The 55811-nt window shown below is 68.7% G+C and carries 59 protein-coding genes and 1 tRNA gene (2 of these 60 cut by a window edge); 41 read left to right on the forward strand and 19 right to left on the reverse strand.

The window, feature by feature from the left end; all coding sequences use genetic code 11:
• Positions 1-284 carry the 3' end of an HNH endonuclease signature motif containing protein gene (locus EV138_RS38345; RefSeq protein ID WP_238158587.1) on the forward strand. Its footprint begins 1462 nt before the window's first position, so 284 of the gene's 1746 nt are visible here — the last part of the coding sequence; the start codon falls outside the window, past its left edge; it ends in the stop codon at positions 282-284.
• Positions 285-759: 475 nt separating this feature from the next.
• Here the strand turns inward: EV138_RS38345 and EV138_RS35005 are convergent, their stop codons facing one another.
• Positions 760-1224, reverse strand: a complete 465-nt coding sequence (locus EV138_RS35005; RefSeq protein WP_166678882.1) for a MarR family winged helix-turn-helix transcriptional regulator — start codon at positions 1222-1224, stop codon at positions 760-762.
• 63 nt (positions 1225-1287) lie between these two features.
• Here EV138_RS35005 and EV138_RS35010 point away from each other — a divergent pair, with 63 nt between their 5' ends.
• The gene (locus EV138_RS35010) at positions 1288-1659 is read left to right on the forward strand and encodes a cupin domain-containing protein (protein WP_133984792.1); all 372 of its coding nucleotides are present in this window, start codon (positions 1288-1290) and stop codon (positions 1657-1659) included.
• Between the two features lie 4 nt (positions 1660-1663).
• Here the strand turns inward: EV138_RS35010 and EV138_RS35015 are convergent, their stop codons facing one another.
• Positions 1664-2956 (reverse strand): glycoside hydrolase domain-containing protein, encoded by a 1293-nt coding sequence (locus EV138_RS35015; protein ID WP_133984794.1) that lies wholly within the window; start codon positions 2954-2956, stop codon positions 1664-1666.
• A gap of 124 nt (positions 2957-3080) precedes the next feature.
• Here EV138_RS35015 and EV138_RS35020 point away from each other — a divergent pair, with 124 nt between their 5' ends.
• Positions 3081-3563 (forward strand): GyrI-like domain-containing protein, encoded by a 483-nt coding sequence (locus EV138_RS35020; protein WP_133984796.1) that lies wholly within the window; start codon positions 3081-3083, stop codon positions 3561-3563.
• Positions 3564-3629: 66 nt separating this feature from the next.
• On the opposite strand, the gene EV138_RS35025 is transcribed toward EV138_RS35020, so the two are convergent.
• Positions 3630-4688, reverse strand: coding sequence for an FAD-dependent oxidoreductase (locus tag EV138_RS35025; RefSeq protein WP_133984798.1), 1059 nt, complete (start codon positions 4686-4688; stop codon positions 3630-3632).
• Between the two features lie 111 nt (positions 4689-4799).
• Here EV138_RS35025 and EV138_RS35030 point away from each other — a divergent pair, with 111 nt between their 5' ends.
• Complete coding sequence (locus EV138_RS35030) at positions 4800-5357, forward strand: GNAT family N-acetyltransferase (protein ID WP_133984800.1); 558 nt, start codon at positions 4800-4802, stop codon at positions 5355-5357.
• Between the two features lie 6 nt (positions 5358-5363).
• On the opposite strand, the gene EV138_RS35035 is transcribed toward EV138_RS35030, so the two are convergent.
• From EV138_RS35035 to EV138_RS35060, 6 genes are all read right to left on the reverse strand, one after another.
• Complete coding sequence (locus tag EV138_RS35035) at positions 5364-6131, reverse strand: hypothetical protein (RefSeq protein ID WP_202867100.1); 768 nt, start codon at positions 6129-6131, stop codon at positions 5364-5366.
• Between the two features lie 81 nt (positions 6132-6212).
• A complete protein-coding gene (locus tag EV138_RS35040; RefSeq protein ID WP_133984802.1) occupies positions 6213-6881 on the reverse strand; it encodes a hypothetical protein in 669 nt (222 codons plus the stop codon).
• 73 nt (positions 6882-6954) lie between these two features.
• A complete protein-coding gene (locus tag EV138_RS35045) occupies positions 6955-8469 on the reverse strand; it encodes a precorrin-2 C(20)-methyltransferase (RefSeq protein ID WP_133984804.1) in 1515 nt (504 codons plus the stop codon).
• Positions 8466-9098, reverse strand: a complete 633-nt coding sequence (locus EV138_RS35050; protein WP_133984806.1) for a precorrin-8X methylmutase — start codon at positions 9096-9098, stop codon at positions 8466-8468. The genes EV138_RS35045 and EV138_RS35050 overlap by 4 nt, the downstream gene beginning before the upstream one ends.
• Positions 9095-10288: a precorrin-3B synthase gene (cobG, locus tag EV138_RS35055; protein WP_133984808.1), complete on the reverse strand. Its 1194-nt coding sequence runs from the start codon at positions 10286-10288 to the stop codon at positions 9095-9097. The genes EV138_RS35050 and cobG overlap by 4 nt, the downstream gene beginning before the upstream one ends.
• Before the next feature lie 67 nt (positions 10289-10355).
• The gene (locus tag EV138_RS35060; protein WP_133984810.1) at positions 10356-11516 is read right to left on the reverse strand and encodes a N(5)-(carboxyethyl)ornithine synthase; all 1161 of its coding nucleotides are present in this window, start codon (positions 11514-11516) and stop codon (positions 10356-10358) included.
• 114 nt (positions 11517-11630) lie between these two features.
• Here EV138_RS35060 and EV138_RS35065 point away from each other — a divergent pair, with 114 nt between their 5' ends.
• From EV138_RS35065 to EV138_RS35075, 3 genes are all read left to right on the forward strand, one after another.
• On the forward strand, positions 11631-12113 hold the full coding sequence (locus EV138_RS35065) for a MarR family winged helix-turn-helix transcriptional regulator (protein WP_133984812.1): 483 nt from the start codon (positions 11631-11633) through the stop codon (positions 12111-12113).
• Between the two features lie 48 nt (positions 12114-12161).
• Positions 12162-13589 (forward strand): DHA2 family efflux MFS transporter permease subunit, encoded by a 1428-nt coding sequence (locus EV138_RS35070; protein WP_133984814.1) that lies wholly within the window; start codon positions 12162-12164, stop codon positions 13587-13589.
• Between the two features lie 77 nt (positions 13590-13666).
• A complete protein-coding gene (locus EV138_RS35075) occupies positions 13667-14284 on the forward strand; it encodes a TMEM175 family protein (protein ID WP_238158623.1) in 618 nt (205 codons plus the stop codon).
• Here the strand turns inward: EV138_RS35075 and EV138_RS35080 are convergent.
• Positions 14273-15901: a carboxylesterase/lipase family protein gene (locus tag EV138_RS35080; protein ID WP_202867101.1), complete on the reverse strand. Its 1629-nt coding sequence runs from the start codon at positions 15899-15901 to the stop codon at positions 14273-14275. The genes EV138_RS35075 and EV138_RS35080 overlap by 12 nt on opposite strands.
• Positions 15902-15975: 74 nt before the next feature.
• A complete protein-coding gene (cobF, locus tag EV138_RS35085; protein ID WP_133984818.1) occupies positions 15976-16728 on the reverse strand; it encodes a precorrin-6A synthase (deacetylating) in 753 nt (250 codons plus the stop codon).
• Positions 16729-16951: 223 nt separating this feature from the next.
• On the opposite strand from cobF, the gene EV138_RS35090 reads away from it, so the two are divergent.
• Positions 16952-17833, forward strand: a complete 882-nt coding sequence (locus EV138_RS35090; RefSeq protein ID WP_238158589.1) for an aminoglycoside phosphotransferase family protein — start codon at positions 16952-16954, stop codon at positions 17831-17833.
• Positions 17834-17843: 10 nt separating this feature from the next.
• On the opposite strand, the gene EV138_RS35095 is transcribed toward EV138_RS35090, so the two are convergent.
• The gene (locus tag EV138_RS35095; RefSeq protein WP_133984822.1) at positions 17844-18599 is read right to left on the reverse strand and encodes an SDR family NAD(P)-dependent oxidoreductase; all 756 of its coding nucleotides are present in this window, start codon (positions 18597-18599) and stop codon (positions 17844-17846) included.
• A 121-nt stretch (positions 18600-18720) separates the two neighbouring features.
• Here EV138_RS35095 and EV138_RS35100 point away from each other — a divergent pair, with 121 nt between their 5' ends.
• Positions 18721-19341, forward strand: coding sequence for a TetR/AcrR family transcriptional regulator (locus EV138_RS35100; protein WP_133984824.1), 621 nt, complete (start codon positions 18721-18723; stop codon positions 19339-19341).
• Positions 19342-19472: 131 nt separating this feature from the next.
• Entirely contained in the window at positions 19473-20345 is an 873-nt protein-coding gene (locus EV138_RS35105) for an LLM class F420-dependent oxidoreductase (RefSeq protein ID WP_133984826.1), read from the forward strand.
• A gap of 4 nt (positions 20346-20349) precedes the next feature.
• Here the strand turns inward: EV138_RS35105 and zwf are convergent, their stop codons facing one another.
• Together zwf and EV138_RS35115 are read right to left on the reverse strand one after the other, a co-directional pair.
• Positions 20350-21852: a glucose-6-phosphate dehydrogenase gene (gene zwf, locus EV138_RS35110; protein WP_133984828.1), complete on the reverse strand. Its 1503-nt coding sequence runs from the start codon at positions 21850-21852 to the stop codon at positions 20350-20352.
• A gap of 84 nt (positions 21853-21936) precedes the next feature.
• Positions 21937-23031: a serine hydrolase domain-containing protein gene (locus EV138_RS35115; RefSeq protein WP_133984830.1), complete on the reverse strand. Its 1095-nt coding sequence runs from the start codon at positions 23029-23031 to the stop codon at positions 21937-21939.
• Between the two features lie 132 nt (positions 23032-23163).
• Between EV138_RS35115 and EV138_RS35120 the strand changes: the two genes are divergently transcribed.
• The 3 genes from EV138_RS35120 to EV138_RS35130 are packed head-to-tail and all read left to right on the forward strand — an operon-like array spanning position 23164 to position 25340.
• Positions 23164-23496: a YciI family protein gene (locus tag EV138_RS35120; RefSeq protein WP_133984832.1), complete on the forward strand. Its 333-nt coding sequence runs from the start codon at positions 23164-23166 to the stop codon at positions 23494-23496.
• On the forward strand, positions 23493-24674 hold the full coding sequence (locus EV138_RS35125) for an RNA polymerase sigma factor (RefSeq protein ID WP_133984834.1): 1182 nt from the start codon (positions 23493-23495) through the stop codon (positions 24672-24674). Before EV138_RS35120 ends, EV138_RS35125 begins: the two co-directional genes overlap by 4 nt.
• A 36-nt stretch (positions 24675-24710) precedes the next feature.
• Positions 24711-25340: a maleylpyruvate isomerase family mycothiol-dependent enzyme gene (locus EV138_RS35130; RefSeq protein ID WP_133984835.1), complete on the forward strand. Its 630-nt coding sequence runs from the start codon at positions 24711-24713 to the stop codon at positions 25338-25340.
• Here the strand turns inward: EV138_RS35130 and EV138_RS35135 are convergent.
• Positions 25337-26860 (reverse strand): serine hydrolase domain-containing protein, encoded by a 1524-nt coding sequence (locus tag EV138_RS35135; RefSeq protein WP_133984837.1) that lies wholly within the window; start codon positions 26858-26860, stop codon positions 25337-25339. The two genes, EV138_RS35130 and EV138_RS35135, sit on opposite strands and share 4 nt — an antisense overlap.
• A gap of 100 nt (positions 26861-26960) precedes the next feature.
• Here EV138_RS35135 and EV138_RS35140 point away from each other — a divergent pair, with 100 nt between their 5' ends.
• On the forward strand, positions 26961-27494 hold the full coding sequence (locus EV138_RS35140) for a helix-turn-helix domain-containing protein (RefSeq protein ID WP_133984839.1): 534 nt from the start codon (positions 26961-26963) through the stop codon (positions 27492-27494).
• Between the two features lie 4 nt (positions 27495-27498).
• Here EV138_RS35140 and EV138_RS35145 read toward each other — a convergent pair whose 3' ends face one another.
• Positions 27499-28512, reverse strand: a complete 1014-nt coding sequence (locus tag EV138_RS35145; RefSeq protein WP_133984841.1) for an aldo/keto reductase — start codon at positions 28510-28512, stop codon at positions 27499-27501.
• Positions 28513-28648: 136 nt separating this feature from the next.
• Between EV138_RS35145 and EV138_RS35150 the strand changes: the two genes are divergently transcribed.
• Entirely contained in the window at positions 28649-29512 is an 864-nt protein-coding gene (locus tag EV138_RS35150) for an AraC family transcriptional regulator (protein ID WP_133984843.1), read from the forward strand.
• Positions 29513-29701: 189 nt separating this feature from the next.
• Here the strand turns inward: EV138_RS35150 and EV138_RS35155 are convergent.
• Positions 29702-29773: transfer RNA gene (locus EV138_RS35155), tRNA-Arg, on the reverse strand.
• A 153-nt stretch (positions 29774-29926) separates the two neighbouring features.
• Between EV138_RS35155 and EV138_RS35160 the strand changes: the two genes are divergently transcribed.
• From EV138_RS35160 to prmC, 12 genes are all read left to right on the forward strand, one after another.
• Positions 29927-30112, forward strand: a complete 186-nt coding sequence (locus EV138_RS35160) for a PspC domain-containing protein (protein WP_112239469.1) — start codon at positions 29927-29929, stop codon at positions 30110-30112.
• A gap of 48 nt (positions 30113-30160) precedes the next feature.
• Complete coding sequence (locus EV138_RS35165; protein WP_133984845.1) at positions 30161-30688, forward strand: hypothetical protein; 528 nt, start codon at positions 30161-30163, stop codon at positions 30686-30688.
• A gap of 90 nt (positions 30689-30778) precedes the next feature.
• Entirely contained in the window at positions 30779-31210 is a 432-nt protein-coding gene (locus EV138_RS35170; protein WP_133984847.1) for a hypothetical protein, read from the forward strand.
• Between the two features lie 90 nt (positions 31211-31300).
• Positions 31301-32962 carry an arginine--tRNA ligase gene (argS, locus tag EV138_RS35175; RefSeq protein ID WP_133984849.1) on the forward strand — a complete coding sequence of 554 codons (1662 nt, stop codon included), beginning with the start codon at positions 31301-31303 and terminating at the stop codon, positions 32960-32962.
• On the forward strand, positions 32959-34365 hold the full coding sequence (gene lysA, locus EV138_RS35180; protein WP_133984851.1) for a diaminopimelate decarboxylase: 1407 nt from the start codon (positions 32959-32961) through the stop codon (positions 34363-34365). Before argS ends, lysA begins: the two co-directional genes overlap by 4 nt.
• Positions 34362-35651 carry a homoserine dehydrogenase gene (locus tag EV138_RS35185; RefSeq protein ID WP_133984853.1) on the forward strand — a complete coding sequence of 430 codons (1290 nt, stop codon included), beginning with the start codon at positions 34362-34364 and terminating at the stop codon, positions 35649-35651. Before lysA ends, EV138_RS35185 begins: the two co-directional genes overlap by 4 nt.
• Positions 35652-35653: 2 nt before the next feature.
• The gene (thrC, locus tag EV138_RS35190; protein WP_133984855.1) at positions 35654-36730 is read left to right on the forward strand and encodes a threonine synthase; all 1077 of its coding nucleotides are present in this window, start codon (positions 35654-35656) and stop codon (positions 36728-36730) included.
• A 74-nt stretch (positions 36731-36804) separates the two neighbouring features.
• Positions 36805-37686 carry a homoserine kinase gene (gene thrB / locus EV138_RS35195; RefSeq protein ID WP_238158590.1) on the forward strand — a complete coding sequence of 294 codons (882 nt, stop codon included), beginning with the start codon at positions 36805-36807 and terminating at the stop codon, positions 37684-37686.
• A 320-nt stretch (positions 37687-38006) separates the two neighbouring features.
• Positions 38007-40328, forward strand: coding sequence for a transcription termination factor Rho (gene rho, locus EV138_RS35200; RefSeq protein ID WP_166678883.1), 2322 nt, complete (start codon positions 38007-38009; stop codon positions 40326-40328).
• A gap of 161 nt (positions 40329-40489) precedes the next feature.
• On the forward strand, positions 40490-40696 hold the full coding sequence (gene rpmE, locus EV138_RS35205; protein WP_112239492.1) for a 50S ribosomal protein L31: 207 nt from the start codon (positions 40490-40492) through the stop codon (positions 40694-40696).
• An 87-nt stretch (positions 40697-40783) separates the two neighbouring features.
• Entirely contained in the window at positions 40784-41860 is a 1077-nt protein-coding gene (gene prfA / locus EV138_RS35210; protein ID WP_133984859.1) for a peptide chain release factor 1, read from the forward strand.
• Positions 41857-42690 carry a peptide chain release factor N(5)-glutamine methyltransferase gene (prmC, locus tag EV138_RS35215; RefSeq protein ID WP_133984861.1) on the forward strand — a complete coding sequence of 278 codons (834 nt, stop codon included), beginning with the start codon at positions 41857-41859 and terminating at the stop codon, positions 42688-42690. Before prfA ends, prmC begins: the two co-directional genes overlap by 4 nt.
• 3 nt (positions 42691-42693) lie before the next feature.
• Here prmC and EV138_RS35220 read toward each other — a convergent pair whose 3' ends face one another.
• Positions 42694-43647 carry a DUF3558 domain-containing protein gene (locus EV138_RS35220; RefSeq protein WP_133984863.1) on the reverse strand — a complete coding sequence of 318 codons (954 nt, stop codon included), beginning with the start codon at positions 43645-43647 and terminating at the stop codon, positions 42694-42696.
• A gap of 61 nt (positions 43648-43708) precedes the next feature.
• A complete protein-coding gene (locus tag EV138_RS35225; RefSeq protein WP_133984864.1) occupies positions 43709-44728 on the reverse strand; it encodes an adenosine deaminase in 1020 nt (339 codons plus the stop codon).
• Between the two features lie 130 nt (positions 44729-44858).
• On the opposite strand from EV138_RS35225, the gene EV138_RS35230 reads away from it, so the two are divergent.
• From EV138_RS35230 to sppA, 14 genes are all read left to right on the forward strand, one after another.
• Positions 44859-45821 carry an L-threonylcarbamoyladenylate synthase gene (locus EV138_RS35230; protein WP_238158591.1) on the forward strand — a complete coding sequence of 321 codons (963 nt, stop codon included), beginning with the start codon at positions 44859-44861 and terminating at the stop codon, positions 45819-45821.
• Positions 45821-46939, forward strand: coding sequence for a glycosyltransferase family 4 protein (locus EV138_RS35235; protein WP_133984866.1), 1119 nt, complete (start codon positions 45821-45823; stop codon positions 46937-46939). The genes EV138_RS35230 and EV138_RS35235 overlap by 1 nt, the downstream gene beginning before the upstream one ends.
• 250 nt (positions 46940-47189) lie before the next feature.
• On the forward strand, positions 47190-47654 hold the full coding sequence (locus tag EV138_RS35240; protein WP_133984868.1) for a Cg1360 family ATP-synthase-associated protein: 465 nt from the start codon (positions 47190-47192) through the stop codon (positions 47652-47654).
• Positions 47655-47768: 114 nt separating this feature from the next.
• Positions 47769-47984, forward strand: a complete 216-nt coding sequence (locus EV138_RS35245) for an AtpZ/AtpI family protein (protein ID WP_133984870.1) — start codon at positions 47769-47771, stop codon at positions 47982-47984.
• A gap of 97 nt (positions 47985-48081) precedes the next feature.
• Positions 48082-48864, forward strand: a complete 783-nt coding sequence (gene atpB, locus EV138_RS35250) for a F0F1 ATP synthase subunit A (protein WP_133984872.1) — start codon at positions 48082-48084, stop codon at positions 48862-48864.
• A gap of 76 nt (positions 48865-48940) precedes the next feature.
• Positions 48941-49165: an ATP synthase F0 subunit C gene (atpE, locus tag EV138_RS35255; protein WP_112239508.1), complete on the forward strand. Its 225-nt coding sequence runs from the start codon at positions 48941-48943 to the stop codon at positions 49163-49165.
• A gap of 32 nt (positions 49166-49197) precedes the next feature.
• Positions 49198-49770, forward strand: a complete 573-nt coding sequence (locus EV138_RS35260; protein ID WP_112239510.1) for a F0F1 ATP synthase subunit B — start codon at positions 49198-49200, stop codon at positions 49768-49770.
• Positions 49770-50567 (forward strand): F0F1 ATP synthase subunit delta, encoded by a 798-nt coding sequence (locus EV138_RS35265; RefSeq protein WP_133984874.1) that lies wholly within the window; start codon positions 49770-49772, stop codon positions 50565-50567. Before EV138_RS35260 ends, EV138_RS35265 begins: the two co-directional genes overlap by 1 nt.
• A gap of 89 nt (positions 50568-50656) precedes the next feature.
• Entirely contained in the window at positions 50657-52294 is a 1638-nt protein-coding gene (atpA, locus tag EV138_RS35270) for a F0F1 ATP synthase subunit alpha (RefSeq protein ID WP_133984876.1), read from the forward strand.
• A gap of 6 nt (positions 52295-52300) precedes the next feature.
• A complete protein-coding gene (locus EV138_RS35275) occupies positions 52301-53212 on the forward strand; it encodes a F0F1 ATP synthase subunit gamma (RefSeq protein WP_133984878.1) in 912 nt (303 codons plus the stop codon).
• A gap of 5 nt (positions 53213-53217) precedes the next feature.
• Positions 53218-54672: a F0F1 ATP synthase subunit beta gene (atpD, locus tag EV138_RS35280; protein ID WP_133984880.1), complete on the forward strand. Its 1455-nt coding sequence runs from the start codon at positions 53218-53220 to the stop codon at positions 54670-54672.
• Position 54673: 1 nt separating this feature from the next.
• Positions 54674-55078, forward strand: a complete 405-nt coding sequence (locus EV138_RS35285) for a F0F1 ATP synthase subunit epsilon (protein ID WP_133984882.1) — start codon at positions 54674-54676, stop codon at positions 55076-55078.
• Positions 55079-55169: 91 nt separating this feature from the next.
• Entirely contained in the window at positions 55170-55601 is a 432-nt protein-coding gene (locus EV138_RS35290) for a DUF2550 domain-containing protein (RefSeq protein ID WP_112239523.1), read from the forward strand.
• 29 nt (positions 55602-55630) lie between these two features.
• A protein-coding gene (sppA, locus tag EV138_RS35295; protein WP_133984884.1) for a signal peptide peptidase SppA crosses the window boundary here: on the forward strand, positions 55631-55811 show its start. Its footprint extends 1478 nt past the window's final position; 181 of the gene's 1659 nt are visible here — the first part of the coding sequence; its start codon is at positions 55631-55633; its stop codon lies off the right edge, out of view.

The following is a 55811-nucleotide window of genomic DNA, read 5'->3' on the forward strand; positions in this document are numbered from 1 at the left end:
CCGTCCACGCCGGCGTCTACACCGTCGAGATCATCGACGGCATCCCGCACGTCACCCGTCCCACCTGGGCCACCCCCAATCCCAACCTCCGCCTCACCAGACCAGACGCCACAGGCACCGAGCCGCACCAACTCGTCGGCACCGACGGCGCACCCTGGCCCGCCGGCCCCACCCGCGTTCTCCGACCCGCTCGCGCCTTCCCCCTGGTCGGCGACCCGCCCCCATTCACCAGCCACCCACCCGACTTCGACCCCTGGGCACCAGAAACACGCGACACCGGCTAACCACCTCCGGCCATCGCCGGCCGCCCCACCATCAACACCACTGGGCGGCCCAGGCCACCGCACGCCCCCGCCGCGTCTAGCCAACGCACACCGCGGTGTGCTGCATGCCTGCTGCATGTCGGGCCAACACACGCCGCGGTGTGCTGCACGCCTGCTGCGGGTCCGGCCAGCGCAATCGCCGGGCCCCGCACGTCACGCGGTGTGCTGGTGCTACGCGATCGGCGTATGCGCCGGCGTGCCGTCGTCACGTGCGCCAGCGCTCAGACAGCTTTCGTCTGCGGGCCGTTGCGCGCTGCATCATGTGCACCTGGTTCTCGGGTCTGCGTCTGCGGGCGGACTTGGTGCGTGCCCGTGCCCCGGATCGCTCATGCGGTTCGCAGCCCATTGGAGGCGTTACCGCAAAGGTTCAGGCGAGCAAGCGGGCCTCACCCAGGAGCCAGTCCGGCGTAGGAGGCGCGATGCGGGAGCGTGCTGACTAGAACATCAGTGGGCGGAAGCGGGGGGCGGTGGTTTGTTCTTCGCTGGTCATGGCGGTGAGGACTGTTCGTACGGCGTCGATCGCCGCATCGCCGTGCGTCTTGCGGAGGCGACGCTCGTAGGCCTGGTGGAACTTTCTTGCCGCGGCCAGTGCTGCCTCGCCGCGTTCTGACAGGTGGAGCAGGCGAGCTCGGCCGTCGGTCGGGTCGGGCCTCCGTACGACGAATCCTCGGCGCTCCATGTCGTCGACGATCTGGCCGGCGCCCTGTTTGCTGATCTCCAGGCGCTCGGCCAGGGCGCTGATCGTCATCGGTGTCGCGCCGAGGGTGCGCAGGACGAAGCCGTCGGACCGGCCCTGTTCGTCGAAGCCCTGCGCGGCCAGCGAGGCGCGGAGTTCGCGGACGAACTCCTGCTCGGCCAGCACGAGCAGGATCCCGAAATCAGGCTTGCGTGAAGTGCTCATGTCCCCCATGATAGACAAGTCAAGTTGAACAAGTCAGCTTGTCTAAATTTTGGAGGGGGAGACATGCAGATCACCCGTGCGACCGAGGCCCCGAGGTTCCAGCTCCCGGGCGTCGAGTTCACCGTGCTGGCCGCGCCGAGCCGTGGCTCGAAAGACCTGTGCACGTGGCGGCTCACCGTCGACGGCGGATTCCGCAACGACGAGCCGCACACGATCGACCGCGATGAGGTGTTCATGGTGTTGTCCGGCACCGTCCAGGTGACGCCGGACGGCGAGAAGCTCGGCCCCGGCGACGCGGCCGTCGTACCGGCCGGAGAGCCGATCCAGCTCGCCAACCTCGGCGAGTCCGAGGCCGAGCTGTACGTCGCGATCACCGCAGGCTTCACCGGCACGATGGCCGACGGATCAACCGTCCAGCCGCCGTGGGCCCAGTAGCTGGTCAGCACCGCCGCAGGGGAGCGGTGTAGGTGGTGTTGCTGGCGGTGGCTACGTAGTAGTCGGTGACGTAGCTGCCGTCGGTCAGCCGGTCCCACACCGACGTCGTACCGACCTTGCTGCCCGGTGCCTGACAGGTGACCCACGCCAGCGCGCCGGCATTGAGCGAACCGAGCACGGCGTACGACGTACTGGGCCCGCTCCGCCTGCTCAAGCCGGCCGTCGTCGTCTGGAACGGCAGGCTGCAGCCAGGGATCGGCGCGCTGTACGTCGTGTTGGACGGTGTGTTCACGTAGTAGTCGGTGACGTAGCTGCCATTGGTCAGCTTGTTCCAGACCGTCGTCGTCCCCACCTTGGTCCCGTACGTCTGGCAGGACACCTGCACGGTGGCGCCACTCGGGTAGGTGGCCACGACCGGGTACGCCGTGGTCGGTCCGCTCCGGGCGCTCAAAGTGGTCGTCGTCCGGTAGGCGAACCCGACGGCGCCGACCGGTGCGTCGAACCGGTCGTTGTCGATGTTCAAGGTGACGCCGCCGTACGTCTCGGTGTGATCGCCGTTGTACTGCTTGGCGCGCTGGCCCACTGTCCAATAGGTGTTGGGGACCGTCGGCCAGTTGACCAGCGACGAGCTCTTGTCCCAGCGAGCGATCCACAGGGCGTCCGGCCGGGCGAACGTCGTCGAGTTGTAGTACTGCGCAAGGTGCAGCGCACCTGAGTCCTGGTGGGCGTACACGCCGGCCAGGAACCCGCGGCGGTGCAGCTCCTTCGTCCACGCGGACAGGAAGTAGAGCACAGTCAGCTTGCAGCTCGTGTTGTTCGGGTCGTAGTGCTCCATGTCCCCGTAGATCGCACTGCCCGCCAGTAAGCCGAGTGCCCTTGCCTTGTTGAAGGCGTCGGTCGCCGCGCTCGTTCCCTGCGTCCCCGGAGCAGTGGGCGAGATCTTCTGTGCGGTGGTCCTGTTGGTGCAGGGCGCCTGCAAGCCCAGGTAGATCGGGATCAGTCGCCAGCCCATCTTGGTCACCGCGCTCACCCAGCTCGCCGTCAGCTGCGGTTGCGCACAGCTCCGGTTCACCCCGCCGATGTAGATCCCGATCGCCTTGTACGGCGAGGATTTCCAAGCGGTCAGCTGCGCTACCGTCGGCGCAGTACAGGTGTCGAACGCCAGCCCGACGTACCGCACCGCCACCGAACCAGCCGGATACCCGATGGTGGTCGCAGGCGCAGCCGTCGCGGGCACCGCGCCGCTCAGCCCCAACGCGCCGATCACCAGTCCCACGACAAGTTTGACCCGGAACACGACCCCACCCCCTGGACCCGACGAGGCAAATCCGCCCTCTTGCAGTACACGCCCGTTCGGACCGGTTGCATAGGGGGCACTTTGCGGCAGGATGGCAGGCACCGAACCGTGGAGGTGGAGCACGATGACGCAGGAGCCGACGATCGTCGAGCGGGACGAGCAGCCGTACGTCGCGTTGCGGGGGAAGGTGGCGATGGACGGGATCGCCGAGTTCGCGGACCGGATGCACGAGGTGATCGGCTGGATCGCCGCGCGCAACATCGAGCCGGTGGGCGACCCGTTCTTCAAGTACGACGTGGTGGACATGGACGAAGGTCTTGTGATGGAGATCGGCTTCCCCGTCGAGGAACGGCACAGCGGCGAGGAGCAGATTGTCGGCGGCGTCCTACCGGCCGGGCGGTACGTCAGTGTCACCCACGTCGGCCACCCTGACGGCCTTCGCGAGGCGACCGGGGAGCTGCTGGCCTGGGCCGAGAAGGAAGGCCTCGAATGGGATGCCGACGGCAACAAGTGGGGTTGCCGGCTCGAGATCTACAAGTCCGATCCCCGCGAGGTCCCGGACATGAACGACTGGGAGACCGAACTCCTCTTCCGCCTCCGCGGCTGACGACACAGCCGCCTCCGCGGCTGACGACACAGCCGCCTCCGCGGTTGATCCGCCTCCGCGGCTGACTCAGGCGGCGACCGGTAGCAGGAGATCGCGGAGTTCCCGCGCCGCGGCGAAGCCGGCCCGATTCCCACCGATCGTGCTCGCCGACGGCCCGTACCCGATCAGGTGCACCCGCGGATCCAGCACGGTCCGGGTGCCGTCCATCCGAATCCCACCGGACGACTCACGCAGACGCAGCGGCGCCAGATGACCCAGATCGGCCCGAAACCCGGTGGCCCACAGAATCACGTCCACCTGCTCGGTCCGCCCGTCGGCCCACTCCACCCCGTCCGGCGTGATCCGCTCGAACATCGACAACCGCGTGTACACACCCCGCCGGTACGCCGCCTGCTCCTGCTCGCGCAACTGCAGCCCGGTCACGCTGACCACACTCTTCGGCGGCAAGCCCGCGCGCACGCGCTCCTCCACCTTGGCGATGATCTGCCGCCCCAGCTCCGGCCCGAACTCACCGTCCGTACGCCACTCGGACACACGCCGCGTCACCCACGTCGTACGAGCGACCTCAGAGATCTCGGCAAGCAACTGCACCGCGGATGCGCCACCGCCGACCACGAGCACGTGCTGCCCCGCAAACTGTGCAGCGCCGTCGTAGTCGGCCGTGTGCAGCTGACGGCCGCCGAAGGTCTCGATCCCCGGATACCAGGGGATGAACGGGCGGTCCCAGGTGCCGGTCGCGTTGACGATCGCGTCGGCCCGATAGGTGTCGCGGTCGGTGCTCACCAGGTAGTGCTCGCCGTCACGCCGCACGCTCTCGACGCCGACGGGACGAACCACCGGCAGGTCGAAACGAGCTTCGTAGTCGGCGAAGTAGCGAGGGACGAACTCGTTGGCCCGCTCATCGCCCGCACTCTCCGGTACGGCGACCCCGGGCAGGTTCGCGATTCCGTGTACGTCGTGCATGGTGAGCGAGTCCCAGCGATGCTGCCACGCCCCACCAGGCGCCGGATTGCGATCCAGCACCAGCACACCGTCGTACCGGCTGAATCCCATCCTGACCAGGTGATACGCGGCCGACAGGCCCGCCTGGCCGGCTCCGATCACCACCACCTGGGTCGTCTTCACACCGGGTTCAACACCGTCCACGGCTCAAGATCTTCCCGACCCGACCGAGCGCCGCGGATAGCCTGGGACGGCCGTGGACCTCGCCTCGGCGGGCAGTGGACGGAGGATTGCATGCTGCGGTTTAGTTCTGCCGGACCGGAAGACGCCGACCGAGTTGCGCTGCTGCATGCCGACAGTTGGCGGCGTCACTATCGCGGTGCGTACGCCGACTCGTTCCTCGACGGAGACATCGAGACCGAGCGGCGAGCGGTCTGGTCGACGAGGCTCGGCGCACCAGCCGGTACTGCGACCATCCTTGCCGAAACCGACGACGGTCAGCTGGCCGGCTTCGTGCACGTTGCGTTCGACTTCGACCCCAAGTGGGGCAGCCTTGTCGACAACTTGCACGTGCAGAACGCCCAACGGCGTACCGGCATCGGCACTCAACTGCTGGCACACGCCGGGCGAGCCGTCATCACCTCAGCGTCCAGCAACGCGATCTACCTCTGGGTCCTGCAGCAGAACACTGCCGCGCAACAGTTCTACCTGGCTGCCGGGGCCGCCAACGTGGAGACTGCACCCGTTCCGCCGCCCGGCGGAGATCCGGCCCGACTCAACGGCACTCCCGACTGCTTCCGCATGGCCTGGCCGGATGCCACCCAGTTGACGTCTCTGGCGAAGGATCGCTGAGGGGAGTCAGTCCCAGCTGTTGTCAATGCGGTGGTGGTAGCGCTGGCCTGCCTTGCCGCCGACGACGGCCGCGAGCAGCGTGACGACCAGCAACGCCCCGGCCGCGATCACCCCGCCGCTGACGAGCAGGTTGTGCGCAATTGGCACGGATGGCAGGTCCAGCCGGTTCACCAGGTCGTACTGCGAGTCCGCGAGCGCGCCGAGGCCGATCACGATCAGTACGATCACCAGCCCGATCGCCCAGACACCGAAGCCCTGCCGCGCACCGTCGAACCGCGCGAGGCGACCGGCGACGTACCCGCCGTTGTAGCAGGCGATCGCCAGCATCACGATGACCACCGCGGCGGTCGCGATGGCGATGGTTCCGGCGTGGTCGTCGAACGTGCTGCGATCGAAGGTGACCGCATAGTCGACCGCCGCCGCGATCGCGACGACGATACCGGTGATCAGCACGGTCAGCCCCACCGCGATCAGCCAGCCGAAGAACGCGGAGCCCGACTTGAACCCGCGGTACGCCGGGTCGACCTCGGCCGCCGTGGACGTCTTGACGTTCGCCCGGTGCGTCGCTCGCCGCTCCTCCTCGGGAGCGCCTACTCCGGGTTCCGCGACGCCAGGAGCAGCAGCCACCGGCTCTTGAACCGACGTCCGCTCCACAGGTCGCTCCGAGGCGGCACGGTCCGCGGCCTCGCGCTGCGCGATGATGCGGTCGTCCGAGAACTGCCTGGGCGGGCTGAGCTGCTGCGTGTTCGTGCCGTCGCCGTAGTGCTGAACCATGTCACCTTCTCCTCACAAGACGGCCCCGTCTGGTAACTCTTCTGGTACCCCCGGTAGGTGCCGCGCATGCGCTGACGCAGTTCAGCCGAGCAGTGCGTCGATCTTGTCGTGGTAGCGCTGACCGTTCTTGCCGCCGAGAAGCGCCGCGAGCAGCGGCAGCATCAGGACCGCGGCCGCAGTGATCAGTCCACCGGTGACGAGGCTGTCGTTCGGGAGAGGCAGGTTCGGTCGATCCACGCGGCCGACTAGGTCGTACTGGTCGTTCAGGAACGCGCCGGCGCCGACGGCGATCACCACGAGCAGCAGTGAGATCATCCAGACGCCGAAGCCCTGCCGTGCGCCGTCGAACCGCGCGAGCCGGCCTGCGACGTACCCGCCGATGTAGAAGGCGAGGCTGAGCACCAGGACGAAGACGGCTGCCGCAGTGATAGCCGCTGCTCCGGCCTGCTGTCTGGCGTCCGACTTGGTGTAGTCCAGCACATAGCCGGCACCGGCTCCAGCGCCGGCCACCACAGCGGTCAGCAGCACGATCATCGACAGCATGATCAGCCAGCCGAAGAACGCCGCTCCGAACTTGAAGCCCCGGTAGGCAAGGCGCTCCGGCTCAGTGGCAGGCAGCGCATCCGGCACCAGCGTGACACTGGTCATCGCTCGGTGAGCTGCCGCGCGGGCCTCCTCGTAACGCTGGGTGGTCGGACTCGGCGCCGGCTGCGTCAAGGTGTCGCTGTCGCCGTACTGTTCCACTGTCATGTTCTCCTCATAGGTCCGCCCCGCGGAGGGCCCTACCCCGCCAGGTGCGGTCCTATGCGGCACCGCCCGAGAATTAACCGGCGCTTTGCCCGTCCGGGTAGCGGCGAGGAGTGAAGACCAGCGGGCCGGACGGCCGCTGCACGGTCTGGGTCTGCGAGGAGCCGATCAGCAGCAAGCAGCGCATGTCGACCTGATCGGGATCCAGCTCACCCAGCGTGGTGACCGTAACCGCTTCGCCGGTGCCGCCGACGTTTCGGCCGATGACGATCGGCGTGCTGGGCGTTCGGTGCTGGAGCAGGAGGTCCTTGGTCGCGCCGACCTGCCAGGTCCGGGACTTCGAAGCCGGGTTGTAGATGGCGATGGCCAGGTCGGCCGTCGCTGCCGCGGTAAGTCGCGCAGCGATCACCTCCCACGGCTTCAGGCGATCGGACAGCGACAACACGCAGTAGTCGTGGCCCAGGGGAGCGCCCACCCGGCTGGCGACGGCCTGCGCCGCGGTCATCCCCGGCAGCACGTTCAGGACGACATCGGCGTACTCCGGCTCGGCGGCGACCTCGGCGACAGCGCTCGCCATCGCGAACACCCCCGGGTCTCCGGACGACACCACGACGACCCGGGAGCCCTTGCGGGCGAGGTCGAGCGCAAACGCGGCCCGCTCGGACTCGACCTGATTGTCCGAACCGTGCTTGCGTTGCCGGGCGCGATCCGGCAGGCGGTCGACGTACGGGCCGTAGCCGATCAGGTCGTCCGCCGCAGCGATCGCGGACCGGACCTCGGGCGTCATCCACTGCGGACCGGCCGGGCCGAGACCGACCACGGTCACCGAACCCTCGCCGTCGATCCGGGGCGCCTCGGTGGCCGGTACGAAGTTGTTGATCGGACTGGGCAGCAGCGCCAGCGAGAAGTAGGGCACCGAATCGGGATCGACATCGGCCAGCGGAGCGGTCCGCTGGTCCGCGGTGGTCGCGCGTTCGACGTACCAGGCCTCGTCCAGCCGCCCGGCGAGCTCGAAGGCCTCCCGCACTCCCGCGAAGGTCCGGCCGAGTTTCATCACGGCAGCGGCGTCCGTCGTCCGCAGCCGTTCAGCCAGTACGTCGGGTGGCAGCGTCCCCGGCAACACGGTCAGGACCTCGTCGCGCTCACACAGCGGACGGCCCAGTACCGCGGCGGCCGCGCTCACCGACGTCACCCCGGGCACCACCTCGCACTCGTACCGATCGGCAAGCCGCTTGTGCATGTGCATGTAAGAGCCGTAGAACAGCGGATCACCTTCGGCGAGCACGACGACGTCATGCCCGGCATCGAGGTGCGCCGCGAGCCGGACCGCGCACTCGGCGTAGAAGTCGTCCATCGCCCCCTGGTAGCCACCGGGGTGATCGGTGGTCTCCGTGGTCAGCGGATACACGAGGTGCTCCTCGACCTGGCCGTCCCGCAGGTACGGCGCAGCGACCGAGCGCGCGATGCTGCGGCCGTGCCGTGCGCTGTGGAACGCGATCACGTCCGCCTCGCCGATCAGCCGGGCGGCCTTCACCGTCATCAGTTCGGGGTCGCCCGGGCCGAGCCCGACGCCCCACAGCCGTCCGGTCATTCTTCCTCGCTCGCGATCGCGTTGACGGCGGCCGCGGTGATCGCGCTGCCGCCCCGTCGGCCCCGGACCACCAGGTAGTCCAGTCCGGGGTCGTTGTCTGCCAGTGCCTGCTTGGACTCGGCCGCACCGATGAACCCCACCGGGATGCCGAGGACGGCCGCCGGCCGCGGCGCGCCGTCACGAATCAGCTCCAGCAGCCGGAACAGCGCGGTCGGAGCGTTGCCGATAGCAACGACCGAGCCGTCGAGCCGGTCCAGCCAGAGATCCAGGGCGGCAGCGCTCCGCGTGGTCTGCAAGGCCGCCGCCAGCTCAGGCACCGACGGATCGCTCAGCGTGCAGATCACCTCGTTGCCGGCCGGCAACCGCCGCCGCGTGATGCCCGCGGCAACCATCGCCGCGTCGCACAGGATCGGCGCCCCCGCCTGCAACGCGGACCGAGCAGCCTTCACCACACCGGTCGAGTACGCGAGATCCGCCACCAGGTCGGTCATTCCGCACGCGTGGATCATCCGTACGGCGACCTGCGCCACGTCGGCGGGCAGTTCGCCGAGCGCCGCCTCCGCCCGGATCGTCGCGAACGACTGCCGGTAGATCTCGGCGCCGTCGGTCACGTACTCGTACCCGCTCACTGCACTCCTCTCGCGGCCGCAACGGCCTCGGCCAACCCTGCTGCCACCGGTACGCCGTCCAGCGCATATCCATTGCCGGCGGCAACCAAATCGACAAATCCACCGGCCGGCCGCCCGCAGCGTCGTTCACACCCCGACCAGTGCACCGGCCGCCGTCCGGCCGGTATCCGCGGCGTCACCTCGCGCGCATCCGCCCGCACATCCGCCAGCGCCTTCGCGCACCCCGGTTTCCCGGCACACGCGGTCACGCCGTTCCAGGACGACCCCGGCTCGACCACGAGCCCAGCCGGCTCCAAGTCACGAACCGAAGCCTGACCGCCCAGTACTACGGAACGCCAAGGCGTCACCCTGAGCTGACCGTCCCCCCGGTCAGCCACGTCCGCCAACGCAGCCGCTTGTGCAGGCGACAGACTCCCCAGCGGCACAGTCACCACCAGCGCGGTCCGTCCATCTGTCTGCTCGTACGGCCCAGCCAGCAACTCCGTCGAGGCGTGCTCGACCGCTGTCGCCTGCAAAAGCCCTAGCCGCTTGTAGATCTGTACTGCGCCGTCTGGCAGTTCAGCAATCCGCCAAGCCTCCGATCCTTGCGCGGCACGCTCAGCCAGGAACGCCTCCGCAGCCGCCACCATGACCGCGGGGACCTCGTCCAGGGTGATCTCGGCGCCGCGCGACTCACCCCCGAGCAGCAGCACGGCAGTCTGTGTGGGCAGCACCCGCACGGCGACATCAGCTCCCACTGCACCCAGGTCGCCTCGGCCGTCGTCCAGGGCGAACAGGAAACGCCCGGGCAGGCCGGCGAGCTCCGGTCGCCTGCACAGGAGACGGTCGAACTCAGCGGCGAGCGGCAGTACGTCGTACTGGCTGTGGTGGTCGATGCCGGAGAGTGGGGAGGCCAGGATGTTGCGCACTCGCTCGTGTGAGATCGAGGGGAGCAACCCAGCGGCGTACAGGCGGTCCGACAGTTGCTGTGGCGCTCCGGGGCGTAGTGCGCGGATCTGGATGTTCCCGCGGGAAGTCAACTCCAGGTTGCCGTCACCGAGCTCGATGGAGGCGGCAGCGAGCAGCCGGAGCTGCTCAGCGCTCAGCAGGCCGCCGGGCAGTCGTACGCGAGCCAGTCCGCCGTCAGCTGCCTGGTGCACGGCAAGGACCCCAGGACAACGGTCCGGTTGAGTCCTTGCCGAGCTGGTCACAGCCGAGATGCTACGTGCCGCCCACCCGCGCTCTGCGCCCCGCAGGACGCGGTGTGGTGGCTGTCACTCACAGGTGGGGGTGCGGGTGCTCGGGTGAACGGTTCTGGAAGGACAGGATCCCGGGGTTCTTGATCCGGCCGCGCTCGATCTCGATCGCCCGGCGGATCGTCTCGTCGGCGGACCACGACTCGGGTCCGCCCAGGACGGTGCCGAGGTACGGCAGCAGGGCCTCGCTGATCTCCCAGCTCGCGGAGTTCCACAGGTAGGAGGGGGTGTGGTCGACGGCGTAGTACGTGATGTTGTCGCCGACCACGAACGTCGGTTCGCTGAACCCGGTCGGCCGGGCCCAGCTGAAGCCCATCCCCAGGTCGCAGGAGACGTCGACGATGAGGGTTCCCGGCTCGAGCAGCGCCAGGTCCTCCTCGATCAGGAAGGTCAGTGGAGCGTCCGGATTCTGCAGCACGCAGTTGACGATGATGTCGTGCTCGGCCAGGAACCCGGCCAGCGGCACCCGGCCGTCCTCCAGCAGCGCGTGGCTGCGGCGGGGATCCAGCGCCGCGCCGGGCTCGACCTCGTCCTGGTCGTAGCGGACCATCCGGGCCGAGTGGATCGGTGACGCGACAGCGGTGACGTCGCGGCCGGTGAGCACGTCGACATCGTGGATGCCATGCGCGCTCAGCGCGGTCACGGCGCCGCGCGCGGTCGCGCCGAAACCGATCACCACGGCGCGTAGCCGGCGGCCGTAGTCGCCGGTGGAGCCGATCAGGCTCAGGGAATGCAGCACCGAGCAGTAGCCGGCCAGCTCGTTGTTCTTGTGGAACACGTGCAGGTCGAACCGGCCGTCGTCGGTCCAGTGGTTCATCGCCTCGAACGCGATCAGGGTCAGCTCGCGGTCGATCGCCAGCTGGGTGAGCTTCTCGTCCTGGACGCAGTGCGGCCAGCCCCACAGCACCTGGCCCCGGCGCAGTTCGCCGACGTCCTCGATCTGCGGCTTGGGCAGCAGCACGATGTCGGTGGTCGCGATCAGTTCCTCGCGGTCCAGGACGCCGGCGACCGACCGCGACAGCTGCGCGTCGGAGACGCCGAAACGTTCGCCGTACCCGGACTCGACGTAGATGCGTTGCCGCAGCTCCTCGTCGATCCGGTCGAAATGACTGGGATGGATCGGCAGTCGATGTTCGTTCTCCTTGCGAGAACGCCCGACGACGCCAAGGCTGAGCTGGTCCACGGGGGCCCCTTTGGTTACTCCTTGTCTAGCACAGGTGCGGGCCGCGGCGGTGGGCCTGGATCTATCCAGCTCGGGATTATCTTGGAGTAGATGATCCCGGGCTAGGATGAGTTCATGGCGAAGACTCCGCTCCGGACCGTTCCGGATCTGACCGGGCTGCTCAATCACGCCGGTCATGTGCTCGAGACCCAGCTCACCGCCGCGCTCGCCGAGATCGGCCTGACGCCGCGGATGCAGTGCGTGCTGCTCCATGCGCTGGGCGAGGAGCGCACCCAGATCCAGCTGGCCGAGCTCGCGTACCTCGACAAGACCACGATGGTCGTCACGGTCGACGCCTTGGAGAAGGCCGGCTTCGCCGAGCGGAAGCCGTCGGCGTCCGACCGGCGGGCGCGGATCATCGCCGTCACCGGCGCCGGTGCCGAGATCGTCGCCGAAGGACAGCGGATCGTCGACAAGGTGCACGCCGACGTCCTCGCCGCCCTGGCGGCCGCACAGCGCAAACCGTTCACCGAGGCGCTGACGACCCTGGTCGAGGGTCACCTCGCGACGCCGGTCGAGGCGCAATCGGTACGGCGTACCAGGCAGCGCGCAAGTTGATCCGCTAAAAGATCGTCCGCTACAAAACTATCTGCTAAGGTCGTTTTCATGACCAACGACCTCGTGCAGCAACCCCTGTCCACCGCGACAGCCCACCGCGCCAAGGCGCTCGCGGTGCTCTGCGTGATGCAGCTGATGATCATCCTGGACGGGACCGTGGTGACGGTCGCGCTGCCGACCATCCAGGGCGACCTCGGCTTCTCCCAGGCCGGCCTGGCCTGGGTGATGAACTCCTACCTGATCGCGTTCGCCGGCTTGCTGTTGCTCGCCGGCCGGATCGGTGACCTGATCGGCAGCAAGTCGGTCTTCCTCGCCGGGCTCGCGGTGTTCACGGCGGCCTCCCTGCTCTGCGGTCTGGCCACCAGTGCCGAGTTGCTGATCGCAGGCCGCTTCCTCCAGGGGATCGGCGGCGCACTCGCCTCGGCCGTGATCCTCGGCATGATCGTCGGGCTGTATCCGGCACCGGGGGAGCAGGCCCGCGCGCTCGGCGTTTACGGCTTCACGTCTGCCAGTGGCGCCTCAATCGGTCTGATCCTCGGTGGCGTGATCACCCAGACCGTCGGCTGGCACTGGTCGTTCTTGATCAACGTCCCGATCGGCGCGGCTTCTCTGTACTTCGCGGTGCGTCTCCTGGCGCGCACCAAAGGCCTGGGACTCGGCAGGGGAGCGGATGTTGTCGGCGCGGTTCTGGTCACCGCCGGCCTGTCGCTGTCCGTCTACACGATCGTCCAGACGGCTGAGCCCACAGCAAAGCTTCCCCGCACAATCGTGCTAGCGATCGTGTCCGTCCTTCTCCTTGCAGCCTTCGTACTGCGGCAAGCTCGCGCGGCGCAGCCTTTGCTCTCACTGCACATCTTCCGCAAGCGGCAGGTGACCGTCTCCAACCTCATCGTGGTGCTGCTCTTCGCGGCAGGTTTCGGCTTCCAGTTCATGACGGCGCTCTACCTGCAGCGCGTGCTCGGCTACGACTCCCTGCAGACCGGACTGGCGTTCCTTCCAGCACCGATCGTCGGTGCGGTGATGTCCCTTTCCGTGGGCCCGCGGCTCACCGTGCGGTTCGGCAGCCGCACCATCCTGCTGGCCGGCCTGGCTGCCTTCCTGGGAGCACAGCTCATCCTGAGCCAGGCGCCCGTGGGTGGCTCGTACCTGCTCAACGTCGCTCCGGCGCTCCTCCTGGTCGGCCTCGGAACCGGGGTGGGCATCCCAGCCGCGATCATGCTGGCCATGTCGGGCGCGGACGCTGCAGATGCCGGACTGGCGTCCGGCTTGAACAACACGGCTCAGCAAGCGGGCGCAGCGGTCGGTACTGCGGTCCTGGCGACCCTGGCCGCCTCGCGAAGCGCAGTACGGGTTAATGAAGGTGCTGTGCAGGCTGCCGCGCTCAGGGATGGCTACAGCATCGCGTTCTTGGCTGCGGCCGGGTTCGTGCTGCTCGCCCTGCTGCTGGCCGCGACCCTGCTCAAGGCCCGCCGGTAGTCCCGGCGACAGGCGGCAACGCGCCCCGGTGCCTTCGGCAACGAAGCCGCCGGGGCGCTACGGTGTCGGCCGTGAGTATGACTAGGGATCCCGACCGGCTCGTCCTGTTCACCGACGCCGTCGTCGCGATCGCCGTGACACTGCTGATCCTGCCGTTGGTGGAAGCGGTGACGGAGGCGGCCCAGGCCGACGAGACCGCCTGGGCGATGGTTCATGACCAGAAGGACGCGATCTACTCGTTCCTGCTGAGTTTCGTGGTGATCGCAAGGTTCTGGCTGACCCATCATCGCGTCTTCGAACACGTCAAGGCCTACAACAGACTGCTGGTGCAGCTGAATCTGCTCTGGCTGCTCTGCATCGTGATCCTGCCGTTCCCGACCGAGATCATGGGGCACTTCCAGAGCAGCCGGTTCACGGCGGGCTTCTATGTCGGCACGCTGGCCGTCCTCAGCTTCTGCCAGACGGGGCTCACGCTGCTGATCCACGGCCACCGGGAACTCGAGGTCGACGAGAACCCGGTCACGGGCCGCGAGGTGGTCGGCTCCATCACCTTCAGCGTCTTCTCGCTGATCGCGTTCCTCCTCGCGGCCCTGGTGCCCGGCGTCAACTTCTACTCGCTGTTCGCGCTCTTCGTGGCTGCCCCCGCCGCCAGGCTCGCGTACCGCCTGCGCGAGCGACGCGTGTCAGCTGGCTAGACCGGCCCAGAAGGTGCAGTGGTGCTCGGCTGACAGGTCGACCTTCTTGATGCCGCCCTGCTCGGCTGGTGCCAGTGAGAGTCCGGTGACGGCGTGCTTGCCGGCAGGAGCCCAGTGCGGCCGATCGGGCCCATTCGGGTTGCCGGTGCGTGCGAACGCCGTCCAGTAGTCGATCATCTGCTCGGACAACCGCTGCTGGCCGTCCGTCATCGGGAAGTCGTGTCCACCGAGGCTGAACAAGTACGGCAACTCCGTCGCGTGTGAAGCGCCGAACCCGGGCTGCGAGATCGGCGAGTGCTTGTCGGCGAACTCGTACGCGTACACCGGGACCCTCCGAGCCGCCTGCTGGTCGTTGGCGACCTGCGTGCACGACCAGATCCGGTCCGTCGTCAGGACACCCCAGGCAACAGCCGTCGACCCGTACTGCGCCAGCGGGTACTCGCGTTGCACCTTGGCGGCGTCCTTCGCACCCACCATGGCGGTCACCAGCTTCGGGTAGTCCGCGTCGGTCAGCACGCCTCCGTTGAAGGCGTTGACCCACGGCGTGGCCTCGTCATGGTTGTTGCCGGACAACACCGGCACCCGGTGGAACAGTCCGGCCTTCATCGCCTTCGCCGGACTCAGCGGCAGCACCGCAGTACCGCCGTACGCCACCTGGGTGAAGTTCAGCGTGCTGTCCACCAATACTGCGGGGTCTGCGGCGCGCAGACAGGCAAGCATCGGCTGACCCGGCCTGCAGCCGAGCTCCTTCGTGCTGGACGCGGCCCACTCCTTGCCGTTGGCCTGGACTCGGCTTTGCTTGACCCAGGGCGAGTCGGCGGCCTGCGTCGGGTACTGGCTGTTGTCGGCCCAGTTGAAGGCGCAGGAGCCGCTCTGCATGACCGCCTTCGCGAACAGCCCGGCCGCGGTCGGGGAGGTCAGCTGTGCGCAGACGCTCATCCCGCCTGCCGATTCGCCGGCCACTGTCACGTTCCGCGGGTCGCCACCGAAGGCCCGGGCGTTCCGCTGAACCCAGCGCAGTGCCGCCTGCTGGTCCTGGATGCCGTACGTGCCGGAGCCCGGCAGCCCCGGGTAGCCGAAGAAGCCGAAGATCCCGAGCCGGTAGTTCACTGTGACCACTACGACGTCACCGCGACTCGCCATCTTCGCTGCGCCGTAACTGTTGCCGCTGCCCTGGAAGAACCCACCACCAGGGATCCACACCACTACGGCTCGCGGATGGGCCGACTTCGCCGCAGGCGTGGTCACGTTCAGGTAGAGGCAGTCTTCCTCGGTCGAGCCCTTGGGGACCTCGCTGTTGTTCTCACCGGACTGAGCACACGGAGCAGAAAGCGACAGTGCATCGCGTACGCCGGTCCACGGCTTCACTGGTTGCGGAGCCCTCCACCGCAACGAGCCGACCGGCGGAGCGGCGTACGGGATGCCGTTGAAGACCCGCGCGCTCCCGGACGTGGCGCCACGTAGTACGCCCGCATCTGTCCGTACTACGGCCGGCTCTGCGCCAGGAGCGCTCTCTGGTTGAGCTGCGGTCGCACTGTTGACCAGTACTGCGGCCGGAATCAGCGCGAGCGCCATGGCCAGCCGCAGCTTGCTACGAGTGATTCGGAGTCTTGTCATGTCCTGCAGCCTCGGCCCGGACCGGGGTGTCCCGCTTCGGCCGGACGGCCAGTGCACCTACACCTTTGGTCGAACTACCGCTGGTTCCGGCGGAGGAGATAGGTGTCCATGATCCAGCCCTTGCGCTCGCGCGCGGCGGCTCTGACCTCGGTGATCTCCTCGGCCACCTCGGACAGCTTCCCGGCGACCAGGAGTTCGTCCGGCGTGCCGAGATAGGCACCCCAGTAGATCTCCGCGTCCTGGTCGGTGTGGGCGGTGAAGGCCGTCTGCGCGTCGAGCATCACCACCACGTCGTCGACGTCGTCGGGCCAGTTCTTCGCGAGCCGCCGCCCGGTGGTGATCTGGATCGGCCGGCCGACCTGGTTCAGCCCGACCCGGTGCCGTGCCGCCAGCGCGGAGACACTGCTGATGCCGGGGATCACCTCGACCTCGAAGGTCAGCTCGCCGCGGTCCTGGATGTCGTCGAGGATCGCCAGCGTGCTGTCGTACAAGGACGGATCGCCCCAGACCAGGAACGCCCCGACCTGATCGGCGCCGAGCTCACCGGCGATGAGGTCGGCACAGACATCGGCCCGTCGTCGCCGCCAGTCGTCCACCGACTCGACGTACGCCGCGCTGCTGCGGTCGCGCTCCGGATCCTGCCCGACGACCACCCGGTACTGCGAACCGTGCCGCCGCAGGATCTCCTCGCGCAGCTCGACCAGTTCCTGCTTGACCTCGCCCTTGTCGAGTACGAAGAACACATCGACCCGCTCGATCGCCTTCGCCGCCTGCAGGGTCAGGTGGTCCGGATCCCCGGCTCCGATCCCGATCACCAAGATCTCCATGACCGGCGAGCCTAGACGACCCGGTGATCCCGACCGGCCGCCGGGAACCGTGACAGCGCCCGTTGCCCTGTTGACAACTTGTCGCGAGCGCGCTCGCGGCGACAACCCTTCTCGGCCTCACCGCCGCGCTGGCGACCGGTCCCGCGGCCGCCGTCCGCGCACCACAGCCGGACCACCCGTCACCGGCCTCGGGCCGGACTGGTCGCATGAGAAGGTCTTCGGGGTGGACATCCTCGAGATCGACGAGAGCACAGTGCGGGCACTGTTGACCGAGCAGCACCCGGACCTCGCAGTACTCGACCTCCGGTTGGTCGACGGTGGCTGGGACAACCAGCAGTGGCGACTCGGTGACGAACTGGCGGTGCGCATGCCGCGTACGCCGCGCGCTCCGGAGCTCCTGCGGACGGAGCAGCGGTGGCTGCCTGTCCTTGCTCCGGGCCTGCCACTTCCGATCCCGACGCCGGTGCGGATCGGCGAACCCTCCCAGCGCTTTCCGCGAACCTGGACGATCACGACCTGGGTCGCGGGGGAGCCGGCCGACCGCGCGCCGATCACCGATCCCGGCGACGCGGAAGTGCTGGCCGGCTTCCTGGCCGCACTCCACCAGGACGCGCCTGCCGACGCGCCACTCAACCCGACCCGTGGTGTCGCACTGAAGACGTTCGAATCGGACTTCGAGACGTGGATGTCCAACGCACCTGAGCCGCACGTCGACGAGATCCGCGCGATCTGGGCCGACGCCCTGTCGGCGCCGGAGTGGGATCGCCCGCCGGTCTGGGTCCACGGTGACCTGCACCCAGCGAACATCGTGACTGCGAACGGTTCCCTTGCGGGCGTGATCGACTTCGGAGAACTCTGTGCCGGCGACCCCGCGGTCGACCTCGCGTCCGCCTGGGTCCTGCTGCCCGCCGGCGCCGCGGCTCGCTTCTTCGCGGCCTGCGCGACGGACGATGCCACCATCCGCCGCGCCCGGGGCTGGGCCGTCTTCCGCGCCCTCGCCCTGATCAGCATCGGCCTGGCCGGCGACCGAGGCCTCCCCGGCGGCAAACCCACCTGGCGCCCCGCCGGCGAAGCGGCGCTGACCCGCCTCCTCACCTCCGCCTAGCTCGACCTGTTCACCCGGCGATGACGGCGGCGCCGGTGCGGCCGCCGTCGACGTCGAGGGTGGCGGCGTGGATGAAGGCGGACTCGTCGCCGGCCAGGAAGACAGCGGCGTTCGCGATCGCGTCCGGCGTACCGATGCCGCCGTGGGGCGTACCGGTCATCATCGAGGCGCCCGGCTGGTCCGGTGCCGGGTCGGCATAGACGACGCCTGGCGAGATCGCGTTGACCCGTACTCCGGCCGGGCCGAACTCCGCCGACCAAGCGCGGGTCAGCGTCTCGAGCGCGCCCTTGCTCGCGGCATACGCCGCACCGACGGGTATGCCGAGCCGTGCGACCCACGAGCCGAGGTTGATCACCGCACCGCCACGGGCCCGCGCCATCGCCGGTGCGACCGCCGCCATCAGGAAGTACGGCGATTTCACGTTCACCTGGTAGACGAGGTCGAAGGTCTCCTCGTCCGTCTCGGCCGTCGGCGTCCCGTCGATCGCCCCGGCGTTGTTCACGAGGATGTCGATCCGGCCGCCGAGCAGCCGGGTCGCCTCCTCGGCGAGGGCGTTCGCCGCCGCCTTGGAACCGTCCAGGTCGACCGCGACGAAGTCCGCCCGCCCACCCGCCGTACGGATCTCGCCGACCACCTCGTCACCGCGCTGCTTGTTGCGTCCGGCAACGATCACGTGGGCGCCCTCGGCGGCGAAGGCGGTCGCGATCGCCTTGCCGATGTTGCTGGTGGCCCCGGTGACCAGGGCGTTCCTACCTGCCAACCGCATGACTGCTCCTCAGGAAGACTTCGAATGGACCGTGCGGTCCAAGCTACTGGCTAAATTGGACCGTTGAGTCCAAAGTAGCACCGAGAATGGACCAAGCGGTCCAATGGGTAGGCTGAGGCGCATGGAGCGAGCACTCACCGCGAAAGGCACGGCGACCCGGCAACGGATCGTCGAGGGTGCGGCGTTGCTGATCCGCGCGGACGGCGTACCGAACGTCGGGCTGGACGACATCCGGGCGGCCACGGCGACCAGCAAGAGTCAGTTGTTCCATTACTTCCCGGCCGGTAAGGCCGATCTGATGCTCGCGGTCGCGAAGTTCGAGGCCGAGCAGGTGATCGCGGAGCAGTTGCCACACCTGGCCGACCTGACCAGTTGGCGGAAGTGGCAGGCCTGGCGGCGGCGGGTGATCCAGATCTACGACGCGCAGCGCCAGCGCTGCCCGCTCTCCGCGCTGACCGCCCAACTGGGTGCCGGAGACCCCGCGACCCGGGAGATCCATGCGAACCTCCTGGACCGCTGGCAGGGTTACCTGGTCGCCGGCGTGCAGGCGCTCAAGGACTCCGGTGAGGCGGATCCCGGGGTCGATCCGCTGGTCGCGGCGACGTCGATCCTGACCGCCGTGACCGGGGGCGCCGGCATGCTGCAGGCCACCGACCGGATCAGCTACCTGCAGATCGCGCTCACCGACGCGATCGACAACCTCCGCCGACCCGTCCCCGCGACCCGCCGCAAGTCAGCCTGACCCGGCGCCGGCGTGCTCCGCGGAGAAAATCGGAGGAAACTCCGTTTCTGGGGATTAGATCGCCGCGACCGGTGGTTGGCAGTTGGTGCGGGACTCCCCGTCCCGCCTGCTTCGCTTGGAGGACACACCTGATGGAAATCGGTCTGCAGGTTCCCGACTTCACCTGGCCGAACGGCGCGCCCGCGCTCGGTGCCGAGCTCGCCGAGGTGGCCCGGACCGCTGATCGGGCCGGCTTCGGCTATCTCGCGGTGATGGACCACTTCTTCCAGATCAGCGCCGTCGGCCCGGTCGAGAACGACATGCTGGAGGCGTACACGACCCTCGGCTTCCTGGCCGCCAACACGGAGCGGGCGAAGTTGCTCGCTTTGATCACCGGCGTGCACTATCGCGAGCCGGCGCTGCTCGCGAAGGCGGTCACCACGCTCGACGTGCTGTCCGGCGGCCGCGCGGTGCTGGGGATCGGCGCGGGGTGGAACGAGGAGGAGTCCCGGGGGCTCGGCTTCCCGTTCCCGCCGCTGGCCGAGCGGTTCGAGCGGCTGGAGGAGACGTTGCGCTACGTGCTCCAGATGTGGTCCGACGACGACGGACCGTTCGAGGGCAAGCACTATCGGGCCGAGCGGTTGATGAACGTTCCGCAGGCACTGAGCAAGCCGCACCCGCCGATCATGGTCGGGGGCGGCGGCGAGAAGAAGACGCTGCGCTTCGTCGCGAAGTACGGCGATGCGTGCAACCTGTTCAACACGCCGGACGTGGCGCACAAGCTCGAGGTGCTGAAGCAGCACTGCGAGACCGAGGGCCGCGACTACGACGAGATCACCAAGACCGTCTACCAGACGATGGACACCGGCCCGAACGGCGAGAAGACCGCCGAACTCGTCGACGAGCTCGGCCGCCTGCACGAGCTCGGCTTCGACGCGGCCATCGGCGGCGTACCGACACTGCCGAACCTGGAAGCCCTGGAACGCATCGGCGCCGACGTCATCCCGGCGGCAGCCGCCTTCTGACGACCTAGCGCGGCTTCCCTTCGCGCCACTCACGCTCGAAGGGAAGCCGCCAGGCGCGTGGCGCGATCAGTTGGTGAATCGCGTTCGGGCCCCAGGTGCCCGGCGCATAAGGCTTCACCGGCGGCGGGTCCTCCAGCAGCAGCGTCGAGTTCTCCCACAGTGACTCGATGCCCTCGGCTGTCGTGAAGAGCGTGTGGTCACCGCGCATCGCGTCGAGGATGAGTCGCTCGTACGCCTCCAGGACGTCGCCGGCGGTCTCCGTCTCCTGCGTCGAGAACTGCATCGACAGCTTCTCCAGCCGCATCCCCGGGCCGGGCCGCTTGCCGTAGAACGACAGCGACACCCGCGAGGAGTCGGCCAGGTCGAAGGTCAGGTGGTCCGGGCCCTGCGACCCGACCCCGGAGCCGGTCGGGAACATCGTCTTCGGCGCCTCCTTGAAGGCGATCGAGATGATCCGCATCCCCTCGGCCATCTTCTTGCCGGTGCGCAGGTAGAACGGCACGCCGGCCCAGCGCCAGTTGTCGATCCCGACCTTCATCGCGATGAACGTCTCGGTGTCGGAGTCCGGCGCGACCCCTTCCTCGGACCGGTAACCGCCGTACTGACCCCGTACGACGTCCTCGGGGCGGATCGGCAGCATCGAGCGGAAGACCTTGTTCTTCTCCTCCGAGATCGCGCGCGGCTCCAGCGCGGTCGGTGGCTCCATCGCGACGAACGCGAGCACCTGCAGCAGGTGCGTGACGACCATGTCCTTGAACGCGCCGGTCGGTTCGTAGAAGGTGGCCCGCTGGTCGAGGCCGAGCGACTCGGGGATGTCGATCTGGACGTGGTCGATGAAGTTGCGGTTCCAGATCGGCTCGAACAGCCCGTTGGCGAACCGGAACGCGAGAATGTTCTGCGCGGCCTCCTTGCCGAGGAAGTGGTCGATCCGGAAGATCTGCGCCTCGTCGAACGTTTCGTGCACGAAGTCGTTCAGCTCGATCGCGCTCTGCAGGTTGTCACCGAACGGCTTCTCCATCACCACCCGGGCCCGGTCGACCAGGTCGGCGTCCCGGAGCATCTGGATCACCGAGCGCGCGGCCTTCGGCGGCACCGACAAGTAGTGCAGCCGCCGGGTCTCGGGGCCGAGGATCGTCTCGGCCTCCTTCACAGCGGCAGCCAGAGCGTCCGGGCCGGCCGTGGTCGGTACGTAGGTGAGGCGTTCGCAGAACCGCGCCCAGTCCTCGTCGGTGATCTTGTGGGTGCCGAAGGTGTCGACCGCTGCGCGGGCCCGGTCCCGGAACTCCTCGGTGGTCAGCTCTTCGGTCGCAGTACCGATGATCCAGACGTCCGGCGCGAACTTCGACTGCTGCAGGTACGCCAGCCCTGGCAGCAGCTTGCGCTTGGCCAGGTCGCCGGTCGCGCCGAACAACACGATCACGTGCGGTGCCAGCGGCTCCAGATCCCGCCGCGACGGACGGGCGCCGGGAGCGGGGTAGGCGATCGTCTGGGTACGGGAGTCGGGCATTCTCGGTCCTCCTACGGATGACGCTCACACCACAGGCCACAAACGGTTTCAGTGTAGGCGCGTGAGGTGAGGCGAAGAGCGCACTCAAGCGGTGTTCGTGAGTCCCTCGTAAGCAGCCATCAGAATCTCCAGCCCGCGTTCGTCTCCGAGCGGTCCTTCCTCCACCATCTGGTTCATCACGTAGGCGACGGTGAGCCGGGTGTCGAGATCGACGTACACGAGCGACCCACCCCAGCCACCCCAGGAGCAAGCCCGGCCCTGCAGGCCGTAACCCATTCCGTAGTGGATCCGCAGACCCAGTACTTCGTCCACGCCCGCGAACTGCTGCTCCAGCACGCGTTCGCAGCCCGCCTTCGACAGCAGCCGCACTCCGCGGACCTCTCCGCCACAGGCCAGGACCGACTGCACAGTGGCGACCGACCGGGCGTTCCCGAAGCCTGCGGCGGAAGGGATGGTCGCGCGCCGCCACGCCTCGGTGTTGGCGACTTCGGCCGGGACCGGCGGGTTGCCCTCGCCCCGCGACAACAACTCGGGTGCCCTGCTCGGCGCCGGGATGATCGGGGCCACCCGGTGGTCGTCCTCGGGTGACACGCCCAGCTGGAAGTCGGCACCCAGCGGGCCGGCGACTTCTTCGGCGAAGAAGACCGGCAGGCTGCGACCGGTGACGCGGCGAACGACCTCGCCGATCAGGTACCCCTGGGTGATCGCGTGATAGGCACCGACCTCGCCAGGCGCCGAGCTGGGCGCCTGCTCGGCCAGCAGTCTCGTCATCGCCGGCCAGTCGTAGAGTTGCTCGGTCCGCAGCGACTGCTCCCAGGTCGGCAGGCCCGCGGTGTGCCCCAGCACGTGCCTGACCAGCACGTTTTCCTTGCCCGCGGCACCGAATTCGGGCCAGTACGCCGCCACCGGCGCGTCCAGGTCGAGGACGCCGCGGTCGGCCAGGATCAACACGCACAACGCGCTCATCGTCTTGGTGGTGGACCAGACGCAGGTGATCGTGTCCCGCTCCCACGGCCGGGTGCGTTCGGCGTCGGCGTAACCGCCCCAGAGGTCGACCACCAGTTCGTCGCCGAGGTAGACCGCAGCGGACGCCCCGACGTCCTTGGTGTCCAGGGACTTGGTCAGAGAGTCCCGCACCGCCTCGAACCGCTCGTCGCAGCTGCCGTGGATGTCGGCCATGGGGACATCAGACACCCGGTGGCGGAGCGGGACCACTGGATTTCCGCCTCGTACCGTGGGGGTTGTCCGGATCCGCCGCCGGCGTTCGTCGGGTGGGTAGGAGTCCGGACGGCGAGGTGGAGGAGAGCTCGGATGAAGTATCTGCTGATGATCTGCGGGGACGAGTCCGCCGAGGAGTACGCCGACGCGGGGTGCGGCGGGTGGACGGAGGAGATGACGGAGCGCGGCGTCATCGCGGGCGGCGCCGGGCTGCGGCCGCCGCGCGAGGCGACCACCGTGCGGGTCCGCGACGAGGAGTTGCGGATCACCGACGGGCCGTTCGCCGAGACGAAGGAGCAGATCGGCGGGTTCGTGCTGATCGACTGCGGCGATCTGGACGAGGCCATCGAGATCGCCGCCAAGCACCCGGCGGCCGGCTACGGCACGATCGAGATCCGTCCGGTGCTGGAGTTCCCGCCGACGTGACGTTCGAGGAGGTCTACCGGCAGGAGTGGGGCCAGGTGGTCGCCACGCTGATCCGGCTGACCGGTGACTGGGAGCTGGCCGAGGAGTGCGCGCAGGAGGCGTTCGCGGCCGCTTTGGAGCGCTGGCCGCGCGACGGCGTACCGCGCAAGCCGGGTGCCTGGCTGACCACCACCGCACGCAACCGTGCGATCGACTGGCTGCGCCGCGAAGCGGTAGGGGCCGCCAAACTCAAGGAGGTGGCTGCGATGAGCGACGAACCCGAACCGGCGTACGACGTACCGGACGACCGGCTGCGGTTGATGTTCACCTGCTGCCACCCGGCGCTGGCGATGGAGGCGCGGGTCGCCCTGACGCTCCGCACGCTGGCCGGACTCAGTACGGCGGAGATCGCGCGGGCTTTCCTCGTCCCGGAAGCCACCATGTCGAAGCGGCTCACCAGGGCCAAGCAGAAGATTCAGTACGCCGGTATCCCGTACCGCGTGCCGCCCGCGCACCTGCTGCCTGAGCGGACACCCGCAGTACTCGCTGTGTTGTACCTGCTGTTCAACGAGGGGTACTCCGACGTAGTCCGGAGCAACCTGAGTGGTGAGGCGATCAGGTTGGCCCGACTGCTCGTGCAGCTCATGCCGGACGAACCGGAGGCCTGTGGACTGCTGGCGCTCATGCTGCTGCACGACGCGCGACGCGACACCCGGCTGAGCGCGGACGGCGTACTGGTGACGCTGGACGAGCAGGACCGCACTCGGTGGGACCACGTGCAGATCACCGAGGGAGTGGAGTTGCTCGAGGCAACGCTGGCCCGCGGGGCGCCCGGCCCGTACCAGGTGCAGGCCGCCATCGCTGCCTGTCATGCGACGGCTCGTACCGCGGCAGACACCGACTGGCCGCAGATCGCCGCTCTGTACGGACAACTCAAGCAAACCCCGGTGATCGCACTCAACCGCGCCGTAGCGATCGGCATGGCGGACGGACCAGCCGTCGGCCTGCGGCTGCTGGAACAGCTGGCAGCCGGCCCACTGACGGGTTACCACCTACTACCCGCCACCCGCGCCGACTTCCTCCGACGCCTCGGCCGGTACTCGGAAGCCGCGACGGCGTACCGCGAAGCCCGCGAGCTGGCTTCGACAGAGGCCGAGCGCCGGTACCTCACCCGACGGCTGCAAGAGGTTTCGCAGTAGGTGTCCGTCCGGGCGGAGGCCGTTCGTCGGTCGGGTATGACGGACATCAGAACTGCGGTGACAGGGGAGCGGGCCGACCTCGCCGTACTGCTGGAAGAACTGCCCGCGGCCGACTGGGACAAGCCGACGCTGTGCGAAGGCTGGCGGGTACGGGAGCTGGTGGCCCACATCGTGATGCCGTACCGCATGTCGACGGCCAACTTCCTCCTCGGGATGGTGAAGGCGCGTGGCAGGTTCGACCGGCTGGCGGACCGGTATGCCCGCAGTGAGGCGGCTGCGCTCTCACCGGGCGAGCTGACCGAGATCCTGCGGCAGAACCTCGACAATCCCTGGAAGCCACCGGGCGGCGGTGACCAGGGCGCGTTGTCGCACGACGTGATCCACGGCCTCGACCTCACTGTTGCCCTCGGCATCGATCGCCAGGTCCCGGCGGAGCGGATGCGGCTCGTCCTCGACGGCACCAGCCCGCGGCAGCTCAAGTACTTCGCTGTCGACCTCACCGGGATCGAGCTCCGCGCCACCGATCTGGACTGGACCTACGGTGCCGGCGAGAGTCTCACCGGCACCGCTCAGGACCTACTCCTTGTCCTCTGCGGCCGCAGCCTCCCGCCCGGCCACCTGACCGGCCCAGCAGCCAGCCGCTTCACCCGAGCTGACACCGCTTAGAGCAGGTGGCGGTGGGCTGGGCGCAGCGTGGGCTTGGGTGCGTCAGCGGGCTGGCGGCGGAAGAGGCGGCCGCCGTACCGGAGCCACTCGACGTCGCCGTTCGAGCCGCGGACGAAGTTGGCGCGGCTGTGGGTCGGCTCGCCGTCCGGAGTGAGGGCGAGCACGTAGTCCTTGCGGTAGAACGGCAGCCGGAGCGCGGCCTGCCCGTCGAGACTCGCGACCAACGCGCCCTTGTCGGCAGTCAGGTCGAGTCCGAAGCTGCCCGGCTTGCCGTCGATGCCGATCTGGTTGGCGACGTAGCTTCCTTCGTACGCCGCCAGCCGGCGCGGCGGCAGCGCACGCGGTACGGCGGGGAGGTTGCTCAGGCCAGCGAATTCGCGCAGCGCCCAGTCGTCACCGAACAACTCGGCGACCAGCGCGGGGCCGCTCTCGGAGTTGGTGAGCAGGGTGATGGCGAAATCGCGCTCGGGGACCATCAGGAACCCGGAGTGCTGACCGGACCAGTCGCCGCCGTGCTGCACGACGGTCGGGCCCTCGAGCGTCGGACGCAGCATCCAGGTGACCCCCACACCGTCGAGTTCGACGAACAGCGTGCCGCCCGGGCCGGGGTTCGACCGCATCGCGATCCGGGCGCGGTTGCTGAGCAGGTGCGGGATGCCGGGGTGGCCCAGGTGGAAGCGCGCGTACCGGAGTTGGTCGCGGGCGCTCGAGATCAGGCCGCCGACCGAGTGCAGGCTGCGCGGCATCGGGTAGAAGGACGGCTCGACGACGGCCTTGCCGTTCACGATGTTGTGCGAGGCGGCGACGCTGAACCCGCCGAGTTCGCTGGGGAAGAACCGGCTGTGACGCAGCCCGAGCGGATCGACGACGAGTTCGCGGGTGGCGGTCTCGTACGGCTTGCCGGTGACGACCTCGATGATCCGGCCGGCGACCCCGATCGCCGCGTTGTTGTAGGCGAAAACCTTGCCGAGCGGCGTGAGTTGCGGCAGTTCGGCGACGCCGCCGACGTATCGCGCGAGGGCGTCGTCGCCGTCGCCGAAGTCCTCGAAGTAGTCGCCCTGCCAGCCGGCCGAGTGGTTGAGCAGGTGGCGGACGGTGATCCGGGCGGCGACCGACGGATCCGCCGTACGGAAGTCGGGGAGGTAGGCGCGAACCGGCCGGTCGAGGCGGATCCGGCCCTGCTCGACCAGGCGCATGATCGCCGTGGCGGTGAAGGTCTTGGTGGTCGAGCCGATCCGGAACACCGTGTCGGCGGTGACCGGCGACGGCTGATCGACGTTGGTGACCCCGAACCCGCGGACGTACTCACGACCGCGGTACCACAGGCCGAGGCCGGCGCCCGGGATCGCGTACTTCGCCATCCCGGCCTCGATCTTCTCCACCAGCCGGTCGATCTTGGCGGCCTCGCGGGCGTTGGTCGTCGTGCCGGTTGAGCGGGCGGTGGCGGGGAGGGTGGGCAGAGCGGCGGCCGGTACGGCGACCGCCGCGGAGCGGAGCAGGGTACGGCGAGTGAGCGACACAGCGACTTCTCCTCGGGCGTCGGGGAAATGCTTCCGGTCACGCTATTATTACCAAACTTGGGATCAATGCGGACCCTGAACTATCCCTGATGGAGTGCCGATGGAAGCGTCGCCGACCCCGATGTCGGACCTGTTGCTGCACCCGGTCCGCTGGCGGATCGTGCAGCGCGTGCTGGGCCGGGAGCTGACCACGACGGAGCTCAAGCGAGACCTCCCCGACGTACCGACCACCACGCTGTACCGGCACGTCGCCGTACTGATCGACGCCGGCTACCTCACCGTCGTCCGTGAGCGCCGCGTCCGCGGCACCACCGAGCGCACCCTGACGCTCGATCAGACCAAGGCCGAGGGGATCGACGAGGCCGAAGCCCGGGCGATGACGCCGGAACAGCATCGCCAGGGCTTCCTGCTGATGCTCAGCCGCCTGGCCGCCGACTTCGATCGCATGGTCGAGCGCGGCGACCTCTACGAGCGCCTACCCCAACTCGGCTACCACCAAGCCGCCCTGTACGTCGACGCCGCCGACCAGGCCGTGATCTCCCAAGGCATCAACGCTGTTCTCGAGCCCTATCTCGAAGATGCCCCGGGCAAGGACCGCGTTGTCCTGTCAGTGATCGCCCTGCCTGACGTCTGACTCGTCAGCGGCGGCGCAGCCGGGCGTGCTCGATGGCTGGTGGGGTGGCGTGGTAGTTGTCGGCCGGATCCAGTTCGGTGCCCGGCGGGACGATCTCGTCGATCCGGTCGAGGAGGTCGGGGGACAGGTCGAGTTCGGTGGCGGGGAGCAGGCTGTCGAGTTGTTCCTGGGTTCGCGGACCGATCAGCACGGACGTCACGGCCGGGTGCGCCCGGACGAAGGCGATGGCCAACTGGGGCAGCGTCAGGCCGGCCTCGTCGGCGAGCGCCGTGAGCTTGGCGACAGCCGCCGCCTTCGCCTGACTGGTCGGTGTTGCCGGGTCGTAGCTGGAGGGACGCACCGAGGCCCGGTGCGACGAAGCGAGGTTTGCGCGGCCCGACAACCAGCCACCGTTGAGCGGGCTGAAGGTGAGGACGCCGATGCCGTACCGCTGGGTCACCGGGAAGACGGACGCCTCGGGGCGACGGGTGAAGATCGAGTACATGGTCTGCTCGGTCAAGAAGCGGTGCGTACTCCGCCGCTCCGCGGCCCACTGGCCCTCGACGATCGTCTCGGCCGGGAACATCGACGACCCGAAAGCCAGGATCTTCCCCGCTTGAACGAGGTCGGACAACGCCGCCAGCGTCTCGCCGACGTCGGTCCCGTGGTCCGGGCGGTGGAGTTGGTAGAGGTCGAGGTGATCGGTGCCGAGCCGGCGGAGACTGTTCTCGACGGACCGGACGATCCAGCGCCGGGAGGCGCCGCGCTGGTTCGGGTCGGCGCCCATCGGCAGGCCGAACTTGCTCGCCAGGACCACCTCGTCGCGCCGGGTCCTGATCGCCGTACCGACGATCTCCTCGGACTCGCCACCGGAGTACATGTCGGCGGTGTCGATCAGGTTGATCCCGGCGTCGAGGGCGCGGTGGATGATCCGGACCGAGTCCTCGTGGTCCGGGTTGCCCATCGTGCCGAACATCATCGCGCCGAGGGCGACGTCGCCGACCGAGAGACCGGTGGCGCCGAGGATTCTGCGTTGCATGGGGTGGCTGCCTTTCTGCCCGATTGCTGACCCTTCGATCAGAGCACCGGGAGGCGCCGAAGCGTGAGCCTCATGCTGGCGCCGACTTGCGCGATCCTGCCGACTTGGCGTTGCCGCTGTGGCGCACACTGGGGGAGTGGACCTGCTCGACGAAGTTCGGACGCTGATCATCCGGCATGCGGCCGGGCAGCGTGGGCACAGCCGGCAGGTGATCGACGGGGTCCAGGTCAGCAAGCTCGACGAACCGACCGAGCCGACCGCCGGAGTGGCCGAGCCCTCCGTCGCAATCGTTGCCTCAGGCATCAAGCGGACGGTGCTCAACGGTGTGGCCTACGAATACCGCGCGGGTCAGTTCCTCGTCGCCTCGCTGGATCTGCCGGTGATCGGCCAGGCGCTGAAGGCGAGCCGGGAGGAGCCGTTCGCCGTGGTCAGCATCCGGCTCGACCCGGTGGAGATCGCACCGCTGCTGCTCGAGGCGCCGGCCCGCCCACCGCAGTACGGCGGTCTGGTGGTCAGCGACGCGACGACGGACTTGCTCGATCCTGTCGTGCGGCTCCTGCGGATCGCCGACCGGCCGGACGACGTACGGGTCCTGGCGGCGGGGATCCGGCGGGAGGCCCTGTGGCGCCTGCTGACCGGCGAACAGGGCGCGCTGGTCCGGCAGATCGGTCTCGCCGACGGCATGCTGGCCCACATCTCGACGGCGATCCGCTGGATCCGCCGTCACCACAACGAACCCCTCCTGGTCGCCGACCTGGCCGAGCTGGCAGGCATGAGCCCGTCGACCTTCCACCGCCACTTCCGCGCCGCGACCTCGATGACCCCCATCCAGTTCCAGAAGGAGATCCGCCTCCAGGAAGCCCGCGTGCTGTTGCGCACGCAGGCGCTCACAGCAGCCGAGGTCGCCTACCAGATCGGCTACACCAGCCCCGCCCACTTCACCCGCGCCTACCGAAAAGCCTTCAGCAAAACCCCCAGCGAGGACCGCACCCCCGGCTGAATTCACGCTAGGTGCGCGTAGCGCCCCAGCGGCCGCTACCCGCACCCAGAAACCCACAGCAACCACCGTCGGGGGGTCCCGGGGGGCGAAGCCCCTCCGGGGCGGGGTGTGGGGGCCGCGCCCCCACAAAACACATTGGGCGATCCCCACTCGCGCTCTCCCGCGAGTACAGACCGCCCAGATCGACCGCGCCCCCGGCAGGATTCGAACCTGCGCACCCGCCTCCGGAGGGCGGTGCTCTATCCCCTGAGCTACGGGGGCTCAGGAACGAGCAGAACATTAGCAGGGAAATCCATCAGGTCCCGCATTGGGGAGGACCCTGAACCGGCCCTGGGTCTTCTGCGCGTCGGGATCTGTGGGTGGTGAGTCGGCGTCATAGTGGTTGTAACCCCACAGCTGAAAGGAAAACTCATCATGGCTAGCGCACTGGTTCGTCCGAAGAACGACCGCTGGATCGGCGGTGTCTGTTCCGGCCTGGCGCGTCGCTTCGGCACGACGCCGAACGTGATGCGCCTGATCTTCGTGGTCAGCTGCCTGCTGCCCGGCCCGCAGTTCCTGATCTACATCGTGCTCTGGGCCCTGATGCCGTCCGAGGACTGAGGTACCCGGTAGGCGCTCGCCGCGAGAGGGCGTGAAAACCTGCTCCGCATGAGAGTCCGGGTGCCGGCGCTGGTTGCCGTACTGTGCCTGCTGCCGGTGGTCGGCGGTTGTCAGGTCGGTCCGGCGGCGCCCGGGCCTGCCGAGTTCCGGGCCGGGCCGCCGCCGTGGGACGCGCCGCGCGACGCGGTCTCGTACATCGACAAGGCCGGCTTCGAGCGGCTGCCGCTCGACTTCAGCGGCCCGGCGCCGTACACGCTCAAGATCGCCGTCACCGTCGGCGGCAGGTCCGTGCAGGTCCCGCCGGGGATCGGCGTCGACCGGCGTCGCGCCGAGCAGGCTGCTGTTCACACGCACTCTTCCGACGGCATCGTGTACGTCGAGGCGAAGACGACTGCCGAGCGGCCGACCCTGAAGCAGTTCTTCGAACTGTGGGGAGTCCGGTACGACGGCAAGTGCCTCGGCGACGCGTGTGGGGGAGTCACGGTCCTGGTGAACTCCCAGCCGGCCGCCTGGGACACCCCGTTGCAGCGCGACGCGAAGATCCAGGTGACGGCGAAAGATGGCCCGCGGCCGTAACGCGGCAGCCCGTAGTACGGATTGTGTTGGCAGGGCAGTTCGCCGTACGTCGTGCGCTCGGCTGCCGCCGAACTCACGGAGGTCTGACCCATGATCCGCACGGTCGCAGCCATCGCCGCAGCCGTCACCTTGCTGACAGCTTGTTCCGGCAAGGACGACACCAGTACCCCGCCACCGGCCGGCGCGCCGACGGTGTCTACGCCAAGTGCCAAGCCCGCCGCCAAGCCGGTCGCGCGGAAGGCGGCCGACGGCAACAACCTGAAGGCGTGCGCGGACGGGACCTGCGAGGTCTACGTGAAGACCGGCACCCGGATCCCCGTCAAGACGAAACTCTTCGGCTCCGCCACCCTGATCGTCTCCCGGGTCAGCTCCGGCGGCGTCGACTACGGCGGCAGAAGCGCCTGCTGCAGCGTCAGTGCCACCAACCAGCAACCCGGCAAGACCGTCCGCCTCAACAAGCTCAAGATCACCACCGTCACCATCACCAGCCCCACAGCCATCCTCCGCCTCCACCCCGCCTGAACCGCCCGGGGCGGGGCTGCGGGGGAGTCGTTGTACCGGGCTGTGGATGGTGGGTCAAGGGTTTGGGGGGTTGGCCATTAGGCTGAGGCGGTGACTCCGGAACAGCTCGCTGAGAAGATCCTGCAGGCCCTGACCGCGCTCGTCGACGACGGCACCATCACCGTTGACGGCGGGCTGCCGGGTGAGCTGAAGGTGGAGCGACCCAAGAACCCCGAGCACGGGGACTACGCGACCAACGTCGCCATGCAGCTCGGGAAGCGGTCGAGCCTCGGCAACCCGCGCAAGCTCGCCGAGTTGCTCGCCGCCAGGTTGCGGGACGACGAGGCGATCACGGCCGTCGAGATCGCCGGGCCGGGATTCATCAATCTCCGGGTCGCCGCCGATGCCCAGGGCAAGATCGCCGCCCAGATCGTCGCGGCCGGACCGGCGTACGGCGGTAGTGACTCGCTCAAGGGTCAGCCGATCAACCTGGAGTTCATCTCCGCCAACCCGACCGGCCCGCTGCATCTGGGCCATACCCGGTGGGCCGCCGTCGGTGACGCGCTGGCCCGGGTGCTGACCGCGGCCGGCGCGAAGGTGACCCGGGAGTTCTACGTGAACGACCGCGGCGCGCAGATGGACAAGTTCGGCGCCTCGCTGAAGGCGGCCGCGCACGGTGAGCCGATCCCGGAGGACGGCTACCACGGGGAGTACATCAACGACCTGGCGAAGCAGATCGTCGAGGAGGTCCCCTCGATCATGATGCTGCCGGACGCCGAGCAGAGCGTCGCGTTCCGCGAGGCGGGGTACGAGCGGCAGCTCAAGGAGCAGCAGAGCCAGCTCGAGCACTTCCGGACCAAGTTCGACGTGTGGATGTCCGAGCGCAGCCTGCACGAGCAGGACGGTGTCGGCCACGCGATCGAGAAGCTCCGTGAGCAAGGTCACCTGTACGAGGCGGACGACGCGCTCTGGATGCGCACGACCGACTTCACCGACGACAAGGACCGGGTGCTGATCCGGACCAACGGCGAGCCGACGTACTTCGCCTCCGACGCGGCGTACTACGTGAACAAGCGCGAGCGCGGCTTCGAGGTCTGCATCTACCTGCTCGGCGCCGATCACCACGGCTACGTCAACCGGCTCAAGGCGATCGCGGCCTGCGCCGGCGACGACCCCGAGCACAACATCGAGATCCTGATCGGCCAGCTGGTGAAGATCCTCAAGGGCGGCGAGGAGATGAAGCTGTCCAAGCGGGCCGGTACCATCGTCACGCTGGCCGAGCTGGTCGAAGAGGGCGGCGTCGACCCCCTGCGGTACACGTTGTGTCGCTACCCGGTCGACTCCCCACTGACCCTGGACATCGAGGAGATGACCAGGCAGGTCAGCGAGAACCCGGTGTACTACGTGCAGTACGCGCACGCCCGGCTTGCCTCGATCCTGCGCAACGCGGACGACCTCGGCATCAAGCTGGACGAGTTCGAGCCCGGTCTGCTCAGCCACGAGCGCGAAGGCGACCTGCTGCGCGCGCTGGCCGAGTTCCCGCGCGTCGTCGCCACCGCCGCCGAGCTGCGCGAGCCGCACCGCATCGCGCGGTACCTCGAGGACACCGCCTCGGCGTTCCACAAGTTCTACGACAGCTGCCGCGTGCTGCCGCGCGGCGACGAGGAGGTCGAGCCGGTGCATCAGGCCCGGCTCACCCTGGTCGCCGCCACCCGGACCGTCCTCGCCAACGGGCTCGACCTGCTCGGCGTCTCCGCTCCGGAGCGGATGTGAGGGCGCACGAGGCGGGCACCCTGCACGCCGACATCGGGCACAAGGCACCGCCGTGGCTGCGGGCGCCGGGCAACGTCAACGACCTGGTCACCCAGCTGTGGTCGACGAACTCCAAGAAGAACGGTGATGGCGCGCTCGAGGTCGGCGGGGTCGACGTCCGCGACCTGCTCGCTGAGCACGGCAGCCCGGCGTACGTGCTGGACGAGGACGACTTCCGCTCCCGGGCCCGCGCGTTCAAGGAGGGCTTCAAGGACTTCGACGTCTACTACGCGGGCAAGGCGTTCCTCTGTACGACGATCGTCCGCTGGGTGATGGAGGAGGGGCTCAACCTCGACATCTGCTCGGGTGGGGAACTCGCCGTCGCGTTGCGGGCAGGCGCCGACCCGAAGCGGCTCGGGTTCCACGGCAACAACAAGTCGGTCTCCGAGCTGACCCGGGCCCTCGAAGCCGGCGTCGGCCGGATCATCGTGGACTCCCAGGACGAGATCTCCCGGCTGATCGAGCTGGCCGCCGAGCGCGACCTGGTCGCCCCGGTGATGGTCCGGGTCACCGCCGGCGTCGAGGCGCACACCCACGAGTACATCGCGACCGCGCACGAGGACCAGAAGTTCGGCTTCTCGATCACCTCCGGCGCGGCGTACGAAGCCGTTGCCCGGGTCAACGAAGCACCGGAGCTGCAACTGCTCGGGCTGCATTCGCACATCGGCTCGCAGATCTTCGACTCGTCCGGGTTCGAGGTGGCCGCCAAGCGCGTGATCGCCTTGCACGCAAGGGTTTCCGACGAGCTCGGTGTCGACATGCCGGAGCTCGATCTCGGTGGCGGCTTCGGCATCGCCTACACCACCCAGGACGATCCGGCCGACCCCGCACAACTGGCCACCGAGATGGGCAAGATCGTCGAGCACGAGTGCCGCGGATTCGGCGTCGAGGTGCCGAAGGTCTCGATCGAGCCGGGCCGCGCGATCGTCGGGCCGGCCATGTGCACGGTCTACTCGGTCGGCACGGTCAAGGAGGTCGAGCTCGACGCGGGCGCCTCGCGCACCTACGTCTCCGTCGACGGCGGCATGAGCGACAACATCCGCACCGCCCTGTACGACGCGGACTACTCCTGCACGCTCGCCAATCGGTACTCCGACGCGACGCCGACGCTGGCCCGCGTGGTCGGCAAGCACTGCGAGTCGGGCGACATCATCGTGAAGGACGAGTTCCTGCCCTCGGACGTGCAGCCCGGGGACCTCGTCGCCGTACCGGGCACCGGGGCGTACTGCCGGTCCATGGCGAGCAACTACAACCACGTACCGCGGCCGCCGGTGATCGCGGTGAAGGACGGCCGGACCACCGTCGTCATCCGCCGCGAGACCGAGGACGACATGCTGGCACTCGACATGGGGGCGGCCCAGTGAGCAAGGCTTTGAAGGTCGGACTGCTGGGTTGTGGCGTGGTCGGGACCGAGGTGGTCCGGATCCTCACCGAGCGGGCCGACGACCTCGCCGCCCGGGTCGGGGCGCCGCTGGAGATCGCGGGCATCGCCGTACGCCGGGCCGGCCGCGCCCGCGACATCGCGGTCGACCCCGAACTCGTCACCACCGACGCCCAGGCACTCGTCTCCCGCGGCGACCTGGATCTCGTCATCGAGGTGATCGGCGGCCTCGAACCGGCCCGCAGCCTCATCCTGACCGCGCTGGAGAACGGCGCCTCGGTCATCACGGCGAACAAGGCCCTCCTCGCCGAGGACGGCCCGACGCTGTTCGCCGCCGCGGAGAAGTACGAGCGGGACCTGTACTTCGAGGCGGCCGTCGCCGGGGCGATCCCGATCCTCCGCCCGCTGCGCGAGTCGCTGGCCGGTGACGACGTGACCCGGGTGATGGGCATCGTCAACGGCACCACCAACTACATCCTGGACAAGATGGACTCCACCGGCGCCGGCTTCGACGAGGCGCTCGAGGAGGCCCAGGCCCTCGGGTACGCCGAGGCCGATCCGACCGCGGACATCGAGGGCTTCGACGCGGCCGCGAAAGCGGCGTTGCTGGCGAGTTTGGCCTTCCACACCAGGGTTTCCATCGCCGACGTCCACCGCGAGGGCATCACCGAGGTGTCGGCCACCGACATCGCCTCGGCCCGTGAGATGGGCTGTGTGGTGAAGTCGCTGGCGATCTGCGAGCTGGACGAGGCGACCGATTCGGTCAGCGCCCGGGTGTATCCGGCGATGATCCCGCTGAACCACCCGCTGGCCTCGGTCCGGGACGCCTACAACGCCGTTTTCGTGGAATCCAAAGCGGCCGGCGAGCTGATGTTCTATGGTCGTGGTGCCGGCGGCGCCCCGACGGCCAGTGCTGTCCTCGGGGATCTGGTGTCCGCCGCGCGCAACCGGCTCAAGGGTGTGCCGGGGGTCGGCGAGTCGTCGTACACCCAGCGGGCCGTCCGGCCGATGGGGGATGCGCTGACTCGCTATCACGTGTCGCTGGACGTGGCCGACAAGGCCGGCGTGCTGGCGGCGGTGGCGACTGCGTTCTCCGACCACGGGGTGTCGATCCAGACCGTCCGGCAAGAAGGCCGCGGCGGTGAGGCACAGCTGGTCGTGGTCACCCACACCGCCACCGACGCCGCACTCTCCGCGACCGTGGAGGCCCTGCGCGACATGGACATCGTGCGAGAAGTCAGCAGTGTGATGCGGGTCGAAGGGGACTAGACATGAGCAAGCAGCGGCCACACCTGTGGCGAGGCGTGATCGAGGAATACCGCGACCGGCTGCCGGTCTCGGGGGACACTCCGGTGGTCACGCTCGGCGAAGGCGGAACGCCGCTGGTGGCCGCGCAATGGCTCAGCGAGCAGACCAACTGCGAGGTCTGGCTCAAGGTCGAGGGCAACAACCCGACCGGTTCGTTCAAGGACCGCGGCATGACGGTCGCGATCTCGCTGGCCGCGCAGGCCGGTGACAAGGCCGTGGTCTGCGCCTCCACCGGGAACACGTCCGCCTCGGCCGCCGCGTACGCCGTACGGGCCGGTCTGTTGCCGCTCGTGCTGATCCCGGCCGGGCGGATCGCGAAGGGCAAGCTCGCGCAGGCGATCGTGCACGGCGCGCAGTTGGTGACGATCGACGGCGGGTTCGACGACTGTCTGCGGATCGTGCGCGAGCTCGGCAAGCACTACCCGGTCGCCCTGGTGAACTCGGTGAACCCGGTCCGCCTGGAAGGCCAGAAGACGGCGGCCTTCGAGGTCTGCGACGCGCTCGGCGACGCGCCGGATCTGCACGTGCTGCCGGTCGGCAACGCGGGCAACATCGCGGCGTACTGGAAGGGCTACCTCGAATACAAGAAGGACAAGCTGTCCTCGAAAGCCCCGCAGATGTGGGGTTTCCAGGCGGAAGGTGCCGCGCCGATCGTGCGCGGTGCGATCGTGGCGAACCCGGACACCGAGGCGACCGCGATCCGGGTCGGCAACCCCGCGTCCTGGACGCTGGCCGAGAACGCCCGGGACGAGTCGGGCGGCCGGATCGAGGCGGTCTCCGACGCGCAGATCCTTTCCGCACAACGCGATCTTGCTGCTCGCGAAGGGGTTTTCGTCGAGCCCGCGTCGGCAGCCGGGGTTGCTGGATTGCTCGCGACGAAGGCAGCCGGTCGGCTGGACGGTGGGCAGACCGTGGTGATCACTGTCACAGGGCACGGGTTGAAGGACATCGACACCGCGCTGGCCCACGCGCTGCCCCACGAGACTCCGGTGACCCCCGCGGAAACCGACGCCGTCGCACGCGTCGCCGGACTGGTATGAGCTCGGGCACACCTGACGCGGTCCCATCGGCCGACGGAGCGGCGGCTTCGGTGGGCGGGGTTGTGCGGGTTCGAGTGCCTGCGACGAGTGCGAATCTCGGGCCGGGCTTCGACGCCTTCGGGCTTGCGCTGAGTTTGTACGACGAGTTGACGGTGACGCCGGGTGGGTCCGGCGTGACCGTCGACGTGGTGGGGCCGGGCGCGGGTGAGGTGGCGTTGGACGAGTCGCATCTGGTGGTGCGCTCGATCCGGGCCGGCCTCGAGTCGCTCGGCGCCGTCGTACCGGGGTTCAGCTTGCGATGTGAGAACCGGATTCCGCACGGTCGCGGACTCGGTTCGTCGTCCGCCGCGATCGTCGGCGGTATCGCGGCGGCGTACGGACTGACCGGTACGCCGCTCGACCGCGACCGCGTGGTCGAGCTCGCGAACGAGATCGAGGGGCACCCGGACAACGTGGCGGCCGCGGCGCTCGGGGGATTCACGATCGCGTGGACCGAGGGCGACAAGGGTCGTGCGGTTCGGCTGGAGCCGGCGGGGGGATTGGCGGCGGTGGCCTATGTGCCGGTCACTCGGGTGCTGACGAAAGAGGCACGCGGGTTGCTGCCGGCCGCAGTACCGCATGCCGATGCTGCTGCGAACGCAGGCCGGGCGGCGTTGCTGGTCGCGGCTTTGACCTCGCGACCGGAGTTGCTGATGACGGCGACCGAGGATCGGCTGCACCAGGAGTTTCGCGAACCGGCGATGCCGGAAAGCCTGGCTCTCGTGCACAAGCTCCGCGGCAGTGGCCTGCCTGCCGTCGTGAGTGGCGCGGGCCCGACCGTCCTCGTGCTGGATGTTGCCGGGGGTTTGCCGGCCGCACCGGACGGGTGGGAGCGGTACGAGCTCGGGATCGATCCAGTCGGCGTACAGGTCTGGTCGGAGCAAACTGAGCGAGGGCCGGCCGGCGGACGGGAATGAACAGTGCCGGACACGCGTTGAACCTCCCGAGTCTCCAGTTGCCCCCTTGGTGGTGCTAGTCTCGACTCACCCGATCCCCTCCAGGTGATCGGCGAACTCTCGTCGCTTCCGGGCTTAGCTCCCGACACCAGATGTCTGCGGCGACCTCCCTGTGAAGGACTTGCGCCGCCTGCGTCGGATAACTCCGGGGGGAACCGGATTCAGCGAGAGCCTCTTATACCCACGTCACCTCCCCGTCGATCGAGACGGCGTCGGTCGTGGGTGATGATTCCGGGCGATGAACCTGAGGACATCGTCCATCCGTGTGGGAAGGACCTCACGTGACAGAAACTGTTGAAGCCTCCAGCGGAGCCGGCACCTCGCCGGCCGACGCGGGCGCCACCACGCGCCGCCGCAAGGCCGGAGGCGGCCTCGAAGGCATGCTGCTCCCCGAGCTCAAGCAGCTCGCCGGGACGCTCGGCATCAAAGGCACCGGCGCGCTGCGCAAGGGCCAGCTGATCGAGGCGATCAAGGCTGCCCAGTCGGGTGCCGGTGCGGCGGGCGCCTCGCGTTCGCGCTCCAGCCAGCCGACGCTGGACGAGGCAGCCGCGGAGCCGGTGGCCGTCAAGGCCGAAGCTCCGGCGCGGGTCGGCACTCGCCGGGCCCGGGCCGCCGCAGCCGACAGCGGCGCGGCAGAGAAGAACGTCGAGGCGCCGGCCGCGAAGGCCGCCGTCCAGGACAAGCCCGCCCAGAACAGCGGCACCCAGAACAGCGGCACGCAGAACAGCGGCACCCAGAACAGCGTCGCGCAGAACGGCGTGGCCCAGGCCGGCGCTGCTCCGGTCGAGGCCGCCGCGACCGCACCGGTCGTCGAGCGGCACGCCGACGCCGACGCCGAGAGCCGGGACGACCGCTCCGGTGGCCGCGAGGGTGGCCGGGACCGCAGCCGCGGTCGCGACAACCAGCGCACCGACCGCGACGGCGCCCAGGTCCGGGACAGCCGCGAGGGTCGCGACAACCAGGCCCGCGACGGCCGCGAGGCACCGGCCCGCGAAGGTCGTGAGGCACCGGCCCGCGAGGTACAGGTGCGGGACGGCCGCGACGCGCAGGCCCGCGACGCACGCGACGGCCAGAGCCGCGACCGCAACGACAACCGCGACCGCAACGAGAACCGCGACGGTCAGAACCGTGACGGCCGCGACGGTCAGAACCGGGACAGCCGCGACGGTCAGAACCGGGACGGCCGCAACGACGGCCGCGGTGAGCAGAACCGCGACAACCGCGGTGAGCAGCGCACCGACGGTGCCCGGGGCGACCAGCGCACCGACCGGCAGAGTCAGACCGACCGGGGCGAGGACGGCGACGGACGCCGTCGCCGCCGCCGGGGGCGTGACCGCGACCGCGGTCAGACCGTCGGCCGCGACTCCGGTGGCCGCGACAACAGCCGCAACAACCGCGGTCGCGGCGAGCGGTTCGACCCGGAGCCGACCATCAGCGAGGACGACATCCTGGTGCCGGCCGCCGGCATCCTCGACGTGCTCGACAACTACGCGTTCGTCCGGACCAGCGGCTACCTGCCGGGCCCGAACGACGTGTACGTCGCGCTGTCGATGGTCAAGCGCTACGGCCTGCGCAAGGGTGACGCGATCACCGGCGCGGTGAAGCAGCCGTCGGACGGCGAGCGCAAGGAGAAGTTCAACCCGCTGGTCCGGATCGACACCGTCAACGGGTCGGACCCCGAGGTCGCCAAGCAGCGTCAGGACTTCAACAAGCTGACCCCGCTGTACGCGACCGAGCGGCTCCGCCTGGAGACCGAGCCGAACGTGCTCACCACCCGGATCGTCGACATCGTCAGCCCGATCGGCAAGGGCCAGCGCGGCCTGATCGTGTCGCCGCCGAAGGCCGGTAAGACGATGGTGCTGCAGGCGCTCGCGAACGCGATCACCACGAACAACCCCGAAGTACACCTGATGGTCGTGCTGGTGGACGAGCGGCCCGAAGAGGTCACCGACATGCAGCGCACGGTCAAGGGTGAGGTCATCGCCTCGACCTTCGACCGGCCGGCCGACGACCACACCACGGTCGCCGAACTGGCGATCGAGCGGGCCAAGCGGCTCGTCGAGCTGGGTCACGACGTCGTCGTCCTGCTCGATTCGATCACCCGCCTCGGCCGGGCGTACAACATCGCGGCACCGGCCAGCGGCCGGATCCTGTCCGGTGGTGTCGACTCGTCGGCGCTGTACCCGCCGAAGCGGTTCTTCGGCGCGGCCCGCAACATCGAGGACGGCGGTTCGCTGACCATCCTCGCGACGGCGCTGATCGAGACCGGCTCCAAGATGGACGAGGTCATCTTCGAGGAGTTCAAGGGGACCGGCAACATGGAGCTGCGGCTCCGCCGCGAGTTCGCCGACCGCCGGATCTTCCCGGCCATCGACGTGGTCGCCTCCGGTACCCGCCGCGAGGAACTGCTGATGAGCAAGGACGAGACCCAGGTCGTCTGGAAGCTCCGCCGGGTGCTGTCCGCGCTCGACGGCCAGGCCGCCCTGGAGCTGTTGATCGGCAAGCTCAAGGAGAGCAAGTCGAACATCGAGTTCCTGCTCCAGGTCAACAAGACCACCCCGTCGACCGGCGGCACCGGCCGCAGTACGGACGACGGCAACTAGTACTACGGCCCGCCGGCCACCCCCCGCAACCTGATCGGATCGCCCCGGAATACCGGGGCGATTCGTCAGGTTGAGGGATCTGATGGCAGACTTGTCTGTTGGTTCCGGTTCACGTGCGCACCAAGCGGACGACCCGGACCGCCTTTGACTCGAGGAGACCCATGAAGAGCGACATCCACCCGAACTACGTGGCGACCAAGGTGACTTGCACCTGTGGCGCGCAGTTCGAGACGCACTCGACCGCGGAGAACGGCACGATTCACGCCGACGTCTGCTCGCAGTGCCACCCGTTCTACACCGGCAAGCAGAAGATTCTCGACACCGGTGGCCGCGTCGCCCGCTTCGAGAAGCGGTACGCGAAGAAGTAGCGAGTTTCCGGCGCCGGTCCACGAATCCTTCAGGGGATTCGGGACCGGCGCCGTTGCGTTGTTCCGGCCAAAGGAAGGAGTGCGGGCATGTTCGAGGCAGTGCAGTCGCTGAAGGCGGAGTACGCCGAGCTGGAGCGACGGATGTCGGATCCCGAGCTGCACTCCGACCAGGCGGTCGCGCGCCAGGTCGGCAAGCGGTACGCCGCGCTGGCGCCCGTCGTACGGACGTACGACGAGTGGCTGCAGACTGCCGACGACATCGAGGCGGCCCGCGAGCTGGCGCACGAGGACCCGGCGTTCGCCGAGGAGGCGACCAAGCTCGAGCACCGGCGCGACGAGCTGGCCGAGAAGCTGCAGGTACTGCTCGTGCCGCGGGACCCGAGCGACGACAAGGACGCGATCCTCGAGATCAAGGCCGGTGAGGGCGGCGACGAGTCGGCGCTGTTCGCCGGTGATCTGCTGAAGATGTACCTGAAGTACGCCGAATCGCAGAACTGGAAGACCGAGGTCATCGACGCGGCCGAGTCCGATCTGGGCGGCTACAAGTCGATCACGGTCGCGGTGAAAGCCAAGGGCACGCCCGAACCCGGCGAAGCGCCGTACGCGAAGCTCAAGTTCGAGGGCGGCGTGCATCGGGTCCAGCGGGTGCCGGTGACCGAGTCGCAGGGGCGGATCCACACGTCGGCGGCCGGTGTCCTGGTGCTGCCCGAGGCCGAGGACGTCGACGTCGAGATCGACCAGAACGACCTGCGGATCGACGTCTTCCGCTCGTCCGGTCCGGGCGGCCAGAGCGTCAACACGACCGACTCGGCGGTCCGGATCACGCACCTCCCGACCGGCATCGTGGTCTCGATGCAGAACGAGAAGTCCCAGCTGCAGAACCGCGAGCAGGCGATGCGCGTCCTGCGGTCGCGGCTGCTGGCCGCCGCGCAGGAGGCCGCCGACCAGGAAGCGAGCGACGCCCGGCGTTCGCAGATCCGCACGGTCGACCGGTCCGAGCGGGTCCGCACCTACAACTTCCCGGAGAACCGGTTCTCCGACCACCGGGTCGGCTACAAGGCGCACAACCTGGACCAAGTCCTCGGCGGCGACCTCGCCCCGGTGATCCAGGCCCTCACCGAGGCCGACCTGACCGCACGCCTCGAGGCCGTCGAATCCCAGTGAGCACCAGGACCGTCCTCGCCGAGGCGACCGCGCGGCTGCGGGAAGCCGGCGTCGCCTCACCCGACTACGACGCCGCCGAACTGCTCGCCCACGTCGCCGGCGTCAGCCGCCTGCAGCTCGGCCTGATCGATCTCACCGACCAACTGCAGGCCCGGTACGACGAGTTGGTGGCCCGCCGCGCCGCCCGCGAACCGCTGCAACACCTCACCGGTACGGCGGCCTTCCGCTACCGCGAGCTGGTCGTGGGACCGGGCGTCTTCGTGCCGCGCCCGGAGACCGAGGTACTCGTCGGGTGGATCCTCGATCGGATCGCCGACGTCAAGGAGCCGCTGGTGGTGGATCTGTGCAGCGGATCGGGCGCGATCGCGGGTGCCGTGGCGACCGAGCGGCCGGACAGCACTGTGCACGCGGTGGAGCTGTCGCCCGAGGCGTGCGTCTGGGCGCGGCGCAATCTGGCGGGCACCGGCGCGACCTTGCACGAGGGCGACATCGACGGCTGCCTGCCCGAACTCGACGGCCTGGTCGACGCGGTGATCGCCAACCCGCCGTACATTCCCTTGACTGCCTGGGAATCCGTGACGGCCGAGGTCCGGGATCACGATCCGGCGCTGGCGCTGTGGTCGGGCGACGACGGGCTCGACGAGATCAAGGTGGTCGCGGCGACGGCCGGGCGGCTGCTGAAGCCTGGTGGCTGGTTCGGCTGTGAGCATGCGGATGTGCAGGGCGAATCCGCTCCTGCGGTCTTCGCCGCGACCGGCGTTTTCACCGAGGTCCGCGATCAGCTCGACCTGGCCGGCCGCCATCGTTTCGCCACCGGCCGCCGCATCTGACGCCTATTCGTAAACGACGAACTCGGGTGTGGGTTTGAGCGCCAGCACCTGGGCCGGCGTCATCAGCGCGCCGTGCCGGGTGTCCTCCTTGTAGAAGAGCTTGAAGCCCGTGTGGACTCCGGGCGCCATCGTCGTGGTGAGCTTGCGCCAGGTGGATTCCTTGTCGATGCGACCGCCGATGCCGTCGACCGACTTGATGATCTGCACCCCCGGATGCTGCTTCAGGGCCTTCTCGTTGCCGACGATCCGGGCTGATAGCTGGTGGAAGACGAAGACCTTCTCCGGCAGGTCGTACTGCGCGACGAGACCGGCCAGGTACGCCGCGACCGAGTCGAGTTCGGCGCCGGTGGTGTGGCCGAAGACCTTGCCCGGCACCTGCCCGGGACCGACCGCCCACTCGGGATCGAAGGCGAGCCCGACATCGGGTTCCTTGAGCCAGCGCTCGAGCACCTTGATCTCTCTGAGGATGTCGGCGCGGCCCGGCTGGATGTCGAGCAACAGCAGCATCCGGTGCTTGCGGGCGACCGTGAGGTAGTCCTGGATCTTGGCGTCGGGCAAGCGGCTGCGGTACTGGCCGTCCTTACCGGCGTGGCCGTTCGCGACCACCACGATGAGTTCCATCACCGGCAACGGCGTCCTGCCGCCGGCGTACGCCTTGGACAGCGTTTCGAGCCGGCCGGCCTTGGCCTCCAGGTTCTTGTCGAGCGGCCCGAGCGCGGGGGAGCCGGGCAGCCCGACGTACCCGACGAGCTGGTACTTCGGGAAGATCTGCCGGCCGCCGCGCGGAAGTTCCCCGTCCGCGGGCGGCGCGGCCAACGGCGTGGTGGACGGTCTGGGGGACGGCTTCGCAGCGGGCGGCGGCTGCGAACCGGTATCCGCCTCGGTGTCGCTGCACCCGGCGAGCACACCGAACACGAGCGCCGTCAGGACGACAAGGAGCTTGTGCTGTTGGACCACCGCACCACCCAACCACGCCGCATCGACAGACCCACGTCGTCGCGTGTCACCCAAGCCGGCCTCAGGCGTGCTTGGCGACGTACTCGTCGATCTCGGTGAGCAGCGCGGTCTTGGTGCCGTCGTCGGCGAACGAGACGGTGACGGCGGTCTTGGCGAACTCGGCGATCCCGTGCGCGTCCAGGTCGAGCAGGTCCGCCACGACGGCGTACTCGTTGACCAGGGTGGTGCCGAACATCGGCGGGTCGTCGGAGTTGATCGTGACGACCAGGCCGGCGTCGACCATCGCGCGGATCGGGTGTTCGTCGTACGAGCGGACCGCCTGGGTGGCCAGGTTCGAGGTCGGGCTGACCTCGAGCGGGATGCGGTGCTCGCCGAGGTAGTCGATCAGCGCCGGGTCCTGGGTCGCCGAGGTGCCGTGGCCGATCCGCTCCGCCTTGAGCACGCGGATCGCGTCCCAGATCGTGTCGGGTCCAGTCGTTTCGCCGGCATGCGGGACGCTGTGCAGACCGATCGCCCGGGCCTCGTCGAAGTACGGCGCGAACTGCGGCCGCGGTACGCCGATCTCCGGGCCGCCGAGGCCGAAGCCGACCAGGCCCTCGGGGCGGATGCCGGTCGCGATCTTCGCGGTCTCCACGGCGCCCTCGAGGCCCAGCTCGCCGGGGATGTCGAAGATCCAGCGCAGCGTCACCCCGAGTTCCTTCTCGGCCGCGGTCCGGGCGTCCTCGATCGCCTCGCAGAACGCCTCCGGCGCGATCCCGCGCAGCACCGACGTGTACGGCGTGACGGTGAGCTCGGAGTACCGGATGTTCTGCGCGGCCATCTCGCGGGCCACCTCGAAGGTGAGCAGCCGCACGTCGTCCGGCGTACTGATCAGGTCGACGACGGTCAGGTAGACCTCGATGAACTTCGCGAAGTCGGTGAAGGTGAAGTACTGCGCGAGCGCGGCCGGGTCGGCCGGCACCGGCGATCCCGGATGGCGGGCGGCGAGTTCGGCGACGATCCGCGGCGTCGCCGATCCGACGTGGTGGACGTGCAGTTCGGCCTTCGGCAGCCCGGCAAGGAATTCACGCGACACAGTCATGGCCGGGATCCTATGCACCTGCCCGGCACGCTCGCTCGGAAGCTGACAATCATTTGTCAGAAGTGCTCCCGGCAGCCCGCCGGGTGGCCCGGCTGGAGACCGCGACCGGGTGAGTGGCACGATTCACTGCGTGAGCGAGCGCTTTGACTTCACCGGAGACGAATTGGTGCCGGCCTACCGCGCGGCCGTGGACGCCATCGAGGCCGGTGATCTGGTCGTGTTGCCGACCGACACCGTGTACGGGATCGCCGCGGACGCCTTCAAGGCCGACGCCGTGCAGCGGCTGCTGGACGCCAAGGGCCGCGGGCGCGACATGCCGCCGCCGGTGCTGATCTCGGTGGTCGAGTCGCTGGACGCGCTGGCGACCGACGTACCCGAGGCCGGGCGGAAGCTGTGCGAGGCGTTCTGGCCCGGGCCGCTGACGGTGATCTGCCATGCGCAGGGGTCGCTGATGTGGGACCTGGGGGAGACCCATGGGACGGTCGCCCTGCGCGTGCCCGACCACGAGAACACGCGCGAGCTGTTGTCCCGGACCGGTCCGCTGGCGGTCAGCTCGGCGAACAAGAGCGGACAGCCGGCGGCACTGGACGTGTACGACGCCGAGGCGCAGCTGGCCGATTCGGTCGCGGTGTACCTCGACGGTGGCGAGGTTACCGGTGGGCAGCCGTCGACCATCGTCGACCTGACCGGCGACGTACCGCACGTCGTACGGATCGGCGCCCTCTCGATGGCCCAGATCCGCGAGATCGTCCCCGAAGCCACCACCGACCTGGAGCCCGACGCGCCGGTGGAGGACGTGCAGGCGGAGGACGTGCCCGCGCAGGACGAGCCCGCGAAGGATGTGCCCGCGCAGGCCGTGCCCGCGCAGGCCGTGCCCGCGGAGGACGTGCCGGCGCAGGACGAGCCCGCGAAGGATGTGCCCGCGCAGGCCGTGCCCGCGGAGGACGTGCCAACCGCTGACGGTGCGGCGGCGTCCAACGAGGAGAAGCAGGCCGAGGAGCCGAAGCCGGACGAGAGCGTCGTGGCGGGTCCCGAGGCCGGGGAAGAGACCGTGGTGGACGGCAAGGCGCCTGATGTGAGGCCGGCGGACTAGTGCGCGAGTATCTGCTCGTCCTGTTCGTGGCGATGGCCACGACCTTCCTGCTGACCGGGATCGCCCGCAAGATCGCCCTCCGGTACGGCGCCGTCGCCAAGGTCCGCTCCCGCGACGTCCACAAGGTGCCGATCCCGTACTTCGGCGGCGTGTCCATCCTCGGTGGACTGATCGCCGGTTACGCGGTCGCCTCCAGCCTGCCGTTCCTCGGTGACAGCCTGCAGGTCGCCCACGACGCCCGGGCGATCCTGATCGGCGGTGTGGTGATCTGCGCGGTCGGCGTGATCGACGACCTGGTCGAGCTGGACCCGATCACCAAGCTGGCCGGCATGGTGCTGGCCGTCGGCGTGATGATCGTGCAGGGCATCCAGCTGTACTGGCTGCCGCTGCCGGGCGGCATCTTCTCGCCACCGCCCTCGCAACTCGCGGTGCTGACCGCCGGCATCCTGCTGGTCTCGACCAACGCGGTGAACTTCGTCGACGGCCTGGACGGACTGGCCGCGGGCGTCACCGCGATCGGCGCGACCGCCTTCTTCACCTACTCGTACGTGCTGAACGTCGAGCAGAACCTCGACCGCGCGACGACCTCGACGATGATCACGGTCGCTCTGGCCGGTGCCTGTCTGGGCTTCCTGCCGCACAACTTCTTCCCGGCCAGGGTGTTCATGGGCGACTCCGGAGCCCTGCTGATCGGACTGATGCTGGCCGCGTCGACGATCAGCCTCACCGGCCAGATGGACCCCAACGCCGTCCCGTACGAGGTAGGCGGCTCGAGTCTGCTGCCCGCCCTGCTGCCGCTGATCCTGCCGATCGCCGTCCTCGCGATCCCCGCGCTGGACCTGACGCTGGCCTACATCCGGCGTACCAAGGCCGGCCGTTCGCCCTTCGCGGCCGACAAACTCCACCTGCACCACCGCCTGATGCAGCGCGGCCACTCGCATCGCCGCGCGGTCCTCCTGATGTACCTGTGGACCGCGCTGATCGCTTTCGGCGTGGTCGTCCTCGGCCTGCTCCTCTCGGTCTGGACGGTCATCCTCGTCCTCGCGGTCACGGTCACGGCCATCCTCTTGACCACCGGCCTGCCACGCCGCGCCGCGAAGCCGCTGGCGAAGGTCTGATCCACGCGGCAACCAGCCCCGCAGTACCGGGAGGGGACCAGACCAGTGCGTGTCGTGGCCTACCGATAGGGTGTTCGTGTACAGCGGCAGGGACGCTCGTTTTGCTGATCGTTCTGCTAGCCATTTTGCTAGCCGAGCAGACTTTGTGCTAGTTTTCACAAGCACCAGCTAAGAAGAGTTTCACCCCTGACCCCGCCCACCCGACGACCGAGGGCAAGAATCCCGGTCGCCAGCAGGACGGAACCACCAGATGGCTCCCTCAGACCGAGGTCCGAAAGTCGCCGGCCAGGCCACCAGGCATCCGGCGTTGGCAATGCTGCGCGGCGCTCTCGTCGCCGGCTTGGTCGTCGGCGTGAATGCTGCCGCCGTCTCCGCGGTCGCGGCCGGCCTGAAGGGCCTGTGGGGCGCACTGCTGGGTCTGCTGATGGTGATCGTCTTCTCCGGCGCCGGCCTGCTCGCGCTGCACCTGTCCCGGCGTACGTCGCCGACGATGCAGCTCGCCCTCGCGATGGCTTCCTACACCGGGCGGATCGCGATCTTCGGCGGCCTGCTCGCCGTCGCGATGAATTCCGACAGCCTCGGCGAGAACGTCGACCTGACCGCGCTGGGGATCAGCGCGATCGTGGTCGTGATGGGCTGGATGGCCGGCGAGATCTGGGCCTGGTCGCACCTGCGGGTGCCCATCTACGACCTGGACCACGAGGTGACGGCGTGATCACCCGCGGTAGTGCCGCGGCAAGCCGTTTCCCAACTGTGACAAGGGATGTGGCGCAGTGCACGGATGTCAAGGTGACCGCGCGACGCGCCGACTGGTACCTTTCGGGTGCCAATGAGCCAGCACGAGGATCCGAAGCCGACACCCAACACAGCGGGCGACGGCTGGCGGGTCCTGTCCTACTTGATCGGCGGAATCCTCGTCTACGGGGGAATCGGCTTCGGGTTGGATCGCTGGCTGGGCACCCAGTTTCTGCTTCCGGTGGGCATCGTCCTCGGTGCCGGCCTGACGATCTTGTTGTTGAACTTCCGGTACCGGCAGCGTCCCTGACCCGTACCGGGTCTGACGTAGTTGACCGCCTTGCCCTGAGCCGCCCTGCCCTTAGCCCGATGGCGAACGACTTGAGCACGACGCGAGAGGAGACCCGGTGAGCGCCGGCGTTTCGACCGAGTTCATTTCACCCGGTCCACAAAGCTTCAACACCACCCCGATCATCGACGGTGTCGACTGGTTCACCAAGCCCGTCCTGGTGGCCGCCTTGTCCGTGGTGGTGATCGTCTGGTTCTACTGGGGCGCTTCGCGCAAGGCCGCCGTCGTGCCGTCGAAGCTGCAGTTCGCCGGTGAGCTGGGCTACAACTTCGTCCGGAACTCGATCGCCCGCGACGCGATCGGCAGCCACGACTACATGAAGTACGTGCCGTACCTGTGCGGCCTGTTCTACTTCATCCTGCTGAACAACGTCGCCGGGACGATCCCGCTGATCCAGTTCCCGACCTTCAGCCACATCGGCTGGGCGTACGTGGCCGCGATCATGAGCTGGGCCATCTACAACGGGGTCGGCATCAAGAAGAAGGGCCTGTGGGGCTACTTCAAGCACCAGACGATGCCGGCCGGTGTGCCGGTCTGGCTGATGCCGCTGATGATCCCGATCGAGTTCATCTCCAACATCCTGGTCCGGCCGGTCTCGCTGAGTCTGCGGTTGTTCGCCAACATGTTCGCCGGCCACATCCTGCTGCTCGTCTTCGTCACCGGTGGCGACTACATGCTGCGGGAGTCCGGCAGCATCGCGCTGGGCGGCGTCGGCATCATCACCTTGCTGATGGGCCTCGCGATCGCCGGCCTGGAGCTGTTCGTGCAGTGCATCCAGGCCTACATCTTCGTCGTCCTGACCGCGCAGTACATCGGCAGCGCGATCGCCGACGAGCACTGATCCGCCGTACCACTCACAGACCCGTTGTAACGGAAACCCGGATAGCCCTTATCCGTACCGAAAGGAACACAGCGCAATGAACGCTCTCGACATCACCGGCAACATCGCCGTACTGGGCTACGGCCTCGCCGCGATCGGCCCGGGCGTCGGTGTTGGTCTGATCTTCGCCGCCGTGATCAACGGCACCGCGCGTCAGCCGGAGGCGCAGAGCAAGCTGCAGTCGATCGCGTGGATCGGCTTCGGTGTCACCGAGGTGCTGGCGATCATCGGTATCGCCCTCGCCTTCGTGTTCAAGAAGTGAGCCCACTCTTTACTGACTGACAGGACTCAGACATGTTGACGATCGTGCTACCGCTCAGCGAGGCCGCGGGCGAGGACCCGAACCCGCTGCTGCCGCACAACGCCGAGATCATCTTCGGCTTCGTCTTCCTGATCCTGCTGGCCATCGCCTTCGCCAAGGTCGTCGTACCGAAGTTCGAGAAGGCTTATGCCGATCGGACCGCGGCGATCGAAGGCGGGATGAACGAGGCCAAGCAGGCCCAGGCCGAGGCGAAGGCGGCGCTCGACAAGTACAACGCGCAGCTGGCCGAGGCCCGCCAGGAAGCTGCGAAGATCCGCGAGGACGCCCGCGAGCAGGGCGCGCTCATCATCGCGGAGATGCGTGAGCAGGCGAACGCCGAAGCAGAACGCATCGTGACCCACGCCCGCACCCAGATCGACGCCGAGCGCAGCCAGGCGGTCGCCTCGCTGCGCAGTGAGGTGGGCACGCTGGCCACCTCGCTGGCCGGCCGGATCGTCGGTGAATCGCTCGAGGACGAGGCGCGCCAGCGTCGTACGGTCGAGCGCTTCCTGGCCGAGCTGGAGTCCTCGGAGTCGGCCCGGCAGGCAGTCGGAACGGACGGCTGATGCGCGGCGCATCGAAGGAGTCACTCGCCCGGGCCCAAGCGGTCCTGGCGGGTGTCACCGTCTCCGACAGCCTCGGCGACGAGCTGTTCTCGGTCGCCAAGGTGCTCGACAGCAACGGTTCGTTGCGGCGGGCACTGACCGATCCGGCCCGGCCTGCCGCGGCCCGGACCGGCCTGGTCGGGCAGTTGTTCGGCGGCAAGATCTCCGCGCCCGCGCTGGAGATCCTGACCGCCGCGGTAGACGGACGCTGGGTCAGCGCCCGGGACCTGGCCGACGCCCTCGACCAGCTGAGCGTCGAGGCCGAGGTCGCGTACGCCGACTCGCAGGGCAAGCTCGACGAGCTCGAGGACCAGCTGTTCCGCCTCGACCGCGTGGTCGTGGCGGAGCGGGCACTCGCCGACAAGCTGAACGACCGCACCATCCCGGTCGCGGCCCGGCAGGAACTCCTGCGTGGACTGCTGCAGGGCAAGGCCGATGACGTCACCGTGCGGCTGGCCGAGCGCGCGGTGGACGGCCGGGGCCTGCACTTCGCGGCCGCGATGCGCTCCTACCAGGTCGCCGCGGCGGCCCGGCGGGACGCGAGTGTGGCGACGGTACGCGTCGCTGCCGATCTGACCGAGGACGAGCGCACCAGGCTCGCCGAGGCGCTCGGCCGGCAGTACGGTCGGCAGATCCAGCTGAACGTGATCGTCGACCCGGCGGTGGTCGGCGGCGTCCGGGTGGACATCGGCGACGAAGTGATCGACGGAACCATCGCGGCCCGGCTCGACGAGGCGCAACGGCGCATCGCGGGCTGACCCTAACGACATATTGCGGCGCTAGTGGTCAGCAAGCCTCTAGAGCCATCCACAGGCCAGCCAGGCCAAGGAAGCAGGGACGGAAGATAATGGCGGAGCTCACGATCAGGCCGGAGGAAATCCGGGACGCCCTGGATCGCTTCGTCTCCGACTACGAACCGGAGACGGCGACCCGCGAAGAGGTCGGCACCGTTGTCGACGCAGGCGACGGCATCGCGCACGTCGAGGGGCTGCCCTCGGCGATGACGAACGAGCTGCTGGTGTTCGAGGACGGCAGCCAGGGCATCGCCCTGAACCTCGACGTCCGCGACATCGGCGTCGCCGTGCTCGGTGAGTTCAGCGGCATCGAGGAAGGCCAGCAGGTCCGCCGGACCGGCCAGGTCCTGTCCGTGCCGGTCGGCGAGGGCTACCTGGGCCGGGTCGTCGACCCGCTCGGCAAGCCGATCGACGGCCTGGGTGAGATCAAGGACCTCGAGGGCACCCGCGCGCTGGAGCTGCAGGCGGCCGGCGTGATGGACCGCCAGGAGGTCCGCGAGCCGCTGCAGACCGGGATCAAGGCGATCGACGGGATGATCCCGATCGGCCGCGGCCAGCGCCAGCTGATCATCGGTGACCGCAAGACCGGTAAGACGGCGATCGCGGTCGACACGATCATCAACCAGAAGGCCAACTGGGAGTCCGGCGACCCGAAGAAGCAGGTTCGCTGCATCTACGTCGCGATCGGCCAGAAGGGCTCGACGATCGCCTCCGTGCGCGGTGCGCTCGAAGAGGCCGGCGCGATGGAGTACACCACCATCGTCGCCTCCCCGGCGTCCGACGCGGCCGGCTTCAAGTACGTCGCGCCGTACACCGGTTCGGCCATCGGCCAGCACTGGATGTACCAGGGCAAGCACGTCCTGATCGTCTTCGACGACCTGACCAAGCAGGCCGAGGCCTACCGGTCGATGTCGCTGCTGCTGCGCCGCCCGCCGGGCCGTGAGGCCTACCCGGGTGACGTCTTCTACCTGCACAGCCGGCTGCTCGAGCGTTGCGCGAAGCTGTCCGACGAGCTCGGCGGCGGCTCGATGACCGGCCTGCCGGTGATCGAGACCAAGGCCAACGACGTCTCGGCCTTCATCCCGACCAACGTCATCTCCATCACCGACGGCCAGATCTTCCTGCAGTCGGACCTGTTCAACGCCAACATCCGCCCCGCGATCGACGTCGGTGTCTCGGTGTCCCGGGTCGGTGGCGCCGCGCAGGTCAAGGGCATGAAGAACGTCTCGGGTTCGCTGAAGCTGGACCTGGCGCAGTTCCGCGCCATGGAGGCGTTCGCGATGTTCGCCTCCGACCTGGACGCCACCTCGCGTCGTCAGCTGGACCGTGGTCAGCGTCTGGTCGAGCTGCTGCGCCAGCCGCAGTACTCGCCGTACGCGGTCGAGGACCAGATCGTGTCGATCTGGTCGGGGACCAACGGCAAGTTCGACGACGTTCCGGTCAACGACGTGCTCCGGTTCGAGCGCGAGTTCCTGGACTTCCTGCGGCGCGAAAGCAACGTGCTGGACGCCATCCGTGAGTCCGGCAAGTTCGACGACGACGCCGCGGCGGCCGTGACGGACGCCATCGAGAAGTTCAAGCCGACCTTCCAGACCTCCGACGGCCAGCTGCTGGCCGGCAAGGAGGAGACCGAGGCGATGGACTCCGGGGACGTCGAGCAGGAGCAGATCCGCAAGCAGAAGCGGGGCTGATCACCCATGCCAGCCAGTCTGCGGGAGCTTCGCGAGCGCCGGGCCTCGGTCTCGACGATCAAGAAGCTCACCCGTGCGATGGAGCTCATCGCGGCGTCCCGGATCGTCAAGGCGCAGCAACGCGCCGCGGCGGCCGGTCCGTACGCGCGTGAGCTCACCCGTGCCGTGTCGGCGGTGGCGACGTACTCCAACGTCGACCACCCGCTGACCACCGAGAAGCCGAACCCCAAGCGTGCCGCGGTTCTGCTGATCACCTCGGACCGTGGCCAGGCCGGGGCGTACTCCTCCTCCGTGATCCGCGAGGGCGAGCGGCTCAACCAGTTGCTCCGCGAGGACTCCAAGGAGGTCGTTCCGTACCTGAGCGGCCGCAAGGGCATCGCCTACTACACCTTCCGGCAGCGTGAGGTCGCGCAGTCGTGGAGCGGCGACTCGGACTCGCCGTCGTTCGCCCGGGCCCGGGAGATCGCCGACGCGTTGATCGAGGCGTTCCTGACCCCGACCGAGGAAGGCGGCGTGGACGAGATCCACATCGTCTTCACCCGGTTCGTGTCGATGCTGACCCAGCGCCCGGACGTCATCCGGTTGCTGCCGTTGGAGGTCGTCGAGGGCGACGAGCCGCCGGCGCCGGACGAGGTACTGCCGCTGTACGAGTTCGAGCCGTCGGCCTCGGAGGTACTGGACGGGCTGCTGCCGAAGTACGTCGCCAGCCGGATCCACTACTGCATGCTGCAGGCCGCGGCGTCCGAGCTGGCCAGCCGGCAGCGGGCGATGAAGTCCGCGACCGACAACGCTCAAGATCTGATCGAGTCGCTGACGCGGCAGTTCAACCAGGCGCGTCAGGCGCAAATTACCCAAGAAATCAGCGAGATCGTCGGTGGCGCCAGCGCGCTGGCCGATGCCAACGCCGGGAGCGAGTGAGAGAGATGACTGCCACGGTTACCGAGAAGAACAACGAGGCTGTCGCCCCGGGCGTCGGCCGCGTCGCCCGGGTGATCGGCCCGGTCGTCGACGTCGAGTTCGCCGCGGACGCGATGCCCGACATGTACAACGCGCTCGAGGTGGACATCACCCTGGGCGACAACACCCAGACGATCACCCTCGAGGTCGCGCTGCACGTCGGCGACAACATCGTCCGGGCGATCTCGATGAAGCCCACCGACGGCCTGGTCCGCGGTACCGAGGTGCGCGACACCGGTGCGGCGATCTCCGTCCCGGTCGGCGACGTCACCAAGGGCCGGGTCTGGTCCGTGACCGGCAAGTGCCTGAACCAGGACGAGTCCGAGTTCGAGATCACCGAGCGCTGGCCGATCCACCGCAAGGCGCCGGCCTTCGACCAACTCGAGTCCAAGACCCAGATGCTGGAGACCGGCATCAAGGTGCTGGACCTGCTCACGCCGTACGTGCAGGGTGGAAAGATCGGCCTGTTCGGCGGTGCGGGTGTCGGCAAGACCGTGATGATCCAGGAGATGATCTACCGGATCGCGCACAACTTCGGTGGTACTTCGGTGTTCGCCGGCGTGGGTGAGCGCACCCGTGAGGGCAACGACCTGATCCACGAGATGGAAGAGGCCGGCGTCTTCAAGGACACCGCGCTGGTGTTCGGTCAGATGGACGAGCCGCCGGGCACCCGGCTGCGGGTGGCGCTGTCCGCGCTGACGATGGCGGAGTACTTCCGCGACGTCGCCGGCCAGGACGTGCTGCTGTTCATCGACAACATCTTCCGGTTCACCCAGGCCGGTTCCGAGGTCTCCACGCTGCTCGGCCGGATGCCGTCCGCGGTGGGTTACCAGCCGAACCTGGCCGACGAGATGGGCGTTCTGCAGGAGCGGATCACGTCGACCCGCGGTCACTCGATCACCTCGATGCAGGCGATCTACGTGCCGGCCGACGACTACACCGACCCGGCCCCGGCGACCACGTTCGCCCACCTGGACGCGACCACCGAGCTCTCCCGTGACATCGCGTCGCGTGGTCTGTACCCGGCCGTCGACCCGCTGACCTCCACGTCGCGGATCCTCGACCCGCAGTACATCGGCCAGGAGCACTACGACGTGGCCGTCCGGGTGAAGCAGATCCTGCAGAAGAACAAGGAACTGCAGGACATCATCGCCATCCTCGGTGTCGACGAGCTGTCCGAGGAGGACAAGATCGTCGTCGCCCGGGCGCGCCGGATCGAGCAGTTCCTGTCGCAGAACACCTACATGGCGGAGAAGTTCACCAACATCCCGGGTTCCACCGTGCCGCTGAAGGACACCATCGAGTCCTTCAAGAAGATCACCGAGGGCGAGTGCGACCACATCGCCGAGCAGGCGTTCTTCAACACCGGCTCGCTCGAGGACGTCGAGCGCAAGTGGGCCGAGCTGCAGAAGGAAAACTGAGATGGCCGATGATTCCGCGAAGCACCTCGAGGTAGCCCTCGTCGCGGCCGAGCGGACCGTGTGGGAGGGGCAGGCGAAGATCGTCATCGCCCGCACCACCGACGGCGATGTCGGCATCCTGCCGGGGCACGCGCCGTTGCTGGGTCTCCTGCAGGGTGGCACCGTCCAGGTGCGGACCGTCGACGACGAGTACTTCGTCGCGGCCGCGCCGGACGGCTTCATCTCGGTGGCGAACGACCGGGTCTCGATCCTGGCCGAGAACGCCGAGATGGGTCACGACATCGACCTGGAAGAGGCCAAGCTCGCGCTCGAGCGGGCGCAGGCCGCGGGCACGGACTCCGAGGACGAGCAGGAGCACGTCCGGCTCGCCGAGGCCAGGGTGAGGGCCGCCGAGAAGGCGTCCTGAACCGACCTGCCATAATTGAATATCGTCACAGTCAGTAGGGTTCGGGGTAGGTGCCGCCAGGTCGTCGGCATCAGGAATGAGGTCGGCACTTATGAGCACAGTCCTCGATGTGGTCGGGGTCTGTCTGCTTGCCGCCCTACTGCTGATCGTTGCTTTCGCGTGCCGTCGTCGCTGGTTGTCCAGGGACGGCGGCACGTTCGATGCCAGCCTCCAACTCGCGGAGAAGGAGCACGGCCGCGGCTGGGCCCTCGGCCTTGCCCGGTACGTCGGTGACGACCTCCAGTGGTTCCGGGTCTTCAGCCTGGCCTGGTGGCCGAAGCTCACGGTGAACCGCCGCCAGCTGCAAGGCGTCACGACCCGGCGCCCGATGGGCAACGAGCCACTCGTCACCTATGCCGGCCACGTCATCGTCGACGCCGAACTCCGCGACCGCACGGTCCATTTCGCGATGACCGAAGAAGCCCTCACCGGCGTCCTCGCCTGGATGGAATCCGCCCCACCCAGCACCCAGACCTACCTCTGAGGTTTGACCGTCCCGACTAGGGTCGGGATATGACGGGTGTGTTGCTGGAGCTGGATCTGACCAGGGGTGTGTTGGAGATGCCGCCCGGGTCGCCGTTGGCTGCGTTCCGGGCGCGGCATCTGCCTACGCTGCGTGAGCTTGTGTCCGCGCTGCGGAAGGGTTCGCGGGACGACGCGGTCGTCGGGCTCGTGGCGCATCTCGGCGGGCAGG

The organism is Kribbella voronezhensis, assembly GCF_004365175.1.
Taxonomy (GTDB): domain Bacteria; phylum Actinomycetota; class Actinomycetes; order Propionibacteriales; family Kribbellaceae; genus Kribbella; species Kribbella voronezhensis.

Coding starts and splice junctions, on each gene's coding strand:
- EV138_RS35005 (WP_166678882.1), bottom strand. CDS start 1,224: ATGAGCACTTCACGCAAGCCTGATTTCGGGATCCTGCTCGTGCTGGCC.
- EV138_RS35010 (WP_133984792.1), top strand. CDS start 1,288: ATGCAGATCACCCGTGCGACCGAGGCCCCGAGGTTCCAGCTCCCGGGC.
- EV138_RS35020 (WP_133984796.1), top strand. CDS start 3,081: ATGACGCAGGAGCCGACGATCGTCGAGCGGGACGAGCAGCCGTACGTC.
- EV138_RS35030 (WP_133984800.1), top strand. CDS start 4,800: ATGCTGCGGTTTAGTTCTGCCGGACCGGAAGACGCCGACCGAGTTGCG.
- EV138_RS35035 (WP_202867100.1), bottom strand. CDS start 6,131: ATGGTTCAGCACTACGGCGACGGCACGAACACGCAGCAGCTCAGCCCG.
- EV138_RS35040 (WP_133984802.1), bottom strand. CDS start 6,881: ATGACAGTGGAACAGTACGGCGACAGCGACACCTTGACGCAGCCGGCG.
- EV138_RS35045 (WP_133984804.1), bottom strand. CDS start 8,469: ATGACCGGACGGCTGTGGGGCGTCGGGCTCGGCCCGGGCGACCCCGAA.
- EV138_RS35065 (WP_133984812.1), top strand. CDS start 11,631: ATGGCGAAGACTCCGCTCCGGACCGTTCCGGATCTGACCGGGCTGCTC.
- EV138_RS35070 (WP_133984814.1), top strand. CDS start 12,162: ATGACCAACGACCTCGTGCAGCAACCCCTGTCCACCGCGACAGCCCAC.
- EV138_RS35075 (WP_238158623.1), top strand. CDS start 13,667: ATGACTAGGGATCCCGACCGGCTCGTCCTGTTCACCGACGCCGTCGTC.
- EV138_RS35080 (WP_202867101.1), bottom strand. CDS start 15,901: ATGACAAGACTCCGAATCACTCGTAGCAAGCTGCGGCTGGCCATGGCG.
- cobF (WP_133984818.1), bottom strand. CDS start 16,728: ATGGAGATCTTGGTGATCGGGATCGGAGCCGGGGATCCGGACCACCTG.
- EV138_RS35095 (WP_133984822.1), bottom strand. CDS start 18,599: ATGCGGTTGGCAGGTAGGAACGCCCTGGTCACCGGGGCCACCAGCAAC.
- EV138_RS35100 (WP_133984824.1), top strand. CDS start 18,721: ATGGAGCGAGCACTCACCGCGAAAGGCACGGCGACCCGGCAACGGATC.
- EV138_RS35105 (WP_133984826.1), top strand. CDS start 19,473: ATGGAAATCGGTCTGCAGGTTCCCGACTTCACCTGGCCGAACGGCGCG.
- zwf (WP_133984828.1), bottom strand. CDS start 21,852: ATGCCCGACTCCCGTACCCAGACGATCGCCTACCCCGCTCCCGGCGCC.
- EV138_RS35115 (WP_133984830.1), bottom strand. CDS start 23,031: ATGGCCGACATCCACGGCAGCTGCGACGAGCGGTTCGAGGCGGTGCGG.
- EV138_RS35120 (WP_133984832.1), top strand. CDS start 23,164: ATGAAGTATCTGCTGATGATCTGCGGGGACGAGTCCGCCGAGGAGTAC.
- EV138_RS35130 (WP_133984835.1), top strand. CDS start 24,711: ATGACGGACATCAGAACTGCGGTGACAGGGGAGCGGGCCGACCTCGCC.
- EV138_RS35140 (WP_133984839.1), top strand. CDS start 26,961: ATGGAAGCGTCGCCGACCCCGATGTCGGACCTGTTGCTGCACCCGGTC.
- EV138_RS35145 (WP_133984841.1), bottom strand. CDS start 28,512: ATGCAACGCAGAATCCTCGGCGCCACCGGTCTCTCGGTCGGCGACGTC.
- EV138_RS35160 (WP_112239469.1), top strand. CDS start 29,927: ATGGCTAGCGCACTGGTTCGTCCGAAGAACGACCGCTGGATCGGCGGT.
- EV138_RS35165 (WP_133984845.1), top strand. CDS start 30,161: ATGAGAGTCCGGGTGCCGGCGCTGGTTGCCGTACTGTGCCTGCTGCCG.
- EV138_RS35170 (WP_133984847.1), top strand. CDS start 30,779: ATGATCCGCACGGTCGCAGCCATCGCCGCAGCCGTCACCTTGCTGACA.
- thrC (WP_133984855.1), top strand. CDS start 35,654: ATGAGCAAGCAGCGGCCACACCTGTGGCGAGGCGTGATCGAGGAATAC.
- rpmE (WP_112239492.1), top strand. CDS start 40,490: ATGAAGAGCGACATCCACCCGAACTACGTGGCGACCAAGGTGACTTGC.
- prfA (WP_133984859.1), top strand. CDS start 40,784: ATGTTCGAGGCAGTGCAGTCGCTGAAGGCGGAGTACGCCGAGCTGGAG.
- EV138_RS35225 (WP_133984864.1), bottom strand. CDS start 44,728: ATGACTGTGTCGCGTGAATTCCTTGCCGGGCTGCCGAAGGCCGAACTG.
- EV138_RS35240 (WP_133984868.1), top strand. CDS start 47,190: ATGGCTCCCTCAGACCGAGGTCCGAAAGTCGCCGGCCAGGCCACCAGG.
- EV138_RS35245 (WP_133984870.1), top strand. CDS start 47,769: ATGAGCCAGCACGAGGATCCGAAGCCGACACCCAACACAGCGGGCGAC.
- atpE (WP_112239508.1), top strand. CDS start 48,941: ATGAACGCTCTCGACATCACCGGCAACATCGCCGTACTGGGCTACGGC.
- EV138_RS35260 (WP_112239510.1), top strand. CDS start 49,198: ATGTTGACGATCGTGCTACCGCTCAGCGAGGCCGCGGGCGAGGACCCG.
- EV138_RS35265 (WP_133984874.1), top strand. CDS start 49,770: ATGCGCGGCGCATCGAAGGAGTCACTCGCCCGGGCCCAAGCGGTCCTG.
- atpA (WP_133984876.1), top strand. CDS start 50,657: ATGGCGGAGCTCACGATCAGGCCGGAGGAAATCCGGGACGCCCTGGAT.
- EV138_RS35275 (WP_133984878.1), top strand. CDS start 52,301: ATGCCAGCCAGTCTGCGGGAGCTTCGCGAGCGCCGGGCCTCGGTCTCG.
- atpD (WP_133984880.1), top strand. CDS start 53,218: ATGACTGCCACGGTTACCGAGAAGAACAACGAGGCTGTCGCCCCGGGC.
- EV138_RS35285 (WP_133984882.1), top strand. CDS start 54,674: ATGGCCGATGATTCCGCGAAGCACCTCGAGGTAGCCCTCGTCGCGGCC.
- EV138_RS35290 (WP_112239523.1), top strand. CDS start 55,170: ATGAGCACAGTCCTCGATGTGGTCGGGGTCTGTCTGCTTGCCGCCCTA.